55 protein-coding genes and 1 pseudogene (1 of these 56 running past the window's edge) are annotated in these 56867 nt (G+C 72.3%); 24 read left to right on the top strand and 32 right to left on the bottom strand.

Annotation, left to right across the window (positions count from 1 at the left end):
* Positions 1-873 carry the 5' portion of a bifunctional acetate--CoA ligase family protein/GNAT family N-acetyltransferase gene (locus SM611_RS34115; RefSeq protein ID WP_371954458.1) on the bottom strand. 1566 nt of this gene lie to the left of the window's left edge, so 873 of the gene's 2439 nt are visible here — the first part of the coding sequence; the start codon lies at positions 871-873; its stop codon lies beyond the left edge, outside the window.
* 169 nt (positions 874-1042) lie between these two features.
* On the opposite strand from SM611_RS34115, the gene SM611_RS34110 reads away from it, so the two are divergent.
* On the top strand, positions 1043-1966 hold the full coding sequence (locus tag SM611_RS34110; RefSeq protein WP_371954457.1) for a carbohydrate kinase family protein: 924 nt from the start codon (positions 1043-1045) through the stop codon (positions 1964-1966).
* 146 nt (positions 1967-2112) lie between these two features.
* Here the strand turns inward: SM611_RS34110 and SM611_RS34105 are convergent, their stop codons facing one another.
* A complete protein-coding gene (locus SM611_RS34105; protein ID WP_371954456.1) occupies positions 2113-3132 on the bottom strand; it encodes a LysR family transcriptional regulator in 1020 nt (339 codons plus the stop codon).
* A gap of 576 nt (positions 3133-3708) precedes the next feature.
* On the opposite strand from SM611_RS34105, the gene SM611_RS34100 reads away from it, so the two are divergent.
* Positions 3709-4218 carry a pyridoxamine 5'-phosphate oxidase family protein gene (locus SM611_RS34100; protein ID WP_371954455.1) on the top strand — a complete coding sequence of 170 codons (510 nt, stop codon included), beginning with the start codon at positions 3709-3711 and terminating at the stop codon, positions 4216-4218.
* Positions 4219-4330: 112 nt separating this feature from the next.
* Here the strand turns inward: SM611_RS34100 and SM611_RS34095 are convergent, their stop codons facing one another.
* On the bottom strand, positions 4331-6424 hold the full coding sequence (locus tag SM611_RS34095) for a RecQ family ATP-dependent DNA helicase (protein WP_371954454.1): 2094 nt from the start codon (positions 6422-6424) through the stop codon (positions 4331-4333).
* Between the two features lie 193 nt (positions 6425-6617).
* Between SM611_RS34095 and SM611_RS34090 the strand changes: the two genes are divergently transcribed.
* Genes SM611_RS34090 through SM611_RS34080 form a run of 3 tightly spaced genes read left to right on the top strand, consistent with a single transcriptional unit; the run spans position 6618 to position 9490 of the window.
* A complete protein-coding gene (locus SM611_RS34090) occupies positions 6618-7946 on the top strand; it encodes a threonine/serine exporter family protein (RefSeq protein ID WP_371954453.1) in 1329 nt (442 codons plus the stop codon).
* A 40-nt stretch (positions 7947-7986) separates the two neighbouring features.
* Positions 7987-8313 (top strand): DUF8820 family protein, encoded by a 327-nt coding sequence (locus SM611_RS34085; protein WP_371954452.1) that lies wholly within the window; start codon positions 7987-7989, stop codon positions 8311-8313.
* Between the two features lie 10 nt (positions 8314-8323).
* Positions 8324-9490 (top strand): DUF6745 domain-containing protein, encoded by a 1167-nt coding sequence (locus SM611_RS34080; RefSeq protein WP_371954451.1) that lies wholly within the window; start codon positions 8324-8326, stop codon positions 9488-9490.
* Positions 9491-9542: 52 nt separating this feature from the next.
* Here SM611_RS34080 and SM611_RS34075 read toward each other — a convergent pair whose 3' ends face one another.
* The 11 genes and pseudogenes from SM611_RS34075 to SM611_RS34025 all read right to left on the bottom strand — a co-directional run bounded on the left by SM611_RS34075 (position 9543) and on the right by SM611_RS34025 (position 18943).
* Complete coding sequence (locus SM611_RS34075; RefSeq protein ID WP_371954450.1) at positions 9543-9929, bottom strand: ATP-binding protein; 387 nt, start codon at positions 9927-9929, stop codon at positions 9543-9545.
* A gap of 181 nt (positions 9930-10110) precedes the next feature.
* On the bottom strand, positions 10111-11004 hold the full coding sequence (locus SM611_RS34070) for an STM4011 family radical SAM protein (protein ID WP_371954449.1): 894 nt from the start codon (positions 11002-11004) through the stop codon (positions 10111-10113).
* Positions 11004-12281 carry an STM4012 family radical SAM protein gene (locus tag SM611_RS34065; RefSeq protein WP_371954448.1) on the bottom strand — a complete coding sequence of 426 codons (1278 nt, stop codon included), beginning with the start codon at positions 12279-12281 and terminating at the stop codon, positions 11004-11006. The genes SM611_RS34070 and SM611_RS34065 overlap by 1 nt, the downstream gene beginning before the upstream one ends.
* A complete protein-coding gene (locus tag SM611_RS34060; RefSeq protein WP_371954447.1) occupies positions 12278-13069 on the bottom strand; it encodes an STM4013/SEN3800 family hydrolase in 792 nt (263 codons plus the stop codon). Before SM611_RS34060 ends, SM611_RS34065 begins: the two co-directional genes overlap by 4 nt.
* Complete coding sequence (locus SM611_RS34055) at positions 13066-14130, bottom strand: STM4014 family protein (protein ID WP_371954446.1); 1065 nt, start codon at positions 14128-14130, stop codon at positions 13066-13068. The genes SM611_RS34060 and SM611_RS34055 overlap by 4 nt, the downstream gene beginning before the upstream one ends.
* Positions 14127-15098 (bottom strand): STM4015 family protein, encoded by a 972-nt coding sequence (locus tag SM611_RS34050; protein WP_371954445.1) that lies wholly within the window; start codon positions 15096-15098, stop codon positions 14127-14129. Before SM611_RS34050 ends, SM611_RS34055 begins: the two co-directional genes overlap by 4 nt.
* A complete protein-coding gene (locus SM611_RS34045; RefSeq protein ID WP_371954515.1) occupies positions 15095-16063 on the bottom strand; it encodes an STM4015 family protein in 969 nt (322 codons plus the stop codon). The genes SM611_RS34050 and SM611_RS34045 overlap by 4 nt, the downstream gene beginning before the upstream one ends.
* Before the next feature lie 99 nt (positions 16064-16162).
* Positions 16163-16270, bottom strand: a pseudogene (locus SM611_RS34040) (MetQ/NlpA family ABC transporter substrate-binding protein); the annotation flags it as partial.
* Complete coding sequence (locus tag SM611_RS34035; RefSeq protein WP_371954444.1) at positions 16270-17067, bottom strand: DUF4097 family beta strand repeat-containing protein; 798 nt, start codon at positions 17065-17067, stop codon at positions 16270-16272. The pseudogene SM611_RS34040 and the gene SM611_RS34035, both read right to left, overlap by 1 nt.
* Positions 17064-17711 carry a response regulator gene (locus SM611_RS34030; RefSeq protein ID WP_371954443.1) on the bottom strand — a complete coding sequence of 216 codons (648 nt, stop codon included), beginning with the start codon at positions 17709-17711 and terminating at the stop codon, positions 17064-17066. Before SM611_RS34030 ends, SM611_RS34035 begins: the two co-directional genes overlap by 4 nt.
* Positions 17699-18943, bottom strand: a complete 1245-nt coding sequence (locus SM611_RS34025; RefSeq protein ID WP_371954442.1) for a sensor histidine kinase — start codon at positions 18941-18943, stop codon at positions 17699-17701. The genes SM611_RS34030 and SM611_RS34025 overlap by 13 nt, the downstream gene beginning before the upstream one ends.
* A 187-nt stretch (positions 18944-19130) precedes the next feature.
* Here SM611_RS34025 and SM611_RS34020 point away from each other — a divergent pair, with 187 nt between their 5' ends.
* From SM611_RS34020 to SM611_RS34000, 5 genes are all read left to right on the top strand, one after another.
* Positions 19131-19670 (top strand): hypothetical protein, encoded by a 540-nt coding sequence (locus SM611_RS34020; protein WP_371954441.1) that lies wholly within the window; start codon positions 19131-19133, stop codon positions 19668-19670.
* A gap of 180 nt (positions 19671-19850) precedes the next feature.
* Positions 19851-20420 carry a hypothetical protein gene (locus SM611_RS34015; protein WP_371954440.1) on the top strand — a complete coding sequence of 190 codons (570 nt, stop codon included), beginning with the start codon at positions 19851-19853 and terminating at the stop codon, positions 20418-20420.
* Positions 20421-20459: 39 nt separating this feature from the next.
* Positions 20460-21041, top strand: a complete 582-nt coding sequence (locus SM611_RS34010; protein WP_371954439.1) for a TetR/AcrR family transcriptional regulator — start codon at positions 20460-20462, stop codon at positions 21039-21041.
* 73 nt (positions 21042-21114) lie between these two features.
* A complete protein-coding gene (locus SM611_RS34005) occupies positions 21115-21876 on the top strand; it encodes an SDR family NAD(P)-dependent oxidoreductase (protein ID WP_371954438.1) in 762 nt (253 codons plus the stop codon).
* A gap of 38 nt (positions 21877-21914) precedes the next feature.
* The gene (locus SM611_RS34000) at positions 21915-22604 is read left to right on the top strand and encodes a class I SAM-dependent methyltransferase (protein ID WP_371954437.1); all 690 of its coding nucleotides are present in this window, start codon (positions 21915-21917) and stop codon (positions 22602-22604) included.
* A gap of 16 nt (positions 22605-22620) precedes the next feature.
* Here the strand turns inward: SM611_RS34000 and SM611_RS33995 are convergent, their stop codons facing one another.
* From SM611_RS33995 to SM611_RS33970, 6 genes are all read right to left on the bottom strand, one after another.
* Positions 22621-23226, bottom strand: coding sequence for a response regulator (locus SM611_RS33995; protein WP_371954436.1), 606 nt, complete (start codon positions 23224-23226; stop codon positions 22621-22623).
* Positions 23223-24371 carry a sensor histidine kinase gene (locus tag SM611_RS33990; protein ID WP_371954435.1) on the bottom strand — a complete coding sequence of 383 codons (1149 nt, stop codon included), beginning with the start codon at positions 24369-24371 and terminating at the stop codon, positions 23223-23225. Before SM611_RS33990 ends, SM611_RS33995 begins: the two co-directional genes overlap by 4 nt.
* A gap of 65 nt (positions 24372-24436) precedes the next feature.
* Positions 24437-25096: an ABC transporter ATP-binding protein gene (locus SM611_RS33985; protein WP_371954434.1), complete on the bottom strand. Its 660-nt coding sequence runs from the start codon at positions 25094-25096 to the stop codon at positions 24437-24439.
* A 91-nt stretch (positions 25097-25187) separates the two neighbouring features.
* Positions 25188-26468, bottom strand: a complete 1281-nt coding sequence (locus SM611_RS33980; protein WP_371954433.1) for an alpha-amylase family glycosyl hydrolase — start codon at positions 26466-26468, stop codon at positions 25188-25190.
* 31 nt (positions 26469-26499) lie between these two features.
* On the bottom strand, positions 26500-26961 hold the full coding sequence (locus tag SM611_RS33975) for a hypothetical protein (RefSeq protein ID WP_371954432.1): 462 nt from the start codon (positions 26959-26961) through the stop codon (positions 26500-26502).
* Between the two features lie 22 nt (positions 26962-26983).
* Entirely contained in the window at positions 26984-28147 is a 1164-nt protein-coding gene (locus SM611_RS33970) for a lactate 2-monooxygenase (RefSeq protein WP_371954431.1), read from the bottom strand.
* 148 nt (positions 28148-28295) lie between these two features.
* On the opposite strand from SM611_RS33970, the gene SM611_RS33965 reads away from it, so the two are divergent.
* Positions 28296-30785, top strand: coding sequence for a DNA gyrase/topoisomerase IV subunit A (locus SM611_RS33965; RefSeq protein ID WP_371954430.1), 2490 nt, complete (start codon positions 28296-28298; stop codon positions 30783-30785).
* A gap of 45 nt (positions 30786-30830) precedes the next feature.
* Here the strand turns inward: SM611_RS33965 and SM611_RS33960 are convergent, their stop codons facing one another.
* Positions 30831-31529 carry an ATP-binding protein gene (locus SM611_RS33960; RefSeq protein WP_371954429.1) on the bottom strand — a complete coding sequence of 233 codons (699 nt, stop codon included), beginning with the start codon at positions 31527-31529 and terminating at the stop codon, positions 30831-30833.
* Between the two features lie 256 nt (positions 31530-31785).
* Here SM611_RS33960 and SM611_RS33955 point away from each other — a divergent pair, with 256 nt between their 5' ends.
* Both SM611_RS33955 and SM611_RS33950 read left to right on the top strand, forming a co-directional pair.
* On the top strand, positions 31786-32646 hold the full coding sequence (locus tag SM611_RS33955) for a helix-turn-helix domain-containing protein (protein WP_371954428.1): 861 nt from the start codon (positions 31786-31788) through the stop codon (positions 32644-32646).
* Positions 32643-32843 carry a DUF397 domain-containing protein gene (locus SM611_RS33950; RefSeq protein ID WP_371954427.1) on the top strand — a complete coding sequence of 67 codons (201 nt, stop codon included), beginning with the start codon at positions 32643-32645 and terminating at the stop codon, positions 32841-32843. The genes SM611_RS33955 and SM611_RS33950 overlap by 4 nt, the downstream gene beginning before the upstream one ends.
* A gap of 21 nt (positions 32844-32864) precedes the next feature.
* Here SM611_RS33950 and SM611_RS33945 read toward each other — a convergent pair whose 3' ends face one another.
* From SM611_RS33945 to SM611_RS33925, 5 genes are all read right to left on the bottom strand, one after another.
* Positions 32865-33404, bottom strand: a complete 540-nt coding sequence (locus SM611_RS33945; protein ID WP_371954426.1) for a hypothetical protein — start codon at positions 33402-33404, stop codon at positions 32865-32867.
* 132 nt (positions 33405-33536) lie between these two features.
* Positions 33537-33986 carry a flavoprotein gene (locus tag SM611_RS33940; RefSeq protein ID WP_371954425.1) on the bottom strand — a complete coding sequence of 150 codons (450 nt, stop codon included), beginning with the start codon at positions 33984-33986 and terminating at the stop codon, positions 33537-33539.
* A 223-nt stretch (positions 33987-34209) separates the two neighbouring features.
* Positions 34210-34572: a nuclear transport factor 2 family protein gene (locus SM611_RS33935; RefSeq protein ID WP_371954424.1), complete on the bottom strand. Its 363-nt coding sequence runs from the start codon at positions 34570-34572 to the stop codon at positions 34210-34212.
* Between the two features lie 123 nt (positions 34573-34695).
* A complete protein-coding gene (locus SM611_RS33930) occupies positions 34696-35340 on the bottom strand; it encodes a response regulator (RefSeq protein WP_371954423.1) in 645 nt (214 codons plus the stop codon).
* Positions 35341-35351: 11 nt separating this feature from the next.
* Complete coding sequence (locus SM611_RS33925; RefSeq protein WP_371954422.1) at positions 35352-36488, bottom strand: sensor histidine kinase; 1137 nt, start codon at positions 36486-36488, stop codon at positions 35352-35354.
* 346 nt (positions 36489-36834) lie between these two features.
* Between SM611_RS33925 and SM611_RS33920 the strand changes: the two genes are divergently transcribed.
* Complete coding sequence (locus SM611_RS33920; protein ID WP_371954421.1) at positions 36835-37719, top strand: hypothetical protein; 885 nt, start codon at positions 36835-36837, stop codon at positions 37717-37719.
* A 142-nt stretch (positions 37720-37861) separates the two neighbouring features.
* Here SM611_RS33920 and SM611_RS33915 read toward each other — a convergent pair whose 3' ends face one another.
* Positions 37862-39952, bottom strand: coding sequence for a DNA gyrase/topoisomerase IV subunit B (locus tag SM611_RS33915; protein WP_371954420.1), 2091 nt, complete (start codon positions 39950-39952; stop codon positions 37862-37864).
* Between the two features lie 212 nt (positions 39953-40164).
* On the opposite strand from SM611_RS33915, the gene SM611_RS33910 reads away from it, so the two are divergent.
* From SM611_RS33910 to SM611_RS33900, 3 genes are all read left to right on the top strand, one after another.
* On the top strand, positions 40165-41067 hold the full coding sequence (locus tag SM611_RS33910) for an ABC transporter ATP-binding protein (RefSeq protein ID WP_371954419.1): 903 nt from the start codon (positions 40165-40167) through the stop codon (positions 41065-41067).
* The gene (locus SM611_RS33905; protein WP_371954418.1) at positions 41064-42137 is read left to right on the top strand and encodes an ABC transporter permease; all 1074 of its coding nucleotides are present in this window, start codon (positions 41064-41066) and stop codon (positions 42135-42137) included. The genes SM611_RS33910 and SM611_RS33905 overlap by 4 nt, the downstream gene beginning before the upstream one ends.
* Positions 42138-42256: 119 nt before the next feature.
* Positions 42257-42487: a DUF7455 domain-containing protein gene (locus tag SM611_RS33900; RefSeq protein WP_371954417.1), complete on the top strand. Its 231-nt coding sequence runs from the start codon at positions 42257-42259 to the stop codon at positions 42485-42487.
* A 185-nt stretch (positions 42488-42672) separates the two neighbouring features.
* Here SM611_RS33900 and SM611_RS33895 read toward each other — a convergent pair whose 3' ends face one another.
* Positions 42673-43404: a GNAT family N-acetyltransferase gene (locus tag SM611_RS33895; protein ID WP_371954416.1), complete on the bottom strand. Its 732-nt coding sequence runs from the start codon at positions 43402-43404 to the stop codon at positions 42673-42675.
* Positions 43405-43427: 23 nt separating this feature from the next.
* On the opposite strand from SM611_RS33895, the gene SM611_RS33890 reads away from it, so the two are divergent.
* Positions 43428-44171: a YaaA family protein gene (locus SM611_RS33890; RefSeq protein WP_371954415.1), complete on the top strand. Its 744-nt coding sequence runs from the start codon at positions 43428-43430 to the stop codon at positions 44169-44171.
* A 51-nt stretch (positions 44172-44222) separates the two neighbouring features.
* Here SM611_RS33890 and SM611_RS33885 read toward each other — a convergent pair whose 3' ends face one another.
* The 4 genes from SM611_RS33885 to SM611_RS33870 all read right to left on the bottom strand — a co-directional run bounded on the left by SM611_RS33885 (position 44223) and on the right by SM611_RS33870 (position 50396).
* Positions 44223-45248 (bottom strand): hypothetical protein, encoded by a 1026-nt coding sequence (locus SM611_RS33885; protein ID WP_371954414.1) that lies wholly within the window; start codon positions 45246-45248, stop codon positions 44223-44225.
* Between the two features lie 172 nt (positions 45249-45420).
* Positions 45421-47097, bottom strand: a complete 1677-nt coding sequence (locus SM611_RS33880) for an RNA polymerase sigma factor (protein ID WP_371954413.1) — start codon at positions 47095-47097, stop codon at positions 45421-45423.
* Positions 47098-47350: 253 nt separating this feature from the next.
* Positions 47351-49486, bottom strand: a complete 2136-nt coding sequence (locus tag SM611_RS33875) for a SpoIIE family protein phosphatase (protein WP_371954412.1) — start codon at positions 49484-49486, stop codon at positions 47351-47353.
* Between the two features lie 319 nt (positions 49487-49805).
* On the bottom strand, positions 49806-50396 hold the full coding sequence (locus tag SM611_RS33870; RefSeq protein ID WP_371954411.1) for an HhH-GPD-type base excision DNA repair protein: 591 nt from the start codon (positions 50394-50396) through the stop codon (positions 49806-49808).
* Between the two features lie 115 nt (positions 50397-50511).
* Between SM611_RS33870 and SM611_RS33865 the strand changes: the two genes are divergently transcribed.
* The 6 genes from SM611_RS33865 to SM611_RS33840 form a co-directional block, all read left to right on the top strand.
* On the top strand, positions 50512-51216 hold the full coding sequence (locus tag SM611_RS33865) for a molybdopterin-dependent oxidoreductase (RefSeq protein WP_371954410.1): 705 nt from the start codon (positions 50512-50514) through the stop codon (positions 51214-51216).
* Positions 51203-51892, top strand: coding sequence for a cytochrome b/b6 domain-containing protein (locus SM611_RS33860; protein WP_371954409.1), 690 nt, complete (start codon positions 51203-51205; stop codon positions 51890-51892). Before SM611_RS33865 ends, SM611_RS33860 begins: the two co-directional genes overlap by 14 nt.
* A gap of 141 nt (positions 51893-52033) precedes the next feature.
* Complete coding sequence (locus SM611_RS33855) at positions 52034-52282, top strand: hypothetical protein (protein WP_371954408.1); 249 nt, start codon at positions 52034-52036, stop codon at positions 52280-52282.
* A 191-nt stretch (positions 52283-52473) separates the two neighbouring features.
* Positions 52474-54012 carry a hypothetical protein gene (locus tag SM611_RS33850; RefSeq protein ID WP_371954513.1) on the top strand — a complete coding sequence of 513 codons (1539 nt, stop codon included), beginning with the start codon at positions 52474-52476 and terminating at the stop codon, positions 54010-54012.
* Positions 54013-54120: 108 nt separating this feature from the next.
* Positions 54121-55605: an SseB family protein gene (locus tag SM611_RS33845; RefSeq protein WP_371954407.1), complete on the top strand. Its 1485-nt coding sequence runs from the start codon at positions 54121-54123 to the stop codon at positions 55603-55605.
* A gap of 61 nt (positions 55606-55666) precedes the next feature.
* Positions 55667-56867: SseB family protein (locus tag SM611_RS33840; RefSeq protein ID WP_371954406.1), on the top strand; the 1201-nt coding region annotated here is incomplete at its 3' end.

The raw sequence follows: 56867 nt of genomic DNA, 5'->3' as shown, positions 1-56867 counted from the left end.
GCCGGACGACACGACGACCAGGCCGCGCACGCCCTTGCTCGCGCACTGCTCCACGACCTCGTGGACGGCGTCGGCGCGGACGGCGACGACCGCGAGGTCCACGTCGTCCGGGATCTCCAGGACGGACGCGTACGCGCGGACCCCCGCCACCGCCACCGCCGTCGGGTGCACCGGGTAGACGGGCCCGCTGAAGTCCCCGGCCAGCAGGTTGCGCAGGACCGTCTGCCCGACGGTGTGCTCCGCCCGGCTCGCCCCGATCACCGCGACCGACCCGGGGAACAGCAGCCGCTGGATCGACCGCGACTCGGCCCGGTGCTCGCGCGCCGCCATGACCTCGAGCGAGGTGTCGGTCGGCTCCAGGTCGAGGACGAGCTCGATCACGCCCTCCTCGAACCGCTGCTCCGCACGGTAGCCCGCCTCCCGGAACACCCGCGTCATCCGGCGGTTGTCAGGCAGGACGCTCGCCACGAACCGCCGCACGCCCCGCTCCCGCGCGGCCGCCGCGATGTGCTCCAGCAGCACCGCGCCGAGGCCGCGGCCCTGGTGCGCGTCCTCCACGAGGAACGCGACCTCCGCCGTCTCCGGCCGCTCGCCGAGCCGGTCGTAGCGGACGACCGCCACCATCACCCCGGCGATCGTGGCGATCAGCCCGACACGCCGGTCGTAGTCGACGGTCGTGAAGTGCTCCACGTCGCGGTCCGACAGGTGCGGGCGCGGCGAGAAGAACCGGTAGTAGATCGACTCCGGGGACAGCCGCTCGTGGAAGGAGCGCAGCAAGTCGGCGTCTTCGGGCCGGATGGGACGCAGGTGGGCCGTGCCGCCGTCGCTCAGGACGACGTCGGCCTCCCATTGATCCGGGTAACGCTCGGTCACGTACCCGAGGGTAAGGCACGGGCCCTCCCGGGCCCGCGCCGGGAAAAATTGGGCTTCCCCGGGTTTCGCTGCGCGTTCGAGACCTAATCCGGGCTCAAGAGCTGTTACGGTCAACCACACGCCCAGTGTTGCCGCTCGCGCGGGCCGTGTTGATCGAGGTGATGACTCCATGACGCGCGTGGTCGTGGTCGGCGATCTTATGACAGACACCGTGGCGCGTGCCGCGTTCCCCTTGGCAAAGGGGAGCGACACGCCCGCCGCCGTGACGACCCACGGGGGCGGCTCGGGCGCCAACGTGGCGGCCTGGCTCGCCCTGGAGGGGGTCGACGTCGCGTTCGTCGGACGCCGTGGCTCCGATATCGCGGGCCGGAACCGGGACATGGAGATGATGGGGTACGGCGTCGACGCCCGCCTCGTCATGGACCAGGAACGTCCCACCGGCACGTGCGTGGTGATGGTCACCCACAAGGGCGACCGCACCATGCTCTCCGATCCCGGTGCGAACGGCGCGCTCCTCCCCGAGGACATCGAGCGCTGCAAGGACCTGTTCTCGCAGGGCACCCACCTGCACCTCTCCGGGTACTCCCTGATCAACGAGGGCTCCCGGAAGGCGGCCATCCACACCCTGGACCTGGCCCGCCAGGCGCAGATGTCGGTCTCGGTGGACGGCGGCTCCTCCTCACCCCTCAAGCGGATGGGCGCCGAGCCCTTCCTCGAGTGGACGCAGGGCGCCCGCCTCCTGGTCGTCAACGCCAAGGAGGCCGAGATCCTCACCGGCCGCGACACGCCGGCGCAGGCCGCCAAGGTGCTCACCGCCTGGTACCCGCAGGTAGTGATCAAGAACGGCGCCGAGGGCGCCCTCTGGTACACCAACGGCCGGCCCGAACCCGTCACGGTCGCCGCCGAACCCGTCGAGAAGGTCGTCGACGGCACCGGCGCCGGCGACGCGTTCGTCGCGGGCTTCCTGCCCCCGTGGCTGGACGGCAAGCAGCCCGCCGACGCGCTCACCGCCGGCTGCCGCCTCGCCGCCCAGGCCATGAAGCACCTGGGCGCCCGCCCCACCCTCGACGTGGTCGACAACCAGATCAAGTAGGCGCCGGGGGCCCCGGGCCCCCGGTCGACCGAGGCACGCGCCCCTCAAGCCGCCGCGCGCTGCATCGTGCCCGCACGCCGCTCCGCATGGCCGCCCGTGGTTCGCCAACCAGGGATCGATCGAGCGGCCTCGGGGCGAAATGGCGGTCAGGCAAGAGGGGTGTAGGTGCGGACGTCCTCCTTCACCGCCGCCCAGAGGCGGTTCAGGGGATGGCCTGCGTCGTAGCGTTCGAGGTCGGCGCGGCGGACGAAGGCGCCGGTCATCAGCTCGGCCTTGGGCTCCAGGTCGTCGTGGAGCTTGATGGTGCGGAGCGGGACGGCGTCTGGATCGTCCTGGGCCGCCATGCCGCGGCCGATCGACCCGGTGACGATCATGCAGCCGCGGACGAACCCGGACCGCAGCAGCGACAACCCGTAGTGGACGTCGTCGATGTCGGCGACGACGTTGAGCCGGTCGCGGAAGTTCGCCCCGTACCAGGTGGCCAGCAGGTCCGCGACCAGCCCGGCGGGCGGCACCACCAGCGGGACGCGGCCGAGCCCGCTCGTCTCGACCGGCGTGTCCGGCAGCTCGTTCTCCGGCAGGTTCGTCAGCAGCAGCGCCTGGCCCCGCGCATACTCGATGACCTCGTACTCCTTCAGGCGCAGGTCGCCCTCGGGAGTGCTCACGATGCTGCCGCAGATGAGATCGACCTGCCGGTTCTCCAGCCGTGACCATACGTCCTTGGTCCGGACGTGGGCGACCTTGAACTCGACCTCGCGCTGCCGGAACTCCTCCGAGACGCGGTTCCAGGCGCGGGAGACGATCGGCAGGGTGAACTCGGTGGTGCCGACGGTGAGCATCCGGCCGAGGCGGCGCCGGCTCAGATGAATGGACTCCAGCCATTTGTCGAACGTCATGCGCGCCAGTTCGACGGTGGCCTCCCCCGTAGGCGTGAACAGGAAGTCCCTGCCGCGCCCCTGCCGGACGGTCAGCACCTCGCCGCACAGGCTCTGGCTGTTGCGGTTCAGGATGTCGAGCTGCTTCTGGACGCTCGACTGCTCCCGCCCCAGGACGCGCGCGGCCCGCAGTGCGGATCCGGTCTCGTGCACCACCAGGAGCGTCCGCAACTGGTCGAACGTCGTGTCGAGCAGCCCGGACGGGCAATCCAGCAGCGCGTCGAGGGTCACGGAGAGGGACATTACTACCTGTTTCGCCGTCCCGAGGAAATGGCCGAGCGGCCATCCGAGCGGGAAATGATGACATTTCCCGCTGAACTTATCTCAAGATGTTCTTGCAAACAACTGGACAGAGTTTTCTAACCTCTAGAACACTTTCTCCAGACCACGCCGCCGTCATCCGTCCCACCTGGACGGCGGCGTTCCCGGGCGCGCCCCGGCGGTGCCGGCCGCCGGGGCCGCCGCCCGGCGCCTCGACTCCCGTTCGCCGCGGCCCTTCTCCGCCGCGGCGCCGGGACCGGACGCCGGTCCGTGCGCGGGGCCGCGCGCACGGACCGGCCCGATCGTCCCGCCCGCGCCCACGGGGGCGCGCGGGCGGTCAACGACCCCCTCTCCAGGGCGTCCGATGCGCGAGTCCGGACTTCGCCGCAGGCTGGAGCGGCGGATTGCGGGAAGAAGCCCGAGATCCACCGATGAGTAGCCAGCGTCCCGAAGGTCTTCATCGGCGCAACGCAGGACCTCGGTGTCCGACAACCGCCTCCTGGAGGGCGGACCATGCCCGACTCAACGCGACCGAACGGAATGATCATGAAGAACCCGACTCCACGGCTCGACGAGCGCTTCAGCGACCCCGGCACCCGGCCGGTCCCGTGGGCGACCACCCGTGAAGCCCTGGACTCCGCGCAACTGTTCTGGATCACCACCGTCCGCTCCGACGGGCGACCTCACATCACGCCCCTGGTGGCCGTGTGGCTCGATGAGGCGCTCCACTTCTGCACCGGCCGCGAGGAGCAGAAGGCCCTGAACCTCGCCGGCAACCCCCGCGTGGCGCTGACCACCGGCTGCAACCGCTGGGACGGGGGCCTCGACGTGATCGTCGAGGGCACGGCCGAGCGCGTCACCGCACCCGCCTCGCTGAAGCGCCTCGCCGCCGCCTGGGCCGCCAAGTGGGACGGCCAGTGGCAGTTCCAGCCGACCGACACCGGATTCGCCCACGCCGACGGCGCCGAGGCACTCGTCTTCGCCGTGCACCCGGCCAAGATCCTCACCTTCACCAAGGGCACCTTCACCCAGACCACGTACACCCCCACCCCCTGACAACCCTCGGGCCGGCCACCACCGGGACCGCAGGACCCCAGGACACCGCCTCTGGGGCTGCGCCCGCGGACGGGCCGGCAGCAGCCCGGCCTTGGGTCAGTCGGGGGTTGGGTCAGTTGGGGGTGGCCAGGGTCAGGGGGAGGACTTGGGCTGCGCCTGCTTCCTTCAGCAGGCGGGTGGCCACGGTCATGGTCCAGCCGGTTTCCAGGCGGTCGTCCACCAGGAGGACGGGGCCGGGGTTGCCGGGGAGGGCCTGGGCCAGGTCGTCGGGGACGGCCAGGCTGTGCCAGACGGAGCGCAGGCGCTGGGCGCTGTTGTGGCGGCGGGGGACGGGCTCGCCGAGCGGTGTCAGTTCGCCCAGGTAGGCCAGGCGGCCGATCTGGGCGATGCTCCGGCCGAAGGTGGTGACCAGGCGAGGGCGGGAGCGGGAGCCGATCGTGACGACGCCGGTCGGGCGGGCGGGCCAGTCCCAGGCGGCGAGGACCTTGACGACCGCGTCCACCAGGTCGGCGGGGACGTCGGTGTCGGGGGCGGCGAACAGTTCGCGGAGGCGGTTGCCCCAGCCGATGTCGGTGAGGCGGCCGAGGGCGCGGCCCGTCTCGGCCTGCTGGTCCGGCTTGATGCGGCCGGAGACGCCGAGGTCGTCCTTGACGCCGGTGGGCCACATGCGGCGGGGGGCGATGTCGACGCCGGGGCGGTGCAGGCGGTCGCGGGCCCGGGTGGCGCTCTCCGCGCCGACGTCGGCGGGCCAGTGGCGGCCCGTGCAGTTGTCGCAGCGGCCGCAGGGAGCGGCGTCCGGGTCGTCCAGCTGGCGGCGCAGGTACTCCTCTCGGCAGGCCGGGGTCGAGATGTAGTCGAGCATCGCCTGTTGCTCGCGGCGGCGTTCCGCGGTGACGCGCTCGTAGCGTTCGCGGTCGTAGGACCAGGGTTGGCCGGTCGACGTCCAGCCGCCCTTGACCCGGCGGGCCGCGCCGTCCACGTCGAGGACCTTGAGCATCATCTCCAGGCGGGACCGGGTGAGGTCGACCATCGGTTCGAGGGCGCCCGTGGAGAGCGGGCGGCCCGCCGTTTCGAGGATCTCCAGGGTGGTGCGGACCGTGTGCTCCGGAGGGAACGCCAGGCTGGCGAAGTACGCCCAGATGTCGCGGTCTTCGGGGCCGGGGAGCAGGATGACCTCGGCGCGGTCGACGCCGCGCCCGGCGCGTCCGATCTGCTGGTAGTAGGCCACCGGCGACTGCGGTGCGCCGACGTGGACGATGAAGCCGAGGTCGGGTTTGTCGAACCCCATGCCGAGGGCGCTGGTGGCGACGAGGGCCTTGAGCTTGTTGTCCTGGAGGTCCTGTTCGGCCTGGAGGCGTTCGGCCTGCTCGGTCTGGCCGGAGTAGGCGGCGACCTCGTGGCCCCGGTCGCGCAGGTAGCCGGTGATCTCGTGGGCGCCGGCGACGGTGAGCGTGTAGATGATGCCGGAGCCCGGCAGGTCGGCGAGGTGCTCCTCCAGCCAGGCGATGCGCTGCTCGGCGGTGGGGAGCGCGACGACGGCGAGGTGCAGCGACGCGCGTTCGAGGGGGCCGCGCAGGACGAGGGCATCGTCGCCGGCGAGCTGCTCGGCGACGTCCTGGGTGACGCGGGCGTTGGCGGTGGCGGTGGTGGCGAGCACCGGGATGCCGGGCGGCAGCTCGGCGAGGAGGGTGCGCAGCCGGCGGTAGTCGGGCCGGAAGTCGTGGCCCCAGTCGGAGATGCAGTGCGCCTCGTCGACGACGACCAGGCCGGCCCCGGCGGCGAGCTTGGGCAGGACGAGGTCGCGGAAGTCGGGGTTGTTGAGCCGTTCCGGGCTGACGAGCAGGACGTCCACCGCGCCCTGCTCGACCTCGGCGAAGATCTGGTCCCAGTCGCCGGTGTTGGACGAGTTGATCGTGCGGGCGTGGATGCCGGCCCGGTCGGCGGCCTCGATCTGGTTGCGCATCAGCGCCAGCAGCGGCGAGACGATCACGGTGGGGCCGGCGCCGCGCTCGCGGAGCAGCCGGGTCGCCACGAAGTAGACGGCGGACTTGCCCCACCCGGTGCGCTGCACGACCAGGGCCCGGCGCCGCTCGACGACGAGCGCGCTGATCGCCGTCCACTGGTCGTCGCGGAGCCGCGCGTGATCGCCGGCGAGGGCGCGCAGGCACCGCTCGGCCTCGTCCCGGAGCTGCTCTGAAGTGCTCATGCGTCCTTGGTACCAGCGCCGCGGAAGGCACCGCACCCGAATCGCGTTCTGTGGACACTGCGCGGGGAGCCGCGGATTTCGGACGCCCCGGCCCTGGGTAGCCTGCCAGTCAAGATCGGCTACAAGGCGGGGAAGGGGCACGAGCGGGGGAATGCGCGCGGCCGAACGCTTGCGGCGGACATGGCATGTCCTGATGGACGGATCTCCCCCCGAACCGCCCGAGGAGGAGCCCGGCGAGAACGTCGATCCGCGGGCGATCGACCTTGTTCTGCGCGTGGGTGAACTGCTGCTGGCCAGCGGCGAGACCACCGAGCGCGTCAACGAGGCGATGCTCAGCCTCGCCTTGGCCTATGAGCTTCCCCGGTGCGAGGTCCAGGTCACGCTGACGAGCCTCCTGGTCTCGGCCCACCCCGGCAAGGGCGCGCCGCCCATGACGGGGACGCGCGCCATCCGCCGTCGCACTCCGGCCTACTGGCGGCTCACCGCGCTGCACCAGCTCGTCCAGGACGCGTCCATCGGCATGCTGGAACTGGACGACGCGCACGAGCGGCTCGCAGAGATAAAAAGGGGGCGCGCCCCCTATCCGGCCTGGCTGATGGTCGCTTCGCTGGGGCTCATCGCCGCGTCGGGCAGTGTGCTGTCCGGCGGCGGGCCGCTGGTGGCGTCCACCGCGTTCTTCGCGACGCTCCTCGGCGACCGCACCGCCGCCGCCCTGGCCCGGCGCGGCATCGCGGAGTTCTTCCAGCTGACGGTCGCCGCCGCGATCGGCGCCGCCGCCGCGGCGCTGGTGGTGGCGCTGGGCAATCCGGGGCAGGCCGCCACGATCGTCACCGGGTCGATCCTGGCGCTGCTGCCGGGACGTCCGCTGGTCGCCAGCCTCCAGGACGGCATCACCGGCGACCTGGTCAGCGCCGGGGCGCGGATCCTGGAGGTCTTCTTCATGATCGCGGCGATCGTCGCCGGGCTGGGCGCGGTCGTCTACGTCTCGGTCAACCTGGACGTGCCCATCGACGTCAGCCACCTGCCCACACCGGCCGCGGAGCTGCGTCCGGTCGCGGTCATCGCCGCCGCCGCCATCTCGGTGACGTTCGCCATCTCCCTCGCCGCGCCCCGGTACGTCCTGACGGCGGCGGCCCTGGGCGGGGGGCTGATCTGGGTGCTGTACGTCCTGGCGCGCCTGTGGAACGTTCCCCCGGTGCTGGCGGCGGCGGTCGCGGCCACGGTCGTCGGCGTAGCGGCGAACTGGCTGGCCCGCAGGCACAACCAGCCCGTCATGCCGTTCGTGGTCCCGGCCATCGGCCCGCTCCTGCCCGGGACGGCGCTCTACCGGGGCATGGTCGAGCTCAACACCGGCTCGCCGAACACGGGCGTGCTGAGCCTCATCGGGGCGATATCCGTGGCGCTCGCCCTGGGCGCCGGGGTGAACCTCGGCGGTGAGCTCGTGCGCGCCTTCCAGCGCGTCGGCCTCGGCGGGTCCGGGCGCTGGGCGCGGCCGGCCGCGCGCCGCACCCGCGGCTTCTGACGCCCCTCGTTCTGTCGGTGGCGGGCGTTACGTTCGCGGCATGTACCGACAGGGAGACATCCTGATCCTGCCCGTACCGGAGGAGGCGGTCCCGGCGTCCGTCCGCGGCCTGCCGCCGGCCCCGCGCGACGGCCGCGGGCGCATGGTGCTGGCGCTCGGCGAGGCCACCGGGCACGCGCACGCGCTGTCCGCGCCCGGCTCGCTGCTGCGCGTCCCCGATCCGCTCGCCCCGGACCACCTGCACCTGCCGTCCGGCGGGCGCCTGGTCCACGAGGAGCACGCCGCGATCACCCTGCCCAAGGGGTGGTACCGGGTGATCCGCCAGCGCGAGTACGTGCCCGGCGCCGTCCGCGTCGTGGCCGACTGAGGGGGACGGGATGCTCACCGGAACGGTGCGCGAGACGCACTACGTGGTAGGCGACTGGCAGTCGGCGGCGTTCACCACCGGCCCGGCCGACCGCGGACGGGCCGAGGCGGGAGTGGCAGCGGCCTATGCCGCCGCGGGCCTGGCCCGCCCCGATCGGTACGTGTGGGTGCCCTCCCCCGCGCGCGGCGCCGTCGCGGCGGCCGTGCTGGCCGGGCACGGCGGCGTGCTCAAGGCGGCCGGGCTGGACGACCTGCTCGGACGGGCCCGCGCCGATCTGGGCGAGGGGCCGGTGGGTGAGGGGCAGGTGGGTGCGAGCGTCCTCGCGGATGTGCGGACCCGCCCCTGGGAGGCGGAACGTGCGGCGGCCTGCTCCGAACAGGGGCCGGAGCAGTGGCCGCGCACGTGGGCCGAGACCGGGGGCCTGCTCTGGAACCAGGTCCAGTCGCTCGTGACGCGGGTCCGCGCCGCCATCGGGGAGCAGGCCCATGCCCGTTCGCGCGCGGCCGGGAACGGGCTGCCGGCCCCTGACGAGGAGCGGGCCGCGTCGCTGCTGCGCGCCGCGGCCCTCGACGCCGTCCTGGGCCAGCACGACGCGCCGTGGCTGGCGCTGTTCGAGTCGCTCGGACGGCTGGACGGCCCGCTCGCCGGCCTCGCGGAGGTCGCCCGCTCCGCCGGCTGGTGGTGGCCCTACGAGCGGCTGGTGATCCTGTCGGAACGCCCCAGCGACCTGCATCGGGACGAGCCCGGGCGGCTGCACCGGGGCGACGGCCCCGCCCTCGCCTACCCGGACGGGTTCGCGCTGCACGCCTGGCGCGGCATGCCCATCCCGCCCGACTTCGTCTCCTCGCTGGCCGGCCTGACCGCCGACCGCATCTCGTCCGAAGAGAACGCCGAGCTGCGGCGGGTGATGCTGGAGATCTTCGGATACGACCGGTATCTGGCCGAGACGGGCGCGCGGCCCCTGCACCGGGACGAGACGGGAGTCCTGTGGTCCATCGACCTGCCCGGCGACGAACCCGTCGTCATGGTCGAGGTGGTCAACTCCACGCCCGAACCCGACGGGACGCACCGCACCTACTACCTCCGCGTCCCGCCCGGCATCCGCACGGCGCGCGCGGGCGTCGCCTGGACGTTCGGCGTGGACGAGGCCGACTACCACCCCGAGAAGCAGACCTGAGCCAGCGGACGTCCCTTGGTCGCACTTCCCCAGTCACCAAGGGACGTCCGCCCTACGGCGCCGTCGTCTGCGCCCAGGTGACCTTGCCGCCGGCGGTGGACCGCCACCCCCACGAGTCGGAGAGCGCGCCGACGAGCAGGAGCCCCCGGCCGCCCTCCGCCTGTAAGTCGACGATGGGCGCGGACGGCCCCTGCGGGTTGTCGTCCCACACCTCCACCATCACGGTCTCGTCGTCGGGCGGGTACAGGACGAGCGTGATCGAGTTCGCGTGCCGGATCGCGTTCGTGACGAGTTCGCTGGTGATGAGCTCAAGGTCGCCGTGGACGTCCCGCCGGTCCCATCCCTCCAGCGCCGCGCGCACCGTGTCGCGCGCCGCCCGCACCGCGGCCTCCTTCGGCTCGAGTGCGAGAACGAAACGGGTTCGATGTCGATGGTTCACGAAACCGCCTAAGTTCACCGGCTACGGCAAGCATGCGCCCTCCGCGTCCGTCCTGCACGGCCTCCGGCGGTACTCCCCCGCCTGGCCCGCGCCACACCTCGCACCCGGTCCTGTCACCTGCCGCACCGTGGAACCTCACCCAAGTGACCACCCCCGGCCATGCCACCGCGACCGTGCGCGGCTACCGGGTTGGTGCTCTCGTGTGCGTGTCGTTCTGGGCTTGCGGGAGGGTCAGGTGGGCGGGGATTCGTTCCAGGATGCCGTTGGCGAAGGTGGTGTAGAGGGACAACGGCCTCAGGTGGACGTAGCCGATGTGGCAGTCACAGGTGTCGAGGGGGCAGGGGCGGGGGCGCAGGGCGGTTCGGAAAGAGCCGTCGTAGAGGTTGCCCAGGACGGCCGGAACGAAGTGGCACCGGCGGACCGTGCCGTCGCCGTCCACGGACACGACGGTCTCGCCCGTCCGGCAGGGCAGGCCGCGGCTGGCGTGGGGGTGGCGGCTGAGCGGGAAGAGCGGGTCTATGCCGGTCCAGGAGGCGGTTTCGGCCTCGTCGTAGACGCGCCCCTCGGCGGCGTTGACCCACAGGTAGGTGTCGGCGGACAGATCGGCGCGCAGTCGGCGGGCGGCGTCGAGGTGGTCGGGCCGGCCGACGATCCCGACGCTGAAGCGGACGCCGCGCGCCTCCAGGTCGCGGCATTTGCCCAGGAAGCGCTCGTAGGGGACCTGGCCGGGATGGTAGGTCGCCCACAGCGCGAGCCGCGTGAGGTCGGCGTCGGCCGTCCATGAGACGCGGTGGCTGAGGTTGGTCTGGATCGCCACCCGCTCTACGTGCGGGAGGTGGCTCAGGGTGATGAGGGCCCGCCTGTACCAGGAGCGCACGAGGCCCTCGCCCCACGGCGTGAACAGGACGGAGACGGGGTGGTCGCAGGCGGAGACCCAGGCCGTGAAGCGTTCGAGCGCGGCGCGGTCGGCGCGCAGTTGGGCCGGGGTGTCGCGGCGCTTGGCGAAGGGGCAGTACGGGCAGTCGTAGTCGCAGCTCGACAGCGGCCCTCGGTAGAGGATGGTGAGGTGGTCCATCAGCGCGCCTCGTAGGCGGCCATGAGTTCCCGGACGTGCGGCGAGAACAGGGCGGGGCCGATGGCGTCGGAATAGGCGAGCCCCTCCGGCGTCAGCCGCACGGTGTCGCCGGTGGTGTCCAGCCATCCCCGGTCGCCGAGCGTCGCGAGGTCGGCGAAGTCGTCCAAGGCGTCGGTGCCGAAGCGTTCGCGGTAGGCATGCCGGTTGAGCCCGGCCACCTGGAGGAGGGACTGGACCAGGTGGCGCCGTCGTCGCTCGTCGCCGTCCAGGGCGAACCCGACACGGGCGGTCGTGAAGTCGGTCTCGCTCACGTAGGAGTCGATGATGGAGCGCACCTGGCCGGCGCCGACCGCGTACTCGAACGAGTAGTGAAGACGGCACGTGTAGGAACGGGCTCCGCACCCCAGGCCGACCATGCCGTCGGTCTGGCAGCAGTACTCGGTGCCGTTGGCGGCGCCGCCGGGAAGCCGGAACATCCGCATCGACACCTGCTCGTAGCCTTCGGCCAGAAGGTGGTCACGGCCGATGCCGTAGAGGGTGAGGCGCTGGTCGTCCCAGTCTTGGGCACGGCGTCCCAGACCGGTCAGCGGACGGACGTAAAGCGGATACAGGTAGATCTCCTCTGGGCGCCACGCAAGGGCCGCGTTCAGGGAGTGCATCCATGTCGCGGGTGTCTGACCGTCGATGCCGTAGATGAGGTCGATGTTGAGGGTCGGGAAGCCCGCCGCCCTGATGCGGTCCAGCGCGCCCTCCACTTCGGCGCGTTTCTGGGGACGGACGGCGGCGCGGGCCTCTTCGTCCAGGAAGCTCTGCACGCCGATGGAGATCCGGGTGGTTCCGCGTTCGGCGAGGACGGTCAGCCGGTCGGTCGTGGCGGTGGCGGGGGACGTCTCGACGCCGAGGGGGGTCGTCCCGAATCCGGGGAACCGGGCCGCGATGTCGCAGAGGCGTTCCAGTTCGGGCGCCGTGAGGTAGGTCGGTGTGCCGCCGCCGAAGGCCGCGGTGGCGAAGACGGGAGCGTCCAAGGCGTCCAGGACGGCGGTCGCCTGCCGGTCGAGTGCGTCCAGGTAGGCGCCGGTCAGTTCCTCGGGTGCACCCGTGCGGGTGAAGAGGTTGCAGAAGCCGCACCGCATCTCGCAGAAGGGCACGTGGAGGTAGAGGAACAGCGAGTCGAGCGGCTCCCCCGCCCACACCTCGCTCAGCGCAGGAGCGGGATCCAGTGGACGGTAGGCGGTCTTGTGCGGATACGCGTACACGTATCCCTGGTAAGGCTTCAAGGCAGAACGAACTCCCCGTACGGAACGGTCCAGACGACCTCGTGGCCGATGCGGTGCCCTGTGTGGCCGTCCTCGCCGTAGGCCGTCCCGTGGTCGGAGCAGACGATGACCAGGCAGGGGCGGCGCATCAGCGCGAACAGCCGGCCGATGTGGGCGTCGACATGGCGGAGGGCGGCGGCGTGGCTGGCGCGCGTGTCGCCGTCGTCCTGCGTGGCCCCGGGCAGGTAGAACCAGTTGGGCTGGTGCAGGGACGCGACGTTCAGGAGCAGGAACAGACGCCGGCCGGACGGAAGCCGTCCCATGATGTCGGCGACGCGGTCGATCTGGTTGGGCAGGGCCTCAGGGTCGGTCACGCCGAACGCGCGCTCCCAGTGGCTTTCGGCGAACAGCGACGGGAGCGCCGACCCGAGCGGCGTCAGCTTGTTGAAGAACCCGACGCCGCCCACGCAGGCGGTGTGGTAGCCGGCTGCGGCGAGCCCGGACGGCAGGTCGGCGGCGTCGAACGTCCACGTGCGGGGCGCGGTCGTCTCGCTGCCGGGGAACGCTCCGGCGAAGAGCCGCGGGTGCGGACCGGGGGACGCGGGCGTCGGCATGAACCCGGCCAGCATCGCGGCGTGCGCGGCGTAGGTGAAGCTGCCCGGCGTGTGGCGGCGTTCCCAGCGTCCACCTGGCAGCAGGCCCGCGAGCGTGGGCGTCTCCCCGGACGCGGCCAGTTCGGCGGCGACGTCGTAGCGCAGCGTGTCGAGGGTCACCAGCAGCAGGTCGTGGCCGCCGATGACCTCGTTCATGTCGCGCACGCCAGCAGCCCGACCTGTGCGGCGTAGGTGTCGAGCCCTTCGGCCGGGCCGCCCGCCAGGCCGGTCAGCCCGGGCAGCAGGTCACCGAACGCGTTAACCTCGCACACCGAGAACCGTTTCAGGCCCGCCCCTACGAGCAGGTCGACGCCGACCATCGGGCTGCCCGGGAAAGTGGCGGCGGCCCGCGCGCACACGTCGAGGGCCCGCCTCCATCCGTCCTCGCCGAGCGCGCGCTGCACCGCACCCAGGTCTCCCCTGGCGCCGCCCAGGTGCAGATTGGTCATCGGTGTGCGGCTCGTCCGGACGACGGCGTGCGTGGGCTCGCCGCCCACGACCACGACGCGCAGGTCGAACACGCGCCCGTCGAGCGTGGCCTTGGGCAGCCACCGCTCCACGTGCAGGCCGTCCGGCGCGAGCAGGCCGATCAGGGACGCGACCTCCTCCTCGGTCTCGTAGGAGCGGACGCGCAGCGAGTTGACCAGCCGGTCCCCCGCCAGGAACGCCGAGGTCACGGCCCTCACCCGGCCCGGTGCGGTCTGCAGCGCCACGACCCCGGAGGCGGACGAGCCGTGCGCCGGCTTGACGAACACCCGCCGCTCCCCCGCCTCCTCCATCCGCGAACGGAGCGCGCGGTAGCCGTCGATGCCGGGCAGTGCGGCGGGGACCGTGACCCCGGCGGCCAGCAGCCGCGCATGCGACAGCCGCTTGTCGAACATGACCGCGATGTCCTCGATGTCGCCGAGGATTCTCGCCCCGGCCACCGAGGCCGCCTCCGACAGCCGCCGCAGCGCCGCCGTGAACGTCGCGTACCAGCGCGCGCCGCCGCCCACCCGGGCCGGTTCGCCGGGGCCGCGCAGCAGCGCGTCGGCCTCGCGGTCCTCTCCCGGGGAGTCGATGCGCACCAGATCACCCGGCCGCAGCGGGAGCGGGCCGCCGCGCAGCACGTCCGTCCAGGCGATGAGCCGCGGCTCGGGCAGGCGGGCGGCCCGGCACGCCGCCGCGAACAGCACGGGACGGCGGTCGCCGGGCGTCGCCACCACGACGAGGTTCATTCCGCGACCGCTATGTAGGAGCCGCTCAAGTCCAGGTCCATCTTCCGATACCGGCGCTTCAGCCATTCCGGGTACCCCTGCGGGTCGTCCAGGTTCACCCGGACGCCGGGCAGCGCCTCCCGCACCCGGTCGGCCACCGGCTCGGTCAGGTAGTGGTGGTGCAGGTCGAGTTCGTGCAGGCGGGTGAGCGGACGGCCGGCGAGCAGCGCCTCCGCGCCCGTGTCGGTGAGCGTGCCGAGCGCCAGGCTCAGCGACTCCAGCCGGGCGAGGACCGGCGCGTCCGCGACGGCCTCGGCGATCCGGTCCTGGGCGGCGGCGTTCTCCAGGCCGAGCCGCCGCAGGGCGGGGAGCCGGTCGCCCGCCAGGATCGGCGCGAGGTCGTCGACCTGCGAGCACCCGTCCAGGTCGTTGATGCCGAGCCACATGTCGAGGTGCCGCAGGGCCGGCAGGTCGCTGTCGGCCACCGCCCGGACGACCTCCGCCGGGAGCAGGGTCGCCTCGAACCGGAGCGTCCGCAGCCGCGCGCCGCGCAGCGGCTCCAGCCCCAGCCCGTCGGAGCCGCGCACCTCGAAGTGCTCCAGGCCGGGGAAGGCGTCGAACAGCGGCGACACGTCGGTGTGCTTGATCCACGAGAGGTGCAGGTCCCAGTCGCGGATGTCGCCCAGGAACAGCGCCCGGAGCCGGGGCAGCCGGTCGGCGGCCTCCACCAGCCGCTCCACCGGGTCGAACTCCTCGCAGTCGAACCCCCAGTAGCCGATGACGAGGTGGGTGACCTCCGCCGTGTCGACCTCCTGGAAGAAGCGGTCGAAGTTCTCGGGGACCTCCGCCCCCCACGCGCCGTTGTCGTGGATGTGGTGGTAGATCCCCCAGGCGACCTCGCCGGCGGCGGGAAGCGGGCCGCCCTCCGGGTCGCCGTCGAAGGCGTGGACGGGCAGGCCGGCGAACGTCGAGAGGCGTTCCTGGATCATTCGGACACCGCGATGTAGCGCCAGTCGTCGTCCTGCTTCACCTGGTCGTCCAGGTCGACCTCCACGCCGGGCAGCGCCGCCCTCACCCGCTCGACCATCGCGTCCGAGAGGAAATGGTGATGCAGGTCGAGCTTGCGCAGGTGGGTGAGGGGCTGCCCGGAGAGCAGCGCCTCGGCGCCCTGGTCGGTGAGGATGCCCATCGCCAGGCTCAGCGACTCCAGCCGCGCCACGATCGGCGCGCCGGCGACCGCGGCGGCGATCTCGTCCTGGATCTCGCTGTCCTCCAGGCCGAGGTGGCGCAGCGCGGGCAGCCGCTCGCCGCCGAGGAAGGGCGCGAGGTCGGCGACCGTCGCGTCACCGCCGTAGTTCTCCTCGCCGAGCCACAGGTCGAGGCGCTCCAGGTTCGGCAGATCGCTCGCCCCCACGGCCCGGACGACCGCGGCCGGCAGCCCGCCCGACTCCAAGCGCAGCACCCTGAGCGCGTCGCTCTTGATCGGGTCGAGGGCGAGGCCCTGCGAACCGCGCACGTCGAAGCGCTCCAGGCCGGGGAACGCGGCGAACAGCGGCGAGATGTCGGAGTGCTCGATCCAGGAGATCTCCGACTCCTCGCCGGTGATGTCGCCGAGGAACAGGGCCCGCAGCTTCGGGAAGGACGCGGCGGCCTCGGTGAGCAGCGCCACCGGGTCGGCGGCGCCGCTGTCGTACTCCGCCCCCCAGTAGCCGATGATCAGCGCCGTGACCTCGGAGGTGTCGACCGTGCCCAGGAACCGCGCGAAGACGTCGCCGAACGCCTCCTCGTCGAAGGACGTCCCGACGAACCAGGCGGCCTCGCCCGCGGGCGGCAGCGCCGCGCCGGCGGCGCCGCGGCCGTCGCCCTCCTCCTCGGTCTCCGCCGCGTCCGTGTCCTCGTTGAACGTGGCCACCGGCAGTCCGGCGTACTCCTCAAGGTGCTGATAAACGCCCATGGGTCCCCTTCGCGAGTTCGTCGGCACATGTCCTATCAGGACCAGCGGACAAACCGCGGCGGTTTCCGTCCGGGCGTCGCGCGGGGGGAGGAGCTTCAGCGCGCGCCCCTCGTTGGCCGGGTCGTTCGGGACGGCGACCTCCGCGCCCCGCGGGACGTCCGGCAAACTCCTCGCCTTCGCGGAGTCCCCGGCGTCGCATTGGGGGATCAGTCGTCGTGGTCGTCGATGTAGGCCGTGCCGGAGCGGGTGTGGAGGGAGATCGAGCGGGACGAGTGAGGGTCGATGACGGCCCGGTTCAGGTGGGTCGCGCCGGAGGCCGCCCATGCCAGCACGTCGTAGCGCGTGCCCGGCGGCACGATGATCTTCGCGGTGCCCGAGTCGGCCGAGGCGTCCACGGCCCGCGGGGGTTCGGCGTAGCGCAGGTCGAGGGAGCCGGACGAGACCCGTGCCCGCGTCCTCGGGGACGTCAGGCCCGTCGCCCTGATCGAGCCGGAGCGCGCCCGCAGCAGCAGCCGGCCGCGCGCGCCGTCGACGCCGATCGCGCCCGATCCCGTCCGCAGGTCGAGGTCTCCGGTCAGCCCCCGGACGTTGATGTCCCCTGACCCGGACACGGCCGACACGCGCGTCCCCACCGGCACCCGCACGTCGATGTCGGCGCCGCAGCCGCCGCCCAGGACGTCCCTCCCGGCGCAGCGGAAGGTGACGACCAGCACGTCGCCGACCAGCGACTCGGTGACGTCGGGCCTGCTGAGCCCCCACCTGAGGTCCCGCCGGACGCGGGCCTCGCCGTCCGGGGCCGGGCCGACCGAGACGCCCGCGCCCGCCATGTCGAGTCGCAGCTCCCTGATCGCGTGGCGGTAGGGCGTGACGGACGAGGAGGTCCGCTCGACGGCCCGGCCGAGCGCCACCGGCACGACGGGCGTCACCACGACCAGCGCGGTCACCGCCGCCAGCGCGATCCACACGCCGCGGCGCCGGGGCCGGTCTGGGGCCTCGGCGGTCACGTATCGCCGTCCAGGAACCGGAGGACGGCGAGGACGCGGCGGTGGTCGCCCTCGGCGTCCGGCAGGTCGAGCTTGGCGAAGATGCCGTTGATGTGCTTGGCGACCGCGCTCTCGCTCACCACCAGCGCCGCCGCGATCCCCGCGTTGGAGCGGCCCTCCGCCATCACCGACAGGACCTCCCGCTCGCGCGGGGTGAGCCGGTCGAGCGGGTCGCGGTGCCGGCGCAGGAGGAGCTGCGAGACGACCTCCGGGTCCAGGGCGGTGCCGCCGGACGCGACGCGGCGCAGCGCGTCCAGGAAGACCGAGACGTCCGCGACGCGGTCCTTGAGCAGGTAGCCGATGCCGCCGGCGCCGCTCGACAGCAGGTCGGCGGCGTACCGCTCCTCGACATACTGCGACAGCAGCAGGACGGCGACCTCGGGCGCCTCCCGCCGCATGACCAGGGCCGCGCGGACGCCCTCGTCGGTGAAGCCGGGCGGCATCCGGACGTCCACGATCGCCGCGTCGGGCCGGTGCTCGCGCACGGCGGCGAGCAGCCCGTCCGCCTCGCCGACGGCCGCCGCGACCTCGAACCCGGAGGTCTCCAGCAGCTTGATCAGCCCGGCCCGCAGCAGGACCGAGTCCTCGGCGATCACAACGCGCACGGCAGCTCCACGGTGACGGTCGTCGGTCCCCCGGCGGGGCTGGTGATCCGGAACGTACCGTCCACGGACCGGACGCGCCGCGCGAGCCCGGTCAGGCCCGTCCCGCCGGACGGGTCGGCGCCGCCCACGCCGTCGTCGCGGACGCTCACCCGGAGGACGTCGCCGACACGCTCGACGGCGACGTCCACCTCGCCCGCCTTCGCGTGCCGGACGACGTTGGTCAGCGCCTCGGACACCACGAAGTACGCGACGGCCTCGACGGTGGACGAGGCGCGCGGCTCCACCGCGACGCGCAGCCGGACGGGCAGCGGAACCCGCGCGGCGACGCCGGACAGCGCGGCGTCCAGGCCGCGGTCCTCCAGCACGGCCGGGTGCAGGCCGCGGATCAGCGTGCGCAGCTCGGCGAGCGCCTCCTTGGCCTCCTCGTGCGCCTCGACGATCACCCGCATGGCGGCGTCGGGGACGCCGGTGAGCGTCTCGCGGGCGAGGCCCAGGTTCAGCGCGAGGGAGACGAGCCGCTGCTGCGCTCCGTCGTGCAGGTCCCGCTCGATGCGGCGGCGCTCCAGGTCGGCGGCGTCGACCACGCCGGCGCGCTTCTCGGCCAGGTCTTCGACGCGCCGCTCCAGTTCCCTCGCGCGGTCGGGGCCGAGGAGCGCGGCGGCGGCGCGGGCGTCCAGCGCGCGGACGCCCGCCGCCGCCCATGGCACGGCCGCCAGGAGCAGGACGCCGGTCGCCGTGAGCGCGCCGACGTGCCCCGCGCGGCCGGACGGCAGCGCCCACGCGTACAGGCCGAAGGCGGCGAGGGCGGCCCCGGCCGTCCACATCATGATCACGGCCAGCCCGCCGGTCGCGAGGAGCGGCCCCGCGACGAGGTGGTAGCGCAGCACGCGCCACAGGTCGGGCGAGCGGAGGTCGCGGAGGGGGTCCCACGGGCGCCCGCCGCCGAGGCCCGGCATGCGGGGAATGTCCAGGCCGAGCACGGCCCAGCACCGCTCCCGCTGCCAGGACGTCAGCGGACGCAGCGCGAGCAGCAGCACGACGACCGACGTCCCGGCCAGGACGAGGATCGGCGTGGCGCGCACCGGCGCCCACACCGTCCAGGGCGCGCCGAGGACCAGCCAGCCGGCGGACTGCAGCGGCACCCCGGAGACGACGAACACCGTGTCGCGCCACGCCTCCGCCGACCACGGCGCGCGCACGCGGGCGCGGCTGATCGCGGTGGTGGACGCCATGGGGCAACCGTATTGCCGCGGTTCGTCCGCCACCATGCACCAGGCTGGAGGTCCGAGGGTGAACCTAATGCCACCCCAAGTCGGAAAACGACGTTACTGACCGTGATGGACGCCACGGCGAGGCTTGGATCGGGCATCCCGGAGCGGATGCGCGCCGATCAAGCCTCGCCGTCCATCAGGAGTCCGCATGGTCACCACCGCCCCCCGCCTCCGCCGGGCAACCCCGCCGCGCGTCATGCCGCACGGGAGCCGCCCGGTCTCGTCTCTCGCCTCCACCATGCGGCGAGCGGAGAAACGGCGGTGGGCCGGCTGGGGCCTGGTCGGCGGCGCGGCGGCGCTCGTGCCCTGGATGTGGGTGCTCGCCGCCACGATGCCGTCCACCGCCACGGTGCCGAACTGGTCCACGGCCTGGGTGGGGCTGGACGCGATGGAGGCCGCCGCGCTGCTCGGGACGGGCGTGCTGCTCCTGCGCCGCGATCCTCGCTCCGGACTGGGCGCCGCCGTGGCCGGGACGCTCCTGGCGGTGGACGCGTGGTTCGACGTGGCGACCGCCGCGCCGGGGGCCGCCCGCGCGTCGGCGATCATGCTCGCGGCCGGACTGGAACTCCCGCTGGCGGGCCTGTGCGCGGTCCTCGCCGCACGGTCGTCCACCCAGCGCAGAGCCATGATCGACGATTCGGTGAACAGTGATCGGCAAAGCCTTGACGGGAGTACGCCAGATGGGTGAAACCAGACGAGCCGGACCTCTAGAGTGAGTGCCACGTGAGGGCCCTCTCCGCGAGGGCCCTTTGCCCTGCCCGAACGTCGCCCCGCCCGCACGTCGCCCTGCCCGCACGCTGTGCCCGGCTCGCGCGACGTGCCCGGCTCGCGCGACGTGCCCCGCCTGCACGATCCAGAGGTCCCGAACATGAACGACCACGAGGTGCACGAGGAGTGCATGCGGCTCCTCAGGGACGGCCTGCCCGTCCCCGCTCCCGACGCCTTCGAGGAAGGACGGGACTTCCTTCCGCTCGGACTCGACATGGACGGCGACGTCGCCGTTGTCACGTTCCTTTACCAGTGGGCCGGCGACGCGTCCGGGTTCATCGAGGGCTGGACGTTCCACCGCCGCGACGGCGAGTGGCGGGAGCTGGGCGGCGCCGGCGGGTCGGCGCCCGCCGAGCCCCTCGCGCGCCGCTCGTCCGGCGAGATGGGCCGCCACCTGCTGAAGTACGGCTCGGGCCGGACGGTCCGCAACTCCAACCGGCTGCTGCCGTGGGGCGCCAAGTGGGTGAACGAGGCGCGGCTGCGGGCCTCGGCGGAGGTGGCGCGGGTCCGGGTCGGCAACCGGATCCTGGACGTCCCCGGGCACGGGCACGTCGTCGTGGTGTGGGCCGCCCGCCGCGGGCCGGTCGTGGAGGCGCTCGCCGCCGACGGATCGGTGCTGGACGCCATGGACCTCGACCGCCCGGCCGTCCCCGCGCGTCCGCAGGCCTGATATTTGACCGTTCGTTCTTGAACGGGATACCGTCCGGGCATGGCACGGACGAAGGAGTTCGACCCCGACGCCGCCCTGCGGCGCGCGCTCGACCTGTTCTGGGAGCGCGGGTATGAGGCGACCTCGATGGCCGACCTCGTGGAGCACCTCGGCATCGCCCGCGCCAGCATCTACGGGACGTTCGGCGGCAAGCACGAGCTGTACCTGAAGGCCCTCGAACGCTACCTCCAGGACACCGATCCGAAGATCGCCGAGGCGCTGTCGCGGCCGGGGCCGGTCCTGCCGGCGGTGCGCGCGCTGATCGAGCGGTACGCGGAGGAGTCGGGCCGCGACCGGCCGCGGCGCGGCTGCCTGGTGGTGAACACGGCGGTCGAGCTGGCCGCGCGCGACCCCGACGCGGCGCGGCTCGTGGAGTCGAGCTGGGCGTTCCTGGAGGCGTCGCTGACGTCGGCGCTGACGCGCGCCCGCGCGCAGGGCGAGCTGCCGCCGGACAGGGACCCCCGGTCGCTGGCCCGGCTGCTGCTCGTCCTGTTCCAGGGCATGCGGGTGCTGGGCCGGGCCCCGGCCGGCGACGGCCGCCTCCGGGACGCGGCGCGCGAGGCGCTGGCCCTCTTCGACTGATCCTCCGGCCCCTGCGGCCGCCCTGCCGCACGCCCCCTTTCAAGAACGATCGATCTACAATCGGAGTCGGTTCATGAGCTTCAACGGCAAGATCGTCCTCATCACCGGCGGCGCGGGCGGCCTCGGCCGCGCCATCGGGCACGCCTTCGCCCGCGAGGGCGCGACCGTGGTCCTCGCCGGCCGCGACGCGACCGCGCTCGCGGAGGCCGTCAAGGAGCTCGGGGAGAACGGGGACAACGGCCCGGCCGATCACGTGGTGGCCGACGTGACCGACGCCGCGTCCGCCGCCCGGATGGTCGAGACCGTCGCCGGACGCCACGGCGGCCTGCACGTCGCGGTCAACAACGCCGGGATCCTGGGCGCGGTCGGGCCCGTCGCGGACGTCGACGCCGACGCCTGGGGCGGCGTCATCGACGTCAACCTCACCGGCGTGTTCCTGTCGATGAAGCACGAGATCGCCCACATGCGCGCCCACGGCGGCGGCGCGATCGTCAACGTGTCGTCCAGCATCGGGTCGCACGGCCGGCGGCCGGGCATGGCGGCGTACGCGGCGTCCAAGGCCGGGGTCAGCGTCCTCACCCGTACGGCCGCGCTCGACCACATCGCCGATGGTGTCCGCATCAACGCCGTCAGTCCCGGGGCGAGCGACACCCCGATGTCGCTGCTACCGGGCGAGAACGAGACCGACCGTGCCGTCCGGATGCGTAGCGCGATCCCGGCCGGCCGTGTGGCGGACCGGTCCGAGGTGGCTTCGACCGTCCTGTGGCTCGCGTCGGACGCGTCGACCCACGTGGTGGGCCACGACCTCGTCATCGACGGCGGCGCCACCGCCTGACGACGCTTTCCAGGCGGCTCACCGGGAAGACTCCCTGCATGGCCCTCACACCCGATGACGACTCCGACCCCGAGCGCTTCCGCCTCGCAGGCAGGGTCACCAGGAAGTATCTGATCGGGGCACGGAGCCTCCACGATCACGTCGCCTCGAAGCTGCTGAACGCCGGCGCGTCCCTCGTCCTGGACATCGGCTGCGGGGAGGGCGCCCTCAGCGCCGCCCTCCCCCATCCGCCCCCGCTCAGGCTCGTGGGCGCGGACGCGTCCGCCGCCCTGCTGGCCGCCCATCCGGCCCCCCGCGTCCGGGCCGACGCGCTGCGCCTGCCGTTCCGGGACGGCACGTTCGACGCCGCCGTCGCCGTGAACGTGCTCTACTACCTGGACGATCCGGGCCGCGCGCTGCGCGAGGCACGCCGTGTCCTCGCCCCCGGCGGGCTCCTGCTCGTCTCCGCGATCCGCCGCGACGACAGCCCGGAACTGTCGCCGGTCTGGCGTCCCGAACCCACCCCGTTCGACGCCGAGGACGCCCCCGACCGCGTCGGCGAGGTCTTCGGCGAGGTCGAGGTGGAGCGCTGGGACGCCCCGCTGATCACGCTCCCGGACCGGGCCGCGATCCGCGACTACCTGATCGCCCGCCGCATGCCCCGCCCCCAGGCCGCCGAGGCGGCCGGCCGGCTCCGCACGCCCCTGCCGGTGACGAAGCGGGGCTCCCTCATGCTGGCCCGCCGCTAGGGCGTGCGGGCCCGTACTAGAGCCAGCCGAGGTCGTGGGCGGTCCGGGCGGCGGCGTGCCGGTTGTCGGCGCCGAGCTTGGTGACGGCGGCGGAGAGGTAGTTGCGGACGGTGCCCTCGGACAGGCCGAGGTCGCGGGCGATGCGGGAGACGGGGGCGCCGCCGGCGGCGGCGCGGAGGGTGTCCAGCTCGCGCGGGGTGAGGGGGCATTCCTCGGCGGCGAGGGCGTCGGCGGCAAGCTGCGGGTCGATGTAGCGGGCGCCCGCGGCGACCTGCCGGATCACCTCGGCGAGCCGCCGGCCCGGGGCGTCCTTGCCGAGGAAGCCGCGGACGCCGGCGGCCATGGCGCGGCGCAGGTTGCCGGGACGCCCGTGCGCGGTCACGATCACGAGGCGGCAGCCGGGCAGGTCGCGGGCGAGGCGTTCGGCGGCGGCCAGGCCGTCCAGCCCGGGCATGTCGATGTCGAGGACGGCGACGTCGGGTTTGAGGGCGAGGGCGCGGTCGACGGCCTCGTCGCCGCGCCCGACGTCGGCGGCGACCTCGATGCCGTCCTCGGTCTCCAGCAGGAGGACGAGCGCCTCCCTGATCAGGAGGTGGTCGTCGGCCAGCAGCACGCGGATCATGCCTCACCCTTCGCCTCTGCGGGGACGGCCGCCTCGGCGGGGACGGCGGCGGTCACCCGGAACGTCCCGTCGCCGGCCGGGCCCGCGGCGAACTCGCCGCCGGCGGCGGCGATCCGTTCGGCGAGGCCGGTCAGGCCGCTGCCCGCGTCGCCGGCCCGGCGCCCCGCGCCGTCGTTGACGATCTCCATCCGGACGCGGTCGCGGCCGGCCTCGACGCTGATCTCGCACCAGGTGGCGCTGGAGTGGCGCAGCACGTTGGTGGCGGCCTCGCGGGCGACCCAGCCGAGCGGCTCGTGGACGTGCGCGGGCAGCGCCGCGGACACCTCGGGGCGCTCGCACCGGATCCCGGCGGCGCGCAGCACGGCGGACATCCCGTCCAGCTCGGTGCGCAAAGACGTGGCCCGGTAGCCGCGCACGACCTCGCGCACGTCCCGGACGGCGTCCCGCGCCATCGTCTGGATCTCGGTCAGCTCCTTGCGGACGCGCCCGTCGTCGCGTTCCACGAACCGTTCGGCGACCTCGGCGCGCAGCGCGACCGCCTGGAGGCTGTGGCCGAGGACGTCGTGCAGGTCGCGGGCGAAGCGGAGCCGCTCCTCCCCCACGGCGGAGCTGGCCAGCTCGGCGCGGGCCTCCCGGAGCTCCTGCACGACGTGGAACAGCCAGACCGTGACGTACCCGGAGAAGGCGCCGAGGGGCACCCCGGTGACCTCGTAGACGACGGTCAGCGCGGGAAGCCCGAGGAGCGCGCCGTACAGGGGGGTCAGGACGGTCGCCGCCGCCGTCACCGCGATCGCCTCGCGGACCGGGAGGACGACGGCGATCAGCCCGGCCGGGACCAGCAGCGCGTTGCCCCAGCCCTGGCCGGTGCCGAGCAGCGGCGGCATCGTCCAGCAGATCAGCGCGATCGCGGCCAGCCCGAGCCGGTGGACGGGCGCGGTGCGGCGCATCAGGTTCTGCCACAGGAGCCGCGCGTACAGGGCGAACGCGGCGCCGGCGCCGGTGACGGCGAGGAGCAGGAGGCCCGCATCGCGCCGCTCGGTGATCTCGTACCAGAGCGCCGGCAGCAGGAACCCGGCCAGCGTCAGCACCGTCATCCCCACGATGATCGCGGCGATGACGGTGGGACGGGGGATCCTGGGCTGCACGCGCCCAGCGTATGCGGCCGGCACGCTGGCTGTTCCGGGGCTGTTCCGGGACGACCGGGGGCCGGTCAGGCCGCGCGGCCGGCGTCCGCGCGGACCCGGGCGGCGTCGCGGCCGGTGACGAGGCGGCCCTCGTCGAGGATCCCGACCCGGTCGGCGCGGCACGCCTCGTCCGGGTCGCGGGTCGTGACCACCACGCTGACCCCGTCCGCGGCCAGCATGAGCAGGACGGCCCACACCTCGCGGGCGGACGCCTCGTCCAGCCCCGCGGTGGGCTCGTCGAGGAACAGGACGTCGGACCGCCCGACCAGGGCGAGCGCGAGGTCGAGCATGCGCCGCCGCCCGGCGCCGAGGCGCTCGAACGGGACGTCGGCGACGTCGGTGAGGCGGGCCAGGCGGAGCACCTCGTCGCGGGTGAGCGGGTCCAGCGTCCAGCGCCGCCACGTGTCGACGACCTCGGTGACGGTCAGCCCCGGGAACAGGCCGCCGTCGCGCCAGACGGCCCCGGCGCGCGCGGAGTCGCGGTCGCCGTAGGGGTCCGCGCCGCGGAGCCGGACGGTTCCGCCCGAGGGACGGCGCAGGCCGGCGAGCATCTCCAGGAGGGTGGTCTTGCCGGAGCCGTACCGGCCCAGCAGCGCGTAGACCTCCCCTTCGGCCACGGTGAACGAGACGTTCCGCACGGCCTCGCTCAGGTCCAGGTCGCGTACCTCGATCACAGGTGCCTTCATGACATCCATGCTGGCCGCCGGCGGCGCGGACGTTCAGTCACAGGCGTCAGGAGGCGGCCGTGAGGATCGCATGGGCGGCCCATGACATTTGTCATGGTTCGGCGATCGCCCACCCCGCGGGTGGGACGGTCGCGCCGTCGGAGGTGAAATTCGCTTCACCGGCTACGAGCGTCCAGTCCGCGGCGGGAAGTTCCGCCTTGGCGGGCTCGCCGTCCAGGTTGAGGACGACCGCGAGCCGTTCCGCGCCGTGCCCCACTGTGTAGGAGAGAGCCGTGTTGGTCAAGGTGGAGACCGTCGTACGGGCGCGGACGAGCCATGGGTGGCGGCGCCTCAGCCCGATCAGGTCCTGGTGGAGGCGGTGGTAGGGGGCGCCGTAGCCGGGGGCCTCCTCGGGACGTTCCGGAAAGGCCGGCCGTATGGCGTCGTCCCCGCCCGCGCGTTCCTCCTTGACGCCCTCGAACCCGAACTCGTCGCCCGCGTAGACGGACGGGACACCGCCGACGGTCAGCAGGATCACGAGCGCGTGGTCCCGGTGCCGGGCCTCGGTCAGGCGGCTCGCGATGCGGGTCACGTCGTGGTTGCCCAGGAACGTCTGCGGGACGAACGCGTCGAGCATCGCGTCGTGCCGGTCAAGCGCATGGGCCAGTTCGAAGAAGTTGCGGTCGTTGAGCGAGCTCCAGATGGCCTTCCATAGTTCGTACTGGGTGACGGAGTCGAATCCGCTGTGCTCGACGAGGCGTGCGTAGTCGCCGTGGATGACCTCGCCGACGAACCACGCATCGGGAAAGCGCGCGCGGACGCGGTCGGTGACCAGCCGCCAGAACGGCGGCGGGACGGCATATGCGGCATCGAGCCGCCAGCCGTCTATACCGCGCTCCAGCCAGTGGGCCATCACGTCGGTGACGTAGTCGGCGACTTCGGGTTCACCGTGGTTCAGCGTGACGAGATGGTCGTGCCCCTCGAACGTGCGCAGATCGGTGTGGAACCACGTCCTGTACGGGGAGTCGTCGCCCTTGTCCATGACGTCGGCGAACGGTTGGAAGCCGCGTCCGACATGGTTGAAGACACCGTCGAGCAGGACACGGACGCCCCGCCGGGACGCCTCGTCGATGAGCCGCCGCAGGTCGTCCTCGCCGCCGAGCCTCGGATCGACGCGGTAGTGGTCGACGGTGTCGTAGCCGTGCGTCTCGGACGCGAACACCGGGCCGAGCGCGAGCCCGTTGCAGCCGAGCCCGACGAGGTGGTCGAGCCAGCCGGTGAGCCTCGCGAGCCGTGGCTCGGGGGGCGCCCCCGCCGGGAGGGACGCGCGTTCGGCGCCGACGAAACCGAGCGGATAGGCGTGCCACCAGATGGCGTGATCGGGCCAGCGCATGCGCTCCTCCCTACCCACGGGAAGCGGGCAATCACGAGAATTCCCCGAGCCCCGCCCGATGGCGGATCACGGCGGCCAGCTGATCCAGCCCGAGACCGTCCGGGGCGCCGTCCGCCTCCCGCAGCGCCGAGAGCGTCCGCCGGCTCCGCCCGCCCTGCCAGGCGATCCTGACGACGCGCGTGGGATGGCCGACGACGCCCGCGTCGGTGATGTCGCTCCACGGAATGAGCACCTCTCCCGTGAGCGGCCGCCGGTCGCGGATGCCGTCCAGGCCGATGATCGTCCGGGACCGCACGGTCATCACAACGATGAAGCAGATCGCCACAAGGCAGACGAGCGTGATGGTGACCAGCGCTCCGCTGACCAGGTAGGCGCCCAGACCTCCCCCGACCGCCCCGAGCAGACCGAGGAAGACCAGCAGCGGCACCACCGGTGTCCAGCGCAGGCGACGCTCGATGACGGGCGGGACGGGAATGAACCCCTTGTCGGTCATTTCCTGGAAATTAGCGGGCGGCCTAGGCGCGCACAAGGATCTCCGGATTCAGGTCGTCCACACGCGGGTGCCCCGAAAGCGTCATGGTCAGCTCCAGTTCGGCCTGGAGGCAGCGCAGAACGTGCTGCACACCGGCCTGGCCGGCAAGCGCCAGCCCGTACGCGTAAGGACGCGCGACCAGGACGGCCTTGGCCCCGAGCGCGAGCGCCTTGGCGACGTCCGATCCCGTCCGGATTCCGCTGTCGAACAGGACGGTCGCCTGGTCGTGGACGGCCTCGACCACATCGGGAAGCGCGTCCAGGGAGGCGATGGCCCCGTCCACCTGGCGTCCGCCATGGTTGGAGACGACGACCGCGTCCATCCCGGCGTCCACCGCCTGGCGGGCGTCGTCGGGATGCTGGATGCCCTTGAGCGCGATGGGGCCGTCCCAGTGGTCCCGCAGGAAGATGAGGTCGTCCCAGGTCAGGCTCGGGTTCCCGAAGTTGGCGACCCAGTGCAGGATCGCCATGTCCCTGTTGGCGGCGCTGATCTCCCCGCCGACGGCCTTCTGGAAGACCGGATCGCTGAAATAGTTCGCGACACCGATCCCGCGCAAGAATGGCAGATAGGCCTGGTTCAGGTCGCGTGGACGCCACGCGAGCGTGAACGTGTCGAGCGTGACGACAAGGGCCGTGTAGCCGGACGCCTTGGCCCGCTCCAGGAAGCTGACGGCGAGTTCCCTGTCCTTGGGCCAGTACAGCTGGTACCAGCGCGGCCCATCCCCATTGGCCTCGGCCACGTCCTCCATGGAGTACGACGCCGCCGTGCTCAGCACCATCGTCAGCCCCTCGGCCGCCGCCGCCCGCGCGACGGCCAGCTCGCCGTCCGGATGGAAGATGGACTGGACGCCGATGGGCGCGAGCAGAACCGGGGACGGCATCGCGGTGCCGAGCACGTCCACCGAGAGGTCGCGCGCGGCGACGTCCCGCAGCATGCGCGGCACGATCCGCCAGCGGTCGAAGGCCTCCCGGTTGGCCCGCGCGGTCGCCTCGCTGCCCGCCGAACCGGCCACGTACCCGAACGCCTGCGCCGACAGCGACTTCTCGGCGAGGCCCTCCAGCTTCGTCAGGTCCGTCGGCAGCGACGGGACGACGTCTCCGAGTCCCTGCAGATAGATCGAGTTCTGGAAGTCGGCCAGCCCGCTCAAGGGAACCTCCGCCTGGGGAATCCGAAACCGTCCGTGCTCAATCTGCCAGGTTCGGGAAGGTGACGGAACGGCACCGATTCCCCGAGTTGGGCGGCGCACCCGGTGGGGCGGGCGAAAGATGTCCCCGGGACCGGCCACAATGTGGGGCATGGCACGACGCGGATCCCAAGCCCCTCCACCGCCGCCGGACTTCGAAGAGAACATCGTCGACGTCGATGTCTCCGACGAGATGCGCGGCAGCTTCCTCGAGTACGCCTACTCGGTCATCTACCAGCGGGCGCTCCCCGACGCGCGCGACGGCATGAAGCCCGTCCAGCGCCGGATCCTGTACTCGATGAACGAGATGGGGCTGCGCCCCGACCGCGGGCACGTCAAGTGCGCCCGCGTCGTCGGCGAGGTCATGGGCAAGCTGCACCCGCACGGCGACAGCGCCATCTACGACGCGATGGTGCGGATGGCGCAGCCGTGGGCGATGCGGATGCCGCTCGTGGACGGCCACGGCAACTTCGGCTCGCTCGGCGGCGACGACATGCCCGCCGCCATGCGGTACACCGAGGCCCGGATGTCGCGCGAAGCGATGCTGATGGTCGCGTCGATCGACGAGGACACGGTCGACTTCCGCCCCAACTACGACGGTCAGGAGCAGGAGCCGGAGGTCCTGCCGGCCGCGTTCCCGAACCTCCTGGTGAACGGCGCGTCCGGCATCGCGGTCGGGATGGCCACCAACATGGCGCCGCACAACCTCGGCGAGGTCATCGCCGCGGCCCGGCACCTGATCGACCACCCCGACGCGGGCCTGGACGACCTGATGCGCTTCGTCCCCGGCCCCGACCTGCCCACCGGCGGCAAGATCGTCGGCCTGGACGGCATCCGCGACGCCTACGAGCGCGGCCGGGGGACGTTCCGCACCCGCGCCACGGTCTCCATCGAGAACGTCACGCCGCGCCGCAAGGGCATCATCGTCAGCGAACTGCCGTACGCCGTCGGGCCGGAGCGAGTCAAGGCCAAGATCAAGGAACTGGTCAACGCCAAGAAGATCCAGGGCATCTCCGACCTGAAGGACCTCACCGACCGCAATGTCGGCCTCCGCCTGGTCATCGAGATCAAGAACGGGTTCAACCCGGAGGCCGTCCTCGCCGACCTCTACCGGCTCACGCCGATGGAGGAGACGTTCGGCATCAACAACGTCGCGCTGGTCGACGGCCAGCCCCGCACGCTCGGCCTGCGCGACATGCTGCAGGTCTACGTCGACCACCGCATCGAGGTCGTCCGCCGCCGCTCGATGTTCCGCCGCAAGAAGCGCGAGGACCGCCTCCACCTGGTGGACGGCCTGCTCGTCGCGCTGCTGAACATCGACGAGGTCATCCAGGTCATCCGGCAGAGCGACGACGCCGCCCAGGCCAAGCAGCGCCTCATGCAGATCTTCGAGCTGTCGGAGATCCAGGCGCAGTACATCCTGGACACCCCGCTCCGCCGCCTGACCCGCTACGACCGCCTCGAACTGGAGAAGGAGAAGGAGCAGCTCGCCAAGGAGATCGCCCGCCTGACCGCGATCCTGGAGTCCGAGCGGAAGCTGCGCGGCGTCGTCTCCAAGGAACTGGGCGACGTCGCGAAGGAGTTCTCCACCCCCCGCCGGACGATCCTCCTCGAATCCTCCGGCCAGACGGCCGCCACCGCCGTCCCGCTGGAGGTGGCCGACGACCCGTGCACGGTGCTGCTCTCGACCACCGGCCTCATGGCCCGCACCCACGACGCCTCGCCCCTCCCGGACAGCGGCCCCCGCGCCCCGCACGACGCCCTGACCTCGGTCGTCCCCGCGACGGCGCGCGGCCAGGTCGGCGCGGTGACGTCGCTCGGGCGGATGATCCGCATCGACGTCCTGGACCTGCCGACCCTGCCGCCCTCGGCGACGCCGCCGTCCCTGGCGGGCGGAGCCCCGGTCGCCGAATACGTCGACCTCGAACCGGACGAGACGGTGGTGGGCATAGCCGCCGTGGGCGAGGAGGGCGGCGGGCTGGCCCTCGGCACGGCCCAGGGCGTGGTGAAGCGCGTGGTCCCCGACTTCCCGGCGAACCGCGACGAGTTCGAGGTGATCGGCCTCAAGGAGGGCGACCGGGTCGTCGGCGCCGTCCAGCTCCTCTCCGAAGACCAGCACGTCGTCTTCATCACCACCGACGCCCAGCTCCTGCACTTCGCCGCGTCGCTCGTCCGCCCGCAGGGCCGGGCCGCGGGCGGCATGGCGGGCATCAAGCTGGCGGCGGGCGCGAGCGTCCTGTGGTTCGGCGCCCTCGACCCGGCCCGCGAGGCCCGCGTCATCACGGTGTCGGGCTCGTCGTCGGCGCTCCCGGGCACCCAGACGGGCGCCATCAAGCTGGCCGACTTCGCCGACTTCCCGTCCAAGGGCCGCGCCACCGGCGGCGTCCGGGCCCACCGCTTCCTCAAGGGCGAGGACGTGCTGCTCCAGGCGTGGGCGGCCCCGACCCCGCTCCGCGCGGCGGCCGCCAACGGCAGGCCGGCGATGCTCAACGTGACGATGGGCCGCCGCGACGGCTCCGGCGAGAAGCTCGACAAGCCCATCGTCTCCATCAGCGGCCCCATAGGCCCCGCCCCGGAAGAAGACGAGACAACCGAAGAGTGACCCGAAGAGGCCCCGGGACCACCCCGGGGCCTCTGCCCTTCGGCTTCACACTCCCGGCCGCACCCGGGCATTGAGATCCTCGTTGCACCGGACGATCCGCTCGGTCACCTCGGTGACGTCACAGACCGGATGGCAGGCGGCGCCGGCCTCCGGCAGGGTGACGAAGAGCGCGTCGTCCCGCGCCCACACCGTGATCTCCGCCCGGACCGAGAGGACGGCCATCCGCCACCCCTCGCTCAGGTGCAGCGGCCCGATCCCCCGCGCGCCCAGCAGCCGCCGCAGTTCCCGAGCCGCCTCATGGCAGTCCCGCTGGGGCGGACGCCACGGCATCGACGCGGGCAGCGCGAAGTACACGACCTTCCCCGAAACCGGTGGCGGCCCCAACCGCGACCGGCTCCGGCACGCGCCCCACCGCCCACCGCGCTCCACCGCCAGGGCGTTCACCAATTCGAGCCCGCGCCCACCCTCGGCCTCGACCGGCGGACGCAGGCCCGCCACGGACGGCGCCTTCCCGCACCACGACGCGGAGTCGAAGACCCGCACCACGATCTCCGTCCCCATCGCGCGACCGTAGATCTGCACCTCCGGCAGCCCGGCCGCAGGCATGCTCCCGAACGCCCTCCCGCCCAACGCGTGCGTGAAGGCGTTGGCCGCCAGCTCGGAAACCATCGTCACCGCATCGTCCACGGTCGCCTCGGGCAACATCAGCGCCGAGAGGGTCTCCCGGACGACCTTCCGCGCCACCCCGGCACACCGAGCCTCCGGCGGCAGCCCCCAGACCGCACACCCACCCGCCCGAACCACCTCGGCCCCGGTGCCTTCCGTCGAGCCCCACAACGCGATCACCACCCCTGCACGACGAGCCAGGCGGATTGCCAGGCGTGTTGATATCGCTACACAACGTGGCATCACATTTACAAGATCGCAATAGATTCTCTAAAAGAGAATCCAAGACCATCTTCGCCAGACAGCGCTACCCGTCGCATGGCAAGGTGTCACCGTGAGTGAGATTCATGTCGAGGGCTACAGCCCGACGATCAAGAAGCGCGCCCTCAGCCGCAAGCTGGTCGCCGCCCGCAAGGAGATCGGCATGACCACCACCGAGGTCTGCAAGCGCCTGCACTGGAGTCCCACCAAGCTCAACTACATCGAGAAGGCCAAGTGGATCACTCCCAACAGCGACGCGGTCAACGACCTCTGCGAGCTGTACGGGGTTGAAGGTGATGAACGCGAGGCCCTGGCCCGCCTCGCCCACGAAGCACGCGAGCGCGGCTGGTGGACGAGATACAACGACGTCTTCCGCAACGAGTACCCGGGCTTCGAAGCCTCGGCTTCGACCGTCCGAACCTTCCAGAACACCTACCTCCCAGGCCTTCTGCAGGACGTCGGCTACATCGAGCTCGTCACCAACGCGGCCGGGATCGAAGATCCTGCCGAAGTCCGACGACACGTAGCCGCCCGGCTGCAACGGCAAGAGATCTTGACAAGAGCGGACAACCCCTGCCATCTGCATGCAGTGGTCGACGAGAACGCCCTCCAGCGGCTTTCCTCACCGTCCATACGCGGCCTGCAAGTCCGCCATCTGATCAAGATGGCGGACCTCCCGAACATCAAGTTCCAAGTCATCCCGACCACCGCCGGCGTCTATCCAGGAGCAGGTGAGTCCTTCACACAACTCGGCTACTCCGACCCAGGGGAACGCGACATCGTGATCCTGGAGACGACCATCGACGACCGGATGCTCGAAGAGAAAGACGAACTCCAGTCCTATAAGGTCAGATTCGACCGATTGTGCGCGATCGCCCTCGATACAGCGGCTACGCGCGCGTATCTCATGAAGTTGATCGAGGATGACGAGTGAACCCACCGGTTCCCACCTGGCGCAAGAGCAGCTACTCACAGGGCGGTGGAACAGAATGCGTGGAGGTTGCCGAAGCCGGCGATGGATGCGTGGTCCGCGACTCAAGGAACCCGGACGGGCCACTCATCACCTTCTCCCCCAGCGCCTGGGCGGCCCTCCTCCACAGCATCAAGGCAGGCGCCCACGACCTTCGCTGACCCGGCGACTCGGGCTCTCCGTCATTGGCTGAGTTCGTCCTGGCGCCAGGTGCGGGGCCACTGGCCGGACGGTGGAGGCGGCCCGGACATCCCGAGATCGCGCCTCGCGCACGCATAGAAGCGATCACGGGCTTCACCCATCCTTTGCAGGGCGGCCGTCCACCCTTCCTGGTCGTCCCGGAGGCCGCGGGCCCACAGTTCGACGTTCCAGACGGCCTCGTGCCAAGCCCTGGCGGCCGCGACCGTCTCCGCGTCGCCGACGAGGAGCACCGCCTCCCACTCGGCCTGACGCTCAGACTCGGCGTGAGCGAGAAGCGCCATTCCCTCCTCGGGGTCCAGCGGATCCACGGTGAACTCGAATCCGCGATGCGCCGCGAGCCGCTGCCCCACACGGATCTGCGTCTTCAGGGCGTTGGCATAGCTCGCGTAGGTCTCGAACTTCTTCTCGTCCCATCGTTCGGCCCGCGTGCGCCTCCAGCGGCTGCGCTCGTTGAGGCTCGTCGTCACGTACGAGCCGAGCGCCCCGATGACCACGCCCACCAGTGCGGGCGCCTGATCCACAAGTCCCACCTCGACCTCCCGACATAGGACGAGGCATGCCCGGCATCGGTTCAGCCGCCGCATGACGGGTTCTCAGCGCAGTTTGGCGCAGGTACTCCCGCCTGACGAGGCCGTCGCCGCACGGCCGGGGAGTCAGCTCTTGAGGTGGGCGCGGGTTTCCCTGAGCGACTCGCAGAGCTCCGTCCAGGGGAAGGTGCCCTCGGTCATGTCGGGCGCGTCGGGACTCGAGAGCACGGCGGGGTCGAAGAGGACGGTCACACCCCAGGCGCGCAGGTCGGCGACGCTCCGGCCGAAGGCGGGGTGGCGGGACAGCGCGTTGTTCGGCCAGGGGGCCGCGATGATGGGACGGCCCGCGCCCACCGCCTCGTTCAGGAGGCCCAGGGCCAGGGTGTCGCTGATTCCGTGGGCCCACTTGTTGACGGTGTTGAACGTCGCGGGGGCCACGGCGAAGGCGTCCGCGGGTGGGAGGACGTCGGGCTCGTCCGGCTGCTTGTACTCCGAGCGAACGGGGAAGCCCGTGATGCCTGCCAGGCGGTCCGCGTCCACGAACTTCAGACCCGACGGCGTCGCGATGACGCACACCGTCCACCTGGAGGTTCATCGGACGGCGTATGGGTGCCGCTATCGGCGAAGCGGGCGGCGCCCACCTCGCAGCGGGCGCACGAGGCCTCACCTCTGTGGCACGTCACCCGTCCACCGGCCCCGCTGCGTTGACCTGCGGCGTGTTGTTGTTATGGACGCCCCCGAAACAACAACATGCCGCAGATCAACGAACCGGGGCTTGGCTTTGGATGGGGGGTGCCGGTCAGGTTTCGATGTCGTCGGGGCCCCAGTGGGCCTGCATCTGGGTGATCTTGCCGTCGTCGTCGAAGGTCATGACGTCGATGCCGCGGATGCGCATGCCGGAGACCTCGACGGTGAAGGCCATGGCGGCGCGGTCGCCGTAGGAGCCGCGGATGGGGCCGTCGAGGGCGATCTTGGTGCCGGCGGCGATGGCGTTGGTGTAGAACTCCTCGATGGCGGCGCGGCCGGTCATCGGAGGGTTGCCGACCGGGTCCTCGACCACGGCGTCCTCGGCGTAGAGGCCGGAGATGGCCGCGGCGTCACCGGCGTTGATCGCGTCGATGTACGTCCGCAGCGTCTGCTTCATGTGATCCTGTGTCGGCATGGCCGCAGCGTAGCAAGCGGGCGCTTGGTTAACGAGAGCGGCATGATGCCCGGATCTGCGTAATTACAGAGGTGAATGCCACCGCCGGAATCACATCGCGGTGCTGCGCGCGGGAGCGCGGGCTCAGCCGACGAGGCCGTGCTCGTAGGCGTAGGTGACGGCCTGGGCGCGGTCGCGGAGGTTCGCCTTCGCGAACAGGTTGTTGATGTGCGTCTTGACGGTGGCCTCGGAGATGAACAGGTCGCCGGCGATCTCGGTGTTGGAGCGTCCCCGGGCGATGAGGGCGAGGACCTCGGCCTCGCGGCGGGTCAGCCCGTCGGGCAGGCCGGCGCGGCGCGGACGCCCGCCGGCGGCGACGGCCTCGACCAGGCGGCGCTGGACGGCCGGGTCGAGCTGGGACGCTCCGTCGCGGACGGCGTCGACGGCGCGGGCGATCTCGTCGGCGCCGGCGTCCTTGGTGAGGTAGCCGCGGGCCCCGGCGCGGAGGGCGGCGAAGATCGAGTCGTCGTCGGCGTAGGTGGTGAGGACGACGATCCCGACGTCCGGGTGCGCCTCCTTGATGCGGCGGGTCGCCTCGACGCCGTCCATGCGCGGCATCCGCAGGTCCATGAGGACAACGTCGGGACGCAGTTCGGCGACCATCGCCACCGCCTGCTCGCCGTCGCCGCACGCGCCGGCCACGTCGATGCCGGGCAGCAGCTCCAGGAGGAGCACCAGGCCCTCGCGCACCACGGTCTGGTCGTCGACGACCAGGATCCTCGTCTTCACCGCGTCTCCCGTCACGCCGGCACCTGGAGGGACACGCGGAAGCCCGTTCCGTCCGGTCCGGTGACAAGGGTCCCATCGATCAGTTCGGCGCGCTCGCGCATGCCGACGAGACCGTATCCGGCGCCGTTCAGCTCGACGACGGATTCGGTCCCGCCGCTGTCCGTCACTTCGAGTTCGACGCTGTCGCCGAGGTAGCGCAGGGTGACCTGTGCGCGCGCGCCGGGCGCGTGCTTGCGGACGTTCGTGAGCGCCTCTTGGGCGGTGCGGACCACCGTCAGCCCGGCCTGCGGCGACAGTTCGCGCGGGACACCTGTCACGCGCACGTCGCAGGGGCGGCCGGTGCTGGCGTGGAACTCCTCGGCCAGTTCCGCTATGACCTCCTTGGGCTCCGGTATCTCCCCGCGGAGCGTGGCGAGTGCGCGCCTGGTCTCCTCCAGGCCGGAGCGGGCGAGGTTCCGCGCGCGCTCGACGCGGTCCAGGGCCTGGACGCGGTCGCCGTCCCGCGCGAGGAGCAGCCTCGCTCCCTCCAGGTGGACCATCTGCGCCGACAGCGAGTGGGCGAGGATGTCGTGGATCTCCCGCGCGATGTGCGAGCGTTCGGCGAGCACGGCGTTGGCGGCCTCGGCGCGGCGGGTCGCCTCCTGCGCGGCGACGCCCTGGCGGCTGGCGACGGCGCCCAGCGTCAGGCCCACGAACGCCGACATCAGGCCGAGGTCGGCGCCGCCCGACTGGAGCGCCTCCCCCAGCCCGCCGATCGCCGCGACAGTCAGCACGCTGACCGCGATACCCCACGGCAGCGGCAGCCGCATCATCAGCACCCAGAGCCCGGCCATGCAGAAGAAGAACCCTCCGCCGGCGTGCGGGGCGATCGCGTACAGCGCCATCCCCGCCGCGACGGCCAGGAGCAGCAGGACGATCCCCGTCGCCCGCCACGGCGAGTCCTTCTGACGCCCCAGCACGATGCCGGTAGCCAGAAGGACGAACATCACCGCGTTGAGGAGGACCAAGGCCAGCCCGACACCGTGCAGCGCGGGGGCCGGGTCCGCGTGCAGCAACCCCCGTACGTACGCGACGAGGCCCCACGTCACCAGCATGCCGACGACGAGCAACCGGACGAGCCGCTCCCTGACCCCCATCTGACAGTTCACGATCCGACGTTAACTCGCGCAAACCCGGCGATACTGCACGCCCGGCGCCCGGTGACGAGGCTCTGCCCGAGCGCCGACTCCGCCGAGCCCAGCAGGAGGTTGTCCAACGTGTTCATGGCCCGACGCTAAGGCTCGGCGGCCTCGGAGCGGATCGGCGCACGGCTGGAATCTGCCCCTCCACCTGCGGGTGGACGCCTCGGCCCCCGATCTCGATCCCATGGCCGATTGTGGACGCGTCCACAAGCTTGCTTTAGAAACGGACTTGTTTTTGAATCGAGCGTCCCTTGTGGACCGGTCCAAAAGGCCGGTCCCGCACCACTCTCCTGAGAAAGGGCCCTCGAAGCCTGTGAAACTCCTCTCCCGCGCCGCCCTCGTGGCGGCGCCCGTCGGCCTGGCGTTCGGCATGGCCGCGGCCCCCGCCCAGGCGGTCGCTCCGCAGGCCCCCGTGACCGCGCCGCTCGCGGCCCCGCTGGACCTGCCGTCGGACGTGCCGAAGTTCGACTTCGCCAAGCAGTGCCCGCCGCTGCCCGCCGGGCAGGACCCGAAGTTCGCGACCTGCCTCCAGCTGGTTGTGACCGGCGGCTCGATGAAGCTCGGCGGTCTCACCCAGGAGATCACCCAGCCGATGCGGACAGTCATCCAGGCGGTGCAGCCGTCGTGGTCCGAGCCCGCCGTCTACACCAGCGTGAAGATGACCGGGAAGCCGATGACGGTCCCCGGCGGCGTCATCGGCCTGCTCGGCTTCCCGATCGGCGGGATCGACGAACTGCCCTACAACAGGGTGCAGGTGCAGGCGAAGTACGCCGGCGGGTTCGACTTCAACCTGCCGACGACCGCGATCAACATGAAGATCAAGCTGATCAACGACGCGATCGGCGACGGCTGCTTCATCGGCTCCAACAAGGACCCGCTGAAGCTCAACCTGGCCATCGACTTCAGCACGATCACGGTCGTGACCGAGGGCGACATCAACGACCCGTTCGGCAGCCCGCCCATCCTGCGGATGCCGACCGGGGACACGACCTTCGCGGTGCCGAAGACCAACGGCTGCGGCATCTTCGGCCCGATCATCGACTGGAAGGCCGGCCTTCCGTCGGCGTCCGGGCAGAACTCGGCGTCGTTCCAGCTGTACATGGCCACGGCGCCGTACGCACCGGCGAACGCCGCGATGGCGGCGCGGAGCGTGCAGGACCCCGTCCAGACCTTCCGCAACCTCAAGATCGGCGACTGATCCACGTCGCCAGGGGCCGTCCACCACGGGGGACGGCCCCGCCCCCCCGCCATCGGGCACGCCCGCTCCGAACCGGCCCACGATGGACGGTCGGGCCTCGCGGCCGGCACGGGAATCGGCCCGCCCCGCCGCACGGGCACGCTCAGGTGTCGATGCGTTCGACGTCCAGCTCGGTGGCGCTGGCGGTGAGGAACGCCCGGCGCGGCGCGACGTCGCTGCCCATCAGCAGGTCGAACACCTTCGCCGCCTCCTCGGCGTCCTCGATGCGGACGCGCCGGAGCACCCGGTAGCGCGGGTCGAGCGTCGTCTCCGCGAGCTGGTCGGCGTCCATCTCACCGAGGCCCTTGTAGCGCTGGATCGGCTCCTTCCAGCGCGCGCCCTTGCGCTCCAGCTCGACGAGCCGCTGCCGCAGCTCGGCGTCGGAGTAGGTGTAGATGTACTTGTCCTGGCCCTTCTTCTGCTTGATCAGCTCGATGCGGTGCAGCGGCGGGACGGCGGAGAAGATCCGGCCGGCCTCCAGCATCGGGCGCATGTAGCGGTGGAAGAGGGTGAGCAGCAGGGTGCGGATGTGCGCGCCGTCGACGTCGGCGTCGGCGAGGATCACGACGCGGCCGTAGCGCGCGGCGTCGACGTCGAAGGTGCGGCCCGAACCGGCGCCGAGCACCTGGATGATCGCGGCGCACTCGGCGTTCTTCAGCATGTCCGCCACGGACGCCTTCTGCACGTTGAGGATCTTGCCCCGGATCGGCAGCAGCGCCTGGAACTCGGAGTTGCGGGCGAGCTTGGCCGTGCCGAGCGCCGAGTCGCCCTCGACGATGAACAGCTCGCTGCGGTCGTCGGCGGTGCGGCAGTCGACGAGCTTGGCCGGCAGGGCCGAGTTCTCCAGGGCGTTCTTGCGGCGCTGGTTGTCGCGCTGGGTGCGGGCGGCGATGCGGGTCTTGGCCGCGCCGACGACCTTCTCCAGGACGGCCCGCAGCGGCTGCTTCTGGCCGCGCGGCGGGTTCTCGAAGATCGCGCGCAGCTCGCGCATGACGACCTGGGACACGATGCGGGTCGCCGCGGACGTGCCGAGGACCTCCTTCGTCTGCCCCTCGAACTGCGGCTCGGGCAGCCGGACCGTCACCACCGCGGTGAGGCCCTCCAGGACGTCCTCCTTGATGACGTCCTCGTCGCCGTTCTTCAGCAGCTTCGTCGCGCGGAGCTGCTCGTTGACGACCTTGAGGACGGCGCGGTCGAAGCCGCGGACGTGGGTGCCGCCCTTCGGGGTGGCGATCACGTTGACGAACGACTTGGTGATCGTGTCGTAGCCGTTCCCCCAGCGCAGCGCGATGTCGACCTCGAGGTCGCGCTCGACGTCGGTGGGGGTGAGGTGGCCCTGGTCGTCGAGGACGGGGACGGTCTCGGTGAAGTGGCCGCGCCCCTGGAGCCGCAGCACGTCGACGATCGCGGTGTCCTTGGCGAGGTAGGTGCAGAACTCGCTGATGCCGCCGTCGAACCGGAACGTCTCGTCGAGGACCTCCTCGCCGCGCTCGTCGCGGACGTCGATCGTCAGGCCGGGGATGAGGAACGCGGTCTGGCGCATCCGGTCCAGGACGAGGGACTGCTCGATCGTGGCGTCCTTCAGGAAGATCTGCAGGTCGGGCCAGAAGCGGACGCGGGTGCCGGTGACCTTCTTGGCGACCTTGCGGATCTGGCGCAGGCCCGACTTCTTTCTGAACCGGGCGTTGGGCCGCCCCTCGTCGGCGAACTCGCCGGGCAGGCCGCGCCGGAAGCTGATCGCGTGGGTGTGGCCGTCGCGGTCGACCTCGACGTCCAGCCGCGCGGACAGCGCGTTGACCACGGACGCCCCCACGCCGTGGAGACCGCCGGACGCGGTGTAGGAGACGCCGCCGAACTTGCCGCCCGCGTGCAGCCGCGTCATGACCAGCTCGACGCCGGGGAGCCCCGTCTTGGGCTCCAGGTCGACCGGGATGCCGCGGCCGTTGTCGCCCACCTCGAAGGACCCGTCGGCGTGGAGCGTCACGTCGATGTGGGTGCAGTAGCCGGCGAGGGCCTCGTCGACGCAGTTGTCGACGATCTCCCACAGGCAGTGGGCGAGGCCCCTGCTGTCGGTCGACCCGACGTACATGCCGGGTCGCTTCCGGACGGCCTCCAGCCCCTCCAGCACCGACAGGTGCCGGGCGGAGTAGCCGTGCGGGTCTTCGGTTGGCACTTCGGCGGTCGCGGCGGTCAACGTGCGTGCGCTCCTCGGGGGTAGGACGGTCGGCAGCAGGGTACCCCCGGCCGCCGACAATCCACCCGCAGGCTCGCCGCCGCGGTCGTTCCGTCCGTCCGCGCGGCGGCTCGGACCCGGTTCGCCGGGCGATCCGGACCTCTACTTCTAGACCCTAACGTCCACCTTTAGGTGGGTGTGCGGCGTCCGGTGCGGTCCCTAATGTCCTGGGCATGGTGCAAACGATCGAGGTCTCGGGCGTCCGCAAACGCTACGGGGACGTCCAGGCCGTGGACGGGGTGACGTTCGGGGTCGAGGAGGGCGAGTTCTTCGGCATCCTCGGCCCGAACGGCGCGGGCAAGACGACGACGCTGGAGATCATCGAAGGGCTGCGGAAGGCGGACGCGGGGGACGTGTCGGTGCTCGGGCTCTCCCCGTGGCCCCGCAACCCGAAGCTGCTGCCCAGGATCGGCGTGCAGTTGCAGGCGTCGTCGTTCTTCGAGCGGCTGACCACCCGCGAGCAGTTGCGGACGTTCGGCTCCCTCTACGGCGTCCCCGCCAAGAAGGCCGACGCGATGATGGAGCTGGTGGGGCTGGACGACAAGGCCGACGTCCGGGTGGAGAAGCTGTCGGGCGGGCAGGCGCAGCGCCTGTCCATCGCGTGCGCGCTCGTGCACGACCCGGAGCTCGTGTTCCTGGACGAGCCGACCGCCGCGCTCGACCCGCAGGCCCGCCGCAACCTCTGGGACCTGCTGCGCCAGATCAGCACGGAGGGGCGCACCGTCGTCCTGACCACGCACTACATGGACGAGGCGGAGATCCTCTGCGACCGGGTCGCCATCATGGACTCGGGCAGGATCCTGCGGCTCGGCCCGCCGGCCGTGCTGGTGCGCGGCCTGGACGCCCCGGCCAGGATCAGCGTCGCCAGCGGCGTCCTGGACCTCGGCGACGCGCGGCTCCTGCCGGGCGCGGACGAGGCTTCCGACGACGGCGTCTCGCTGACCATCTCCACGCGCGACCCGTCCGCCGTGGTCGCGGCCATGGCGGCGAAGGACGCCCTGGACGGCGTCCAGATCCGCGGCGCCACCCTCGAGGACGTCTTCCTGGAGCTCACCGGACGGGAGTACAGGGCGTGAGCGCGTTCGAAAGCTTCAAGAGCCTGTCCCGGGCGATGTACCTGGGGTTCAAGCGCGACCGGACCGCGCTGTTCTTCACGGTCCTGTTCCCCCTGATGTTCCTGGTCATCTTCGGCGGCGTCTTCGGAAACCAGACGACGTCCAAGGTCGAGGTGCTGGAGATCGGCAAGGCGCCGGTCCTGGAGCAGGCCGTCAGGCAGGGCGGCGGCCAGCTCGGCGAGGTCATGAAGGTGACCCGGGCGTCCGACCGCGCCGCGGCCCTGCGCAAGGTCGAGAAGGGGGACGCGGACGCCGCCGTGGAACAGGCCGGCGGCCGGCTGGTCGTCCACTACTCCGCCGCCGACCAGGTCAAGTCGGGGACGGTGCGGGGCCTCATGAACTCGATCGTCCAGGCGGCGAACCAGGCGGCCACCGGCAGGCCCCCCGCCTACACGCTGGACGCCCGGCAGGTGGAGGACGACTCGCTCAAGGCCATCCAGTTCTTCACGCCCAGCCTGCTGGGGTGGGCGCTGGCGTCGGCGGGCGTCTTCGGGGCCTCCCAGACGCTGGTCACGTGGCGCACCAAGGGCATCCTGCGCCGCCTCCAGCTCTCCCCCGCCCCGGTGCCCACCGTGTTCGCCGCGCGCGTCGCGGTGAGCCTCGCCATCGCGCTCGTCCAGTTCGCGCTGTTCGTGCTCGTGGCCCAGCTGCCGATGTTCGGGCTGCGGCTCAGCGGCGCCTGGTGGATGGCCATCCCGATGGTGATAGCGGGCGTCCTCGCGTTCCTGTCGATCGGGATGCTGATCGGCGCGTGGGCCAAGACGCAGGAGACCGCCCAGGCGGCGACCCAGCTCGTGGTCCTGCCCATGGCGTTCCTCGGCGGGTCGTTCTTCCCCCTGGACGCGACGCCGGGCTGGATGAGGGCGCTGTCCTACGTCTTCCCGTTGCGCTATCTCAACGAAGGGATGCTCAACGTGATGGGCCGCGGGCTCGGACCGGCCTCCGCACTCCCTCAAATCGCCGTTCTCTTGGGCGTCGCGGTGGTCGGCGCGCTGATCGCCGTGCGCCTGTTCCGCTGGGACAGCGCCTAATGTGACCTCGGTCACTTATTGGGCCATTCTGCTGTGGGCGTACGAAGAACCAGGTTGGGAACGTCGGCGTCGGGTTAGATGTTGTCCTAAGTACCGACCCCGAGCATGAGGAAGGTGCCGTGACTGGAGCCCTTGCCCCAACCAAGCCGTTGACCGTCGCCGACCGATGCGACCGCTGCGGCGCCCAGGCCTACGTCCGTGCAGTCCTTGTAGGCGGCGGCGACCTTCTGTTCTGCGCCCACCACGGACGCAAGTACTCAGAAGCGCTCCGTGCCAACGGGGCCGACATACAGGACGAGACCGACCGGCTCAACGAATCCCCGGCCACCGCATCCACCGAGGAGCGGTAGACCTCCCAATAGAAACCCGAGGACGGCGGTCATCGCGAACGCGGTGGCCGCCGCTCGCATTTCGCCCGTTCCGGAGCGCAGCAGAGCCAATGGGACGGCGTGACTTCGCAGTGTGATTAAGTGATCGCATATAGTAGCGAAATTCGCGGCCTGCGGTGATGCGAATCACGCAATCGGCCGAATCGTCACCTGGCAGTGACATTCTTCACGCGGTAGTGATAGCCGCCGGCACGGACGAATCCCTCGGCCTCGTACATCGCGCGGGCCGGAGCGTTCCGCTCGACCACGACCAGGTACGCCCGTTCGCATCCCTGCTCGCGCCCCCAGCCGAGAAGCGACCGCAGGACGCGCCGTCCCAGGCCGCGCCTGCGCGCCTCGGGCGCGACGGCCATGGCGTACACGCCCAGCCACTCCCCCTGCGGGACCCCCCGGCCGACGGCGACGCCGTCCAGCGACGCGTAGCCCGCGGGCACACCGGTGAGGATCTTCTCCGCGACCGGCGGCCGGTGGTCGTACCCGCCGTCCACCGACCACCACAGGTCGAGCCACTCCTCGGACGGCGCCCCCGTGATCTCCACACCGTCCCGCTCGCGGGGCCCGGCCAGGTCCGTCATCATCGCGACCGTCGGATCGACCAGCTCGTAGCCCCGGCCCTCCAGGAACCCGTCGAGCCCTTCGGGCCGCGCGTGGGCATCCACCGAGAACACGGTCGGCAGGCCCAGCGCGGCGTAGCGGCCCTCGGCCCGCTCGACGGCCCGGTCCACGTCCCCCGGGTCGCCCAGGGGCAGGACGGAGTTGGCCCGCTTGGTCACCCCGTCGGCGTGGCGCAGCAGCCAGCCGCCAATATCCTGGGTCGACGGCGCCGGCCACGCCTCGGCGACGAGTTCGCCCAGCCGTGCCTCCAGAGACCGCGCCATCCGTCACCGCTTTCGGGGGGATCGTGCACATCCTGCTGCCACCGTCGGAGAAGAAGGCTACCGACGGGGACGGGCCGCCCCTCGACCTGGCCTCGCTGAGCTTCCCCGAGCTGAACCCGGTGCGCAGGCGCGTCCTGTCGGCCCTGACCAAGGCGTGCCGGCGCCGCGACGCGCCGGACGTGCTCGGCCTGCCGCCCGGCCAGGCGGACGACGCCCTCGCCCGCAACAAGGCGCTGCGCGCCGCGCCGACCCTGCCGGTCGCCCGGCTCTACACCGGCGTCCTCTACGACAACCTCGACCTCCCCGACCTGGACGCCGATGCCGCCGCCGCGCAGATCATCGTCTTCTCGGGCCTGTGGGGCGCGCTGAGGCTCACCGACCGCGTCCCGCCGTACCGGTTGGCCATGGCGGTGTCGCTGCCGCCTGCGGGCCGCCTGGGCACGCTGTGGCGTCCCGCGATGGGCAAGGCGCTCCGGCCGGACGGCGACCTGGTCGTGGACATGCGCTCCGGGCCCTACGCGGCCGCGTGGAAGCCCCCGCAGCCGGCCGTCGCCGTCCGCGTGTTCCGGGAGCGGCTCGCCGGCGGCGCCCCCGAACGGACGGTGGTCAGCCACATGGCCAAGGCCACCCGCGGGCGGATCGCCCACGACCTGCTCAAGGCGGGCGCGGCACCGCGCACCCCGGACGAACTCCTCAAGGCCGTCGCCGGCCTCGGCCACACGGCCGAGCTCAACGGCCCCAACCTCGACGTCGTCCTGCACGACTGAGAGAAGTCGTCCTGCACGACTGAGCGAGGATGCCGGCCCGCCTTGCCAGGGTCAGGCCGTGGCGACGTTCAGGTGCCGGCACGCCTTGACGTACTGGCCCACCTCGTCACCGCCCAGATACGTCCACGGCAGGCTGCTCGGCCGCCCCCGCGTCCGGAGGAGATGCTGCCGCGCCGGACGGCGCACGTCCGCGAGATGGAACGCGGCGCCGAAGAGGTTGTGCGCCTCGATCGCCCGGGGGTGGAGGCGGCGTCCCTCGAACCAGCACCTCGCGGCGTTGTCGACATCGCGGCGCTCCTCCGGCGAGAACCACGAGGACGCCCCCCGGATGATGCCCGAACGCTCCTGCACGAAGTACTCGAAATAGGCGAGCGGGATGAGCGCCGCCCTGGGGTCCTCGCTGGAAGCGCCGGCCATGACGCCGGTGGCGAAGCCGAACATCTCGTCCGTCAGGCCGCCCCACTGGGGGGACAGGCTCACAAGCCGCGCCACGTGCGCCCCGTACAGCGTGGGGCAGCGGCCGCTCGCCTGCGTCCACAGCGCGTCCTTCTCCTCACGGTCGAGGCCCAGGCCCAGCGCGTACCAGAGCATCGCCTCCCACGGGACGGGATCGTCCGGCCACAGGGACGCCGCCCGCATCAGCGGTTCACGGGCCGCCTGCATCGAGGTCGTGTACGTGGTGTAGCTCCCGGCCTGAACGGCCCGCGCACGCGCCTCCGGACGGATCCGCCACGCCTCCTCCAGCCGCGTCCGGCCGAGCCACAGCCAGAGGTCGGGATTGGAGGAGTCCTCGGCGACGAGGGCCTCGACGCCCCGGCTGAGGCCCACCGCGGCCTTGGCCAGCGCCTCCACGCGCACCGACCGGAGCTCCGGGTCGCCGCGGCTCTCCGCGAGCACGTGCACCGCGGGACGCGGGAACCGGGCCTGGACGGCGTCGACCGCCCGGTCCAGATCGGGATCGTGCCATGGACGACCGCCCACCACCTGGACGGCACGGGCGCGGCCCGGTGGGGGCTCCGCCGGGCCGCTCCGCTCCACCGAACGTTCGTGTGCCCGGTCGAGTTCTGCAAGTCCCATGCGCGCAGGCTAGGAACGCGCAAGACGGCGCACGCTACCTGGATGTTAAAAGAAGGTTACGCGCGAGGCACCGGGAGGCGCCCCGCGGAACAGCAGGGCCCCGTCCCCAACGGGACGAGGCCCTCAGTTCCGGATTCCGGCCGGTAGCCCGGTTCCGGTGCCGCGCTCGGTCTCAGTCCAGGTAGTCGCGCAGGACCTGGGAACGGGACGGGTGGCGCAGCTTCGACATGGTCTTGGACTCGATCTGCCGGATGCGCTCCCGCGTCACCCCGTACACCTTGCCGATCTCGTCCAGGGTCTTCGGCTGGCCGTCGGTGAGGCCGAACCGCATCGACACCACGCCGGCCTCGCGCTCGCTGAGCGTGTCCAGCACGGAGTGGAGCTGCTCCTGCAGCAGCGTGAAGCTGACCGCGTCGGCGGGGACGATGGCCTCGGAGTCCTCGATGAGGTCGCCGAACTCGCTGTCGCCGTCCTCGCCCAGCGGCGTGTGCAGGGAGATGGGCTCGCGGCCGTACTTCTGGACCTCGACGACCTTCTCCGGGGTCATGTCGAGCTCCTTGGCCAGTTCCTCCGGGGTGGGCTCGCGGCCCAGGTCCTGGAGCATCTGCCGCTGCACGCGGGCCAGCTTGTTGATGACCTCGACCATGTGCACCGGGATGCGGATGGTGCGGGCCTGGTCGGCCATCGCGCGGGTGATCGCCTGCCGGATCCACCAGGTGGCGTACGTGGAGAACTTGTAGCCCTTGGTGTAGTCGAACTTCTCGACCGCGCGGATCAGGCCGAGGTTGCCCTCCTGGATGAGGTCCAGGAACAGCATGCCGCGGCCGGTGTAGCGCTTGGCCAGCGAGACCACCAGGCGGAGGTTGGCCTCCAGCAGGTGGTTCTTGGCGCGGCGGCCGTCCTCGGCGATCCACTCGAAGTCCTCGAGGTCCTCCTCGGACATCGCCGGGCCGGACGCGGCGAGGCGCTCCTCGGCGAAGAGCCCGGCCTCGATGCGCTTGGCGAGCTCCACCTCCTGCTCGGCGTTGAGCAGCGGGACCTTGCCGATCTGCTTGAGGTAGTCCTTCACCGGGTCGGCGGTGGCGCCGGCGGCGGCGATCTGCTGGGCGGGCGCGTCCTCGTCGTCGTCGCCGAGGGTGAAGCCCTCCTCCTCGGCCGCGGGCGCACCCTCGGCGCCGGGCTTGCCGGCGGGCGCGGCGGCCTTCGCGGCGGGCGCGGCCGGGGCCGCCTCCTCCTCGTCGGCCTCGGGCTCCTCGACCTCGGCGGCCGTGTCGTCCTCGAGCTCGAGGTCGGCGAGGTCCTCGTCGAGGTCGACGTCGACCTCGTCGTCGACCTCCGGGTCGGCGCCCTTCTTGGCCGGCGCCGCCTTGGCGGCGGCGCCCTTGACCGCGGCCGCCTTGACGGCCGCGCCCTTCTTGGCCGGGACCGCCTTCTTGGCCTTGGCGCCCTTGGCGGGCGCGGCCTTCTTGGGCGGCGCGGGCTTGGCGGCGGCCGGGCGCGGCTCCGCGGCGGCCTCCTCCGGCGCGTCATCGCCGACGACGGCGGTCACCGTGTCGGGCTGCTCCTTGGCGGCGGCGGCGGTCTTGGGCCTGCGCGCCGCCGGCGTCGCGCGCTTGCGCGGACGCTTGGGCGCCGCGGAGTCGGCAGCGCTCACCATGACGGTCACACCCTCCTTGCTGAGGCTCCGCAGAATGCTGGAGGCCTTCGACACGGGGATGTCGGCCTCCTCGAACGTACGGCGTACGTCGTCGGCTTCGAGGTAACCCTGGGACCGTCCACGCTCGATCAGTTGCGCGATGACGTGATCGTGCAGATCCGACGCTTTCGAGGTCGAGCTAGCAGGCGACACAAATACCTCTCGAACGAACGTGTGGCTTGGTTGACCCAAGTGCCCTGTCGGGCCCGGCCTCACACTGGGTGGGACCACACACGGAGCGGACCACCGGTGCGGGACCGCAGCGTACCCGCTCTGTCTGGGTCAAGCATTTCTGGCACTGCTGCGCGTTCCGCCCTGAAGTCCTACCCGGTAACACTCCACCTTAGAGGGCGCGGGGCGGTCCTTCGAACGTGCTACTCCGTCTTCACGCGGTCTTGGGGCGTTTTCACGCTGGCTCGGGCGGGACGTGCAGGGCGAGTACGGTCACATCGTCCACCTGCTCGTATCCGGCAAGCATCCGATCGACCAGGAAGTCGACGAGTCTCTCGGGATCTCCTACCACTTCAGGTGGGGCGTCCGCCGCCACAGCGACGAGCTCGTCCAGCCCGGCGTCCACCCCACGCCTACGGTTCTCCACAAGTCCATCGGAATAGAACACCACAGTGTTGCCGGTCTCGATGGAAAAACTTGTCTGCTGCCTCTGGCTCGGCCAGCCGAGCGGCGTGCCCGGCTCCCGCGTGCTCACGCGCGCGGGCCTGTCGGGCGAGATCAGCAGGGGTGGCGGGTGGCCGGCGTTGCTGAACTCCCCGTGCCCGGTCTCGGGGTCGATGACCACGTACGCGACCGTGGTGAACTGCTCCTCGTCCTCGGTCGCGCTGAACAGCCGGTCGAGGCCGGCCAGGACCGCGGCGGGGCGCGCGTCGTTCAGCGCGAGCGCGCGCAGGGCGTTGCGGACGCGTCCCATTCCGGCCGCGGCGAGCACGCCCTTGCCCATGACGTCGCCCACGGCGACGGCGAGCCGGTCGTCGGGGAGGCGGAAGACGTCGTACCAGTCGCCGCCCACCTGGACGTGGCGCGTGGCGGGGTTGTACCGGGCGGCCAGCACCATGTTCGGCAGCTGCGGGAGGTCGCTCGGCAGGAGGCTCCGCTGGAGCTCCTCGGCCGTCTTGTGCTCGCGCTCGAACAGCAGGGCCCGCTCCACGGCCAGGGCGCACTGCCCGGCCAGCGCCTCCAGGAAGACCCGCTCCTCCTCGGTGATCTCCCTGGGGCGGGTGAACGAGAACCGGAGGGCGCCGATCGGGGCGCCCGCCGCGAGCAGCGGGAGGCCCACCCAGGCGCGCTCCTCGGTGTGCTGGGCGAACAGGTCGCGCTCGCCGTGGCCGAGTTGCAGGCGGAGGCTGTCGGGATGCTCGGCCAGGAACGGCCGGCTCTCACGGACCGCCACCGACATCACGGTCTGGTCGCTGACCTTGATGTCGTCGCGGGAGGCGGGGCCGGTCTCGGCCTCCGCGCCCGGCTGGGACGGCGCCACGATGCTCAGCCGCAGCTTGTCGTCGTCCAGCAGCGCCACGGCCGAGTAGTCGGCGCCGATGGCGGACCGCCCGACCTCGGTGATGACCTGGACGACCTGGGAGACGGTCAGCGCCTCGGCGAGCATCGAGGTGGCCTGCTGGAGGCGCGCGGTGCGCAGCGCCGCGGCGGACAGCTGCTCGGTCAGCCGGCCGCGCATCTCCTCGGCCTCGCGCTGACCGGTGACGTCGGTGTTGGCGCCGACCCACTCGATCACCGCGTCGCCCTGCCAGATGGGCACGGCCCTGACGTCGAAGTGCCGGTAGGTGCCGCTCTTGGTGCGGATCCGGTAGTTGGTCTCGAAGACCCGGTTCTCGTCGACGCACTCGTGCCAGGCGGACTCGATGCGGGGGCGGTCCTCGGGGTGGACCACCGACAGCCAGCCGCCGACCGCGTAGTCGTCCGGCGTCTGGCCGGTGATCGCGCGCCACTCCGGCGCGTCGTCGATCACGCCGCCGGCCGGGGCGGCGACCCACACCACCTGGGCGCTGGCCTCCACGAGCGATCGGTAGCGCTGCTCCTTGCGGCGGATGACCTCCTCGGCGCGGCGCCGCTCGGTCACGTCCAGGGCCGTCAGGACGACGCCCTGGTGCTCACCGCCGCCGTCCCTGGCCGGGAGCCAGGTGCACGCCAGGATGCGCTCCTCGACGGCCGTGGCGACGCCCTCGCCGGACGCCGCACCGGACGGTTCGCCCGCCGGGACGACCAGGTCGAGATCGCTGACCGGGCGGTCCTCGGCGATCACCTTCCGCAGCGCGGTCTCGAACGCCGCCGCCAGCGCCTCGGGCAGCACCTCCGACGGCCGGCGCTTGTGCAGCTCGCGCGCGGGCACGCCCAGCAGCGCGGCGAGCGCGTCGTTGGCCCTGCGGCAGCGCAGCTCGCGATCGAAGAACGCCAGCCCGCCGGGGGCCTCCTTCAGCAAGGTCGCGTACAGCGCGGCGTCGGACGCATCCATGGGCTGCCCCTCCACCCCTGAGACGCGGGGATGCGGGACGGACGTCTCGGTGCTCATGGACAACACCTCCGCCCCAGAGGGTCCCGTACCGCGCGGCAATTTTTCATCACTATGAGTGAATGGGAGCAGGCTAGCGCTCCCGCCTCCATCACAACACCGGTCGGAGTCAGGTATTCATCATCCCGATGGTTCGCCGTGTACGGAACCCCTGCTGAACATCCTTGTCCCTTCGGTCCCGGACGAACGCGTCGGATTCGGGCACCATCGCAGGGGGACGCGGGAGGCGGCCCGCCAGGACGGCAAGTAGGAGATGCTACGGCCCCCGGGCGTCACGGCGCGTCAACCTCCCCAGCCCGGTGTGTCTCGCACCCGGCGGCTACTTCGCGGCCTTGGCGGCCTTGGCGGCGGCCTTCTGCTCCTGCTTGAAGGCCCTGACCTCCGCCAGGGACTCCGGGCCGGTGATGTCGGCGACGGAGCGGTGCGAGCCCTCCTCGCCGTACACGCCGGCGGCCTCGCGCCAGCCCTCCGGCCGGACGCCGTACTGCTTCCCCAGCAGCGCCAGGAAGATCTGCGCCTTCTGCTTGCCGAACCCCGGCAGGCCGTTCAGGCGCCTGAACAGCTCCTTGCCGCTGTCGACGTCCTTCCACACCTTCTCGGCGTCCCCGTCGTAGTTGTCCACCAGGTACTGGCACAGCTGCTGGACGCGCTTGGCCATGGAGCCGGGGTAGCGGTGGACGGCGGGCTTCTCCGACAGCAGCGCGGCGAACCGCTCCGGGTCGCACGCGGCGATCTCGTGCGCGTCCAGGTCGCCGGAACCGAGCCGCTGCATGATCGTGTACGGGCCGGAGAAGGCCCACTCCATCGGGATCTGCTGGTCGAGCAGCATGCCCGTCAGCGCCGCCAGCGGGCTGCGGCCGAGCAGCTCGTCGGCTTCCGGACGCTGGGCGAGTCGAACCTTGGTGGACATGGGCCCAGCTTAGGGCGGCCCCGAGAGCCGTCAGAAGCCTCCCGAGATGTGTCAGAAGTCTTACGTGCGCCGCGGGGCGCTGGCGGCGGCGACCCCGCGGTGCTCGAATGAACGGGTGAACGGGCAGGAACGCGGAGAAGGCAGCCCCGTCGGGCGGCGGGTCGTCCTCGGGATGCTCGGCCTCGGCGCGGCGGGGGTCGCCGTGGGGGCGTCCGTCCAGGACAAGGTGAGCCGGACCCTGGCGCCGGTAGGACCGATCGGGGACGTCCTACCGGCGGCCGGCGGGTTCCGCTACTACTCCGTCACCGCCAGTGTGAAGCGGCACAGGGCCGCGACCCACCGGGTGACCGTTAGTGGCCTCGTCGACAGGCCCCAGGCGTTCCGGCTGGCCGATCTGGCGCGGCTGCCGCAGACCGTCCTGGATCGCGACTTCCAGTGCGTCACGGGCTGGCGTGTGCCGGACGTGCACTGGGTGGGGGTCGCCCTGCCCGACCTCCTCGACGCGGTCGGCGTGTCGCCGAAGGCCGGCGCCGTGCGGTTCACATCGTTCGACGGCGTCTACACCGAGTCGCTGACGCTGGAACAGGCGCGCCGCAGGGACGTCCTGGTGGCGACCCAGATGGACGGCAAGCCGGTGACCCACGACCACGGCGGGCCCACCCGGCTCTACGTGGCGCCCATGTACGGCTACAAGTCGCTGAAGTGGCTCAGCGGCATCGAACTGACCGACAAGGTGGAGCCCGGCTACTGGGAGAACCTCGGCTACGACGTGGACGCCTGGGTCGGACGGTCGAACGGGCGTGACGATGAGCCGACCTGACGGCTCCGGGTGGCTGGCGCGGTTCACGAGGGCGGAGCGCTCGATCCATCACGCGACCGCGCTGCTGATGCTCGCCTGCCTGGTCACCGCGGCGATGCTGTACCTGCCGATGCTGTCGACGCTGGTCGGCCGCAGGGAGATGGTCAAGACCGTCCACGTGTGGTGCGGTTTCGCGTTGCCGGTGCCCATCGTGCTCGGCCTGGCGTCGCGTGCGTTCAGGGCGGACCTCGGGCGGCTGAACAGGTTCGCTCCGCACGACTGGGAGTGGCTGAAGCGCGGCGATCGCAGGGCCGTGCGTGGTGGGCGCGGGATCCTGCCGGTGGGCAAGTTCAACGCCGGGCAGAAGCTCAACGCGGCGTTCACCGCGGGCGCGATCCTCGTCATGCTCGGCACCGGCGAGATCATGACGTTCCCCGGACCGTGGGGCGACCGGTGGCGGACCGGGGCCACCTTCGTCCACGACTGGCTCTTCCTCGTCGTCGCGGTGGTGACGGCCGGTCACCTCTGGGAGGCGCTGAGGGACCGCGGCGCGCTCACCGGGATGCTGACCGGGCGGGTCGGCCGGGACTGGGCGGCACGCCATCACGCCGCTTGGGCGGACACCGAACGGGCGGCCGGAGGACGGCCGGAGCGAGCCGGTCCAGAATTTGCCGAACGACCTCCCGGCACGTCTTGACTCTCCCCGCAAAAGCGCTGGAATGGGACATCGAGGCGGGGTTCCCACGGACGCTCCCACCGGGACAGGTCCGTACCGCGCTTCGTCTCGGCCGGCGGCGTCCCCGTCCGCCGGAATCCCGTGCGCGGAGGTGTGCGCAAGATGCCTGCACTGGCCGATCACAGAAGCGAGACGCGCGAGGCGCTCACCCGACGGCTCTGCGACGAGTTCGCCACCTTCCCGTCGGACGAGGTGCACCGCTGCGTGGCCGACGTCCAGGCGTGCATGGCCCACCTGGGGCTGGAGGCGACGCCCGCCAGAGTCGAACGGATGGCGCGCGAGCACCTCACCGGAGTGCTGAAATCGGAGCCGCCGTCCGGGCGCGCCTCCGATGCGGGGGTGGACGGCTGAGCGGTCACCGGAACCGGCGGTCCGGCCGGGGCGCTTGGCGGCGCGGTCTTCGGCCGTGTCCTGGACATCCTCCGCGCGGGATCTGAGAGGCTAGAAGCGTGAGTCCCCGCAGCCGCAACCGCTCCTCCGGGGACCCTGCCCGGGACGACGGCCCCAACCCCCCGGACGAGGTCTCGGCGATCTTCGACGGCATGCTCCAGCACGCCCGCGAACTGCTGGCCGTGCGCAGCCCCCTGGACGCGGAGCTGATCGTCAGCGAGATCCTCGGTTCCTGGTGGGGGCACCGGGTTCCCGGCGGCGACGTCGAGGAGGTCGTGGGCGAGGCCCTGGTCGACTACGCGGCGGCCGCGGGCACGCCCGCCGCACTGGCGCTGCTCACCGGGATGGCGTACATGGGCACCTCCAGGCAGGCGGCCAAGGCCGAGCGCGCGGCCCTGGAGCTGATGGCCGGCGGCGTCCCCCGCCCGGGGTGGGCCGACCACGTGGGCATGGTCGAGCCGGAGGGGTGCTTCGTCTCCCGGGACGTCTACGGCGACCAGGACTCCATCGTCTGCACCTACACCTACGGCGGCAGCGAGCGGCACGCCCTGGTCATCCTGGTCGACCGCACCAAGGCCGCGGCCGTCCAGCCGTCCGGCGACCCGTTCGCACCCGCCGCGCCGGGGGGACGCCCGCCGGTGAGCGGGATGGTCCGGGACGCGTGGGTCTCCTCACGGGTCGACACCCTGCTCGACCACTGCCGCCGCGAGGACCGCGACAACCCGCTCATGCGGTTCGAGGAGCTCGACCCGCGCGATACCAAGGCGCTGCTGAAGAGCGCCCTGGACTTCACCGACGCCCTCGACAACCCGCCGGTGAACGACGGCTTCGGCTCGTACCACGCGTTCGTCCGGGCGCGCGTGGACATCCTCCCGCCGGGCGGGCGGCTGCCCCAGCCGCCGGTGTACGGGCGCGACCGGCGCGCGACGATGGCGGCGCGGTTCCTCGCCTCGGACGAGGCGGAGGGGCTGTCCGACCTTTCGGCGGCGAGCCGGTGCGTGGACCGGATCATCGACTACGGCTGCACCCACGATTTCGGACGCCCGCTGCGGGTCTCCCCGGTCAAGTGCGAGATGTTCCTGCTCGACTGGCTTCCGAGAAAGGTTCTGCTTTCCCCGACGGAACAGGAAGCGGTCCCCCACGTGCTGGCCGCCTGGGTCCGGTGGGCGGGCAAGCGCACCGGCCTCCCCGAGGAGGGCGTCAGGGCCACCCTGGACGCCCTCTGGGACGCGACGGCGAAGTTCGCCGACGCGTACCGCGATCCGGCCGCTTTCGGCCTCGACCGCGACCTGGTCGCCCGGCTGCTGCCCGACGGCGACCTCGAAGCCCTCCCCCGCCGCGCGTTCGCCCTGCCCTTCCTGTCGGGCACCCACCGGCGGTCCGGGCGGCACGGGTTCGTCGACCTGTCGAAACTCGACCCGTCCGACCCCGGCGACCGCCGCGCGATCCTGGAGTTCGAGCACCCCGGCGCGGACGAGGCGCACCTCGACGCGCACGAACGGCTCGCGGAGCGGCTGTGGGAGGGCCGGCCCGCGCAGCTGTGGACCACCGCCCAGGCGCTGCTGGACGTCGGCTACGAACGCCATGAGATCCTGCACAGGCTCATCGACGTCCTCGACCGCTCGGGGGACGACCCGGACGCCCTCCGCGAGGCCCTGCGTGTACTTCGTCACGAACCTCCACCCGGGTGAACTCCTGGTTTGCGCGCGGCGGCCCCGGCGACAATCATCGGGACCCGGGCATGGTCTCGCGGGGTCCCGGGAGGCCCGGGGACCGGCCCCCGGTCGTAGGGAGTGATCTTGTTGGAGTGGTCCGAGTTCGCCCGGCGGCTGGGACGTGAGCTGGCGGGTCTCGAGCGCGACACGATCCTCATCGTGCGCGAGCGGGAGGAGAGCCGTCACTACGTCCAGGCCATGCGCGAGCCCGACCGGCTCTACGCCGAGGCCGTGAGCAACAACTTCCTCGACGGTCCGCTGCTCCTCACGCTGGCCGACGAGGAGGTCATGAGCGACGCGGGCTGGCGACCGCCCGCCGACCCCGCGCCGCGCAACTGGTGGACGGAGCTGCCGGAGGCGGGCGTCCCCGGCGGGATGCTGAGCGTGACGGACGGCGACTACTCGCGGCTGGCCGACGTGATGGTCACGGCCCTGCGCGACGTCCAGGGCGTCCGGCGCCCGTCCGACCTCGTGTACGAGTCGTTCCACCGGCACGGGACGGGCCTCATCGAACTGCTCGACTTCGGCATCGACGTCGCCGACCCGTCCCGCGTGAGCAAGCGGCGGGGCACGTCCGGGGGCGTCCTTCCCGGAGCGGGCCCTCTGACCGCGGTCCCGCCGACCGCGGGCGGCCCGATGCCGCCGTCGGCGGACGGGCTGCCCGGCGCGGACGCCGACCTCCTGGAGCCGCGCCTGGCGGAGGCCAAGGCGAACGGCGACAACACCGGCTACTTCAGGCTGCTGGAGGGCGCCGACCTGGTGCTCCCGGCGACCGCCTCCGCCGTGGAGGACCCCGACCGCGCCGAGTTCCCGACCATCACCATCGGCGGCGACACCTACGTCACCGTGTTCACCTCGCCCGGCGCCCTGGCGCGCACCGGCGACCGGCACCCGGGCCTGTACCGGCGCACGTCGTTCGCCCGGCTGGCGTCCGGCTGGCCGGATCCGGCGTGGCGGGTGGCGATCAACTGGGGCCTGCCCAGCGAGGTGCTGCTCGACTCGTCCGTCATCGGCCGGCTGACCGGCGGCCGGGACGTGCCGCCCGCCGCCGGCCTGGACGCGCCCAACCCGTACGGAACGGTCGACCCCCACGCGCTCTCGGGGCCGAACCCCGTCGCCGGCGGCTCGGTCCCCGGCCTGAACGGCGCGGGCCCCGATCCGAACGGCCTGCTCCCCGGGGCCGACGGCCCGTACGACGACTCGCACACGGCGGTCGACCCGTACTCGGCGGCCGACCTGAACGCGGCGCTGGAGGCGGGCACCGCCGAGCCGGAGGCCCGCGAACCGGCACCGGCCGCCGGGCCGCCGCTGGGCGCGCCGACGGACTGGCCCGCCGACCCGCCGCAGGACCGGCCGGCGGCCGCGCACGCGCCGGCCGATCCGCCGCCGAGCAGGGCTCCCGCGCCCGAGCCGCGGCCCGCGGGCGTCCCGATGCGGCCTCCCCACGGCACGCGCCTCTGGCGGGCCGGCGGCGACGGCGACGAGACTCCCCTCGCCGTGTACGACGCCATCGGCGGCGTCTGGGCGCAGGTGAGGGCCGACGCCGTTCCGGCTCCCTGGACGGAGTGACCCGCCGTTCGGCTACCGTCGAGTACCGACTCCTCCCCGCGGACGTGAAAGTGGATCCCGAGTGGACTGGAACGACTTCGCCAAACGGCTGACCCTGGAGCTTTCGCGGCTGCCGGTCAAGTCGTTCCTCATCGTGCAGGGGCCGAGCGGGCTGCCCTACGTGCAGGCGATGCGCTCGGAGGGCGTGCTGGACGCGGAGGCCGTCGGCAGCGCGTTCCTGCCCCGTCCGCTGGCCCCCCGCCAGGAGCGCCGGCTCAGGGCGCTCGGCTGGGAGCCCCCGGACGAGGAGGAGCGCAAGAACTGGTGGGACCGGTTCACCTGGCGCGACCGGGGCGGCCGCGCCTCCGCCGAGTACCTGGAGGCGTGCGCGCTGCTCGCGGGGCAGCTGGTCGGCGCCTTCCGCGACGTGTACGGAGTCGAGTCGCCGCTCGAACTCGTCTACCAGGCGAGCAAGGCGGGGCCGGACGGCGGGCCGCTGGCGCTGCCGGGCCTCGGCATCCCGCTGGCCGTGCCCGAGGACGAGGGCCGCGCCGCGTCCGCCGCGCGCAGCGCCCGGCCCTCCGGGTCCACCCTGGAGGCCGCCCTCACCGACGCCCGGGAACGCGGCGACCAGCACGGCTACCTGGAGCTCCTCGCGCGCGCGGTGCTGTACCTGCCCTCGCCGGGTGAGCCGGGGGCCGCCGGGCACCAGTTCGCCACGGCCCAGTTCGGGGACGGCACCTTCGTCCTGGCGTTCACCTCCCCCGAGGCCATGGACCGCTCCCTGCAGGGGCAGGCCGTCCACCACCGCGAGGCGTCGCTGGCGGAGCTCTCCCGGCGCTGGCCGCACCCCGAGTGGCAGCTCGCCGTCAACCCGGGGCTGCCCAGCGCCTGCTACCTGGACGCCAACGCGCTCCTCGAACCCGAGGAGCCCCGCAAGGCCGGGCCGACGCCGCCGGTCCCCACGGACGTCCACGTGGCGGGCCCGTCGACCCGCACCCGGACCCGCGGCGTCAAGCCGCCGCGCACCGGCTCCGCCGCCGGGCGGCGGGCGGCGAGGCCGCCGCAGAGCCCCGAACCGGCGCGGAGCCGGCCGGAGGCATCCCCCGCGGCCGCCGCGCCGCCACAGGCGCCCACAGACCCGCGCGGCGGATCCGCGCCGCCGCGCCCGCAGGCCCCCGCGGCGCGGCCCCCGGCCCCGCCCGCTCCCGCCGCGCCCGCGCCCGCCGCACCCGCCGCACCCGCTCCGGCTCCCGCTCGCGCGCCCGCACCGCAGGCCCCGG

Source organism: Actinomadura monticuli (genome assembly GCF_041463655.1).
In the GTDB taxonomy this organism is placed as follows: domain Bacteria; phylum Actinomycetota; class Actinomycetes; order Streptosporangiales; family Streptosporangiaceae; genus Spirillospora; species Spirillospora monticuli.
The sequence above is the reverse complement of the archived record's forward strand: the minus strand, read 5'-3'. Positions and strand labels throughout refer to the sequence as shown.

Coding starts and splice junctions, on each gene's coding strand:
- SM611_RS33985 (WP_371954434.1), bottom strand. CDS start 25,096: ATGAAGGCACCTGTGATCGAGGTACGCGACCTGGACCTGAGCGAGGCC.
- SM611_RS34045 (WP_371954515.1), bottom strand. CDS start 16,063: ATGGGCGTTTATCAGCACCTTGAGGAGTACGCCGGACTGCCGGTGGCC.
- SM611_RS34060 (WP_371954447.1), bottom strand. CDS start 13,069: ATGAACGAGGTCATCGGCGGCCACGACCTGCTGCTGGTGACCCTCGAC.
- SM611_RS33980 (WP_371954433.1), bottom strand. CDS start 26,468: ATGCGCTGGCCCGATCACGCCATCTGGTGGCACGCCTATCCGCTCGGT.
- SM611_RS33855 (WP_371954408.1), top strand. CDS start 52,034: ATGCCTGCACTGGCCGATCACAGAAGCGAGACGCGCGAGGCGCTCACC.
- SM611_RS34080 (WP_371954451.1), top strand. CDS start 8,324: ATGCTCACCGGAACGGTGCGCGAGACGCACTACGTGGTAGGCGACTGG.
- SM611_RS34020 (WP_371954441.1), top strand. CDS start 19,131: ATGGTCACCACCGCCCCCCGCCTCCGCCGGGCAACCCCGCCGCGCGTC.
- SM611_RS33850 (WP_371954513.1), top strand. CDS start 52,474: ATGCTCCAGCACGCCCGCGAACTGCTGGCCGTGCGCAGCCCCCTGGAC.
- SM611_RS34005 (WP_371954438.1), top strand. CDS start 21,115: ATGAGCTTCAACGGCAAGATCGTCCTCATCACCGGCGGCGCGGGCGGC.
- SM611_RS34100 (WP_371954455.1), top strand. CDS start 3,709: ATGAAGAACCCGACTCCACGGCTCGACGAGCGCTTCAGCGACCCCGGC.
- SM611_RS34000 (WP_371954437.1), top strand. CDS start 21,915: ATGGCCCTCACACCCGATGACGACTCCGACCCCGAGCGCTTCCGCCTC.
- SM611_RS33875 (WP_371954412.1), bottom strand. CDS start 49,486: ATGAGCACCGAGACGTCCGTCCCGCATCCCCGCGTCTCAGGGGTGGAG.
- SM611_RS34025 (WP_371954442.1), bottom strand. CDS start 18,943: ATGGCGTCCACCACCGCGATCAGCCGCGCCCGCGTGCGCGCGCCGTGG.
- SM611_RS34055 (WP_371954446.1), bottom strand. CDS start 14,130: ATGAACCTCGTCGTGGTGGCGACGCCCGGCGACCGCCGTCCCGTGCTG.
- SM611_RS34110 (WP_371954457.1), top strand. CDS start 1,043: ATGACGCGCGTGGTCGTGGTCGGCGATCTTATGACAGACACCGTGGCG.
- SM611_RS34015 (WP_371954440.1), top strand. CDS start 19,851: ATGAACGACCACGAGGTGCACGAGGAGTGCATGCGGCTCCTCAGGGAC.
- SM611_RS33910 (WP_371954419.1), top strand. CDS start 40,165: ATGGTGCAAACGATCGAGGTCTCGGGCGTCCGCAAACGCTACGGGGAC.
- SM611_RS33995 (WP_371954436.1), bottom strand. CDS start 23,226: ATGATCCGCGTGCTGCTGGCCGACGACCACCTCCTGATCAGGGAGGCG.
- SM611_RS34090 (WP_371954453.1), top strand. CDS start 6,618: ATGGACGGATCTCCCCCCGAACCGCCCGAGGAGGAGCCCGGCGAGAAC.
- SM611_RS33885 (WP_371954414.1), bottom strand. CDS start 45,248: ATGGGACTTGCAGAACTCGACCGGGCACACGAACGTTCGGTGGAGCGG.
- SM611_RS34085 (WP_371954452.1), top strand. CDS start 7,987: ATGTACCGACAGGGAGACATCCTGATCCTGCCCGTACCGGAGGAGGCG.
- SM611_RS34050 (WP_371954445.1), bottom strand. CDS start 15,098: ATGATCCAGGAACGCCTCTCGACGTTCGCCGGCCTGCCCGTCCACGCC.
- SM611_RS34010 (WP_371954439.1), top strand. CDS start 20,460: ATGGCACGGACGAAGGAGTTCGACCCCGACGCCGCCCTGCGGCGCGCG.
- SM611_RS33975 (WP_371954432.1), bottom strand. CDS start 26,961: ATGACCGACAAGGGGTTCATTCCCGTCCCGCCCGTCATCGAGCGTCGC.
- SM611_RS34070 (WP_371954449.1), bottom strand. CDS start 11,004: ATGGACCACCTCACCATCCTCTACCGAGGGCCGCTGTCGAGCTGCGAC.
- SM611_RS33895 (WP_371954416.1), bottom strand. CDS start 43,404: ATGGCGCGGTCTCTGGAGGCACGGCTGGGCGAACTCGTCGCCGAGGCG.
- SM611_RS33860 (WP_371954409.1), top strand. CDS start 51,203: ATGAGCCGACCTGACGGCTCCGGGTGGCTGGCGCGGTTCACGAGGGCG.
- SM611_RS34095 (WP_371954454.1), bottom strand. CDS start 6,424: ATGAGCACTTCAGAGCAGCTCCGGGACGAGGCCGAGCGGTGCCTGCGC.
- SM611_RS33870 (WP_371954411.1), bottom strand. CDS start 50,396: ATGTCCACCAAGGTTCGACTCGCCCAGCGTCCGGAAGCCGACGAGCTG.
- SM611_RS33935 (WP_371954424.1), bottom strand. CDS start 34,572: ATGCCGACACAGGATCACATGAAGCAGACGCTGCGGACGTACATCGAC.
- SM611_RS33965 (WP_371954430.1), top strand. CDS start 28,296: ATGGCACGACGCGGATCCCAAGCCCCTCCACCGCCGCCGGACTTCGAA.